This is a genomic window from Streptomyces sp. NPDC047002, from assembly GCF_040704505.1.
Classification (GTDB): Bacteria; Actinomycetota; Actinomycetes; order Streptomycetales; family Streptomycetaceae; genus Streptomyces.
The window spans coordinates 168,658-225,140 of sequence record NZ_JBEYWC010000008.1; the positions used below are offsets into that span (position 1 = coordinate 168,658).

50 protein-coding genes, 1 pseudogene and 2 riboswitches (2 of these 53 only partly in view) are annotated in these 56,483 nt (G+C 74.4%); of the genes and pseudogenes, 26 read left to right on the forward strand and 25 right to left on the reverse strand.

Going from position 1 to position 56,483, the window contains the following annotated elements:
- The 7 genes from AB0910_RS11065 to AB0910_RS11095 form a co-directional block, all read right to left on the reverse strand.
- Positions 1-438, reverse strand: partial view of a hypothetical protein gene (locus AB0910_RS11065; RefSeq protein WP_366744253.1) — the 5' portion only. Its footprint begins 54 nt before the window's first position; only the first 438 of its 492 coding nucleotides appear in the window; it begins with the start codon at positions 436-438; the stop codon falls past the left edge of the window.
- Positions 435-875 (reverse strand): phage tail protein, encoded by a 441-nt coding sequence (locus tag AB0910_RS11070; RefSeq protein WP_345642329.1) that lies wholly within the window; start codon positions 873-875, stop codon positions 435-437. The genes AB0910_RS11065 and AB0910_RS11070 overlap by 4 nt, the downstream gene beginning before the upstream one ends.
- Before the next feature lie 101 nt (positions 876-976).
- On the reverse strand, positions 977-2,533 hold the full coding sequence (locus tag AB0910_RS11075) for a phage tail sheath family protein (protein ID WP_366744254.1): 1,557 nt from the start codon (positions 2,531-2,533) through the stop codon (positions 977-979).
- A 140-nt stretch (positions 2,534-2,673) separates the two neighbouring features.
- The gene (locus AB0910_RS11080) at positions 2,674-4,752 is read right to left on the reverse strand and encodes an ATP-binding protein (RefSeq protein ID WP_366744255.1); all 2,079 of its coding nucleotides are present in this window, start codon (positions 4,750-4,752) and stop codon (positions 2,674-2,676) included.
- Positions 4,749-5,453, reverse strand: coding sequence for a DUF4255 domain-containing protein (locus AB0910_RS11085; RefSeq protein WP_366744256.1), 705 nt, complete (start codon positions 5,451-5,453; stop codon positions 4,749-4,751). Before AB0910_RS11085 ends, AB0910_RS11080 begins: the two co-directional genes overlap by 4 nt.
- Positions 5,450-8,554, reverse strand: coding sequence for a hypothetical protein (locus AB0910_RS11090; protein ID WP_366744303.1), 3,105 nt, complete (start codon positions 8,552-8,554; stop codon positions 5,450-5,452). The genes AB0910_RS11085 and AB0910_RS11090 overlap by 4 nt, the downstream gene beginning before the upstream one ends.
- 199 nt (positions 8,555-8,753) lie before the next feature.
- Positions 8,754-9,455 (reverse strand): LuxR C-terminal-related transcriptional regulator, encoded by a 702-nt coding sequence (locus AB0910_RS11095; protein ID WP_366744257.1) that lies wholly within the window; start codon positions 9,453-9,455, stop codon positions 8,754-8,756.
- Positions 9,456-9,673: 218 nt separating this feature from the next.
- Between AB0910_RS11095 and AB0910_RS11100 the strand changes: the two genes are divergently transcribed.
- Positions 9,674-10,978 carry a hydrolytic protein gene (locus tag AB0910_RS11100; RefSeq protein WP_366744304.1) on the forward strand — a complete coding sequence of 435 codons (1,305 nt, stop codon included), beginning with the start codon at positions 9,674-9,676 and terminating at the stop codon, positions 10,976-10,978.
- Between the two features lie 329 nt (positions 10,979-11,307).
- Here the strand turns inward: AB0910_RS11100 and AB0910_RS11105 are convergent, their stop codons facing one another.
- The gene (locus AB0910_RS11105; RefSeq protein ID WP_366744305.1) at positions 11,308-12,339 is read right to left on the reverse strand and encodes a zinc-binding dehydrogenase; all 1,032 of its coding nucleotides are present in this window, start codon (positions 12,337-12,339) and stop codon (positions 11,308-11,310) included.
- Between the two features lie 91 nt (positions 12,340-12,430).
- Here AB0910_RS11105 and AB0910_RS11110 point away from each other — a divergent pair, with 91 nt between their 5' ends.
- Complete coding sequence (locus tag AB0910_RS11110; protein ID WP_366744258.1) at positions 12,431-12,997, forward strand: TetR/AcrR family transcriptional regulator; 567 nt, start codon at positions 12,431-12,433, stop codon at positions 12,995-12,997.
- Between the two features lie 277 nt (positions 12,998-13,274).
- A complete protein-coding gene (locus tag AB0910_RS11115; protein ID WP_366744259.1) occupies positions 13,275-14,093 on the forward strand; it encodes an endo alpha-1,4 polygalactosaminidase in 819 nt (272 codons plus the stop codon).
- A 117-nt stretch (positions 14,094-14,210) separates the two neighbouring features.
- Here AB0910_RS11115 and AB0910_RS11120 read toward each other — a convergent pair whose 3' ends face one another.
- Positions 14,211-14,969 carry a DeoR/GlpR family DNA-binding transcription regulator gene (locus AB0910_RS11120; RefSeq protein WP_366744260.1) on the reverse strand — a complete coding sequence of 253 codons (759 nt, stop codon included), beginning with the start codon at positions 14,967-14,969 and terminating at the stop codon, positions 14,211-14,213.
- Between the two features lie 458 nt (positions 14,970-15,427).
- Between AB0910_RS11120 and AB0910_RS11125 the strand changes: the two genes are divergently transcribed.
- The 12 genes from AB0910_RS11125 to AB0910_RS11180 all read left to right on the forward strand — a co-directional run bounded on the left by AB0910_RS11125 (position 15,428) and on the right by AB0910_RS11180 (position 30,647).
- The gene (locus tag AB0910_RS11125) at positions 15,428-16,699 is read left to right on the forward strand and encodes an extracellular solute-binding protein (protein WP_366744306.1); all 1,272 of its coding nucleotides are present in this window, start codon (positions 15,428-15,430) and stop codon (positions 16,697-16,699) included.
- Between the two features lie 10 nt (positions 16,700-16,709).
- Positions 16,710-17,654, forward strand: a complete 945-nt coding sequence (locus AB0910_RS11130) for a sugar ABC transporter permease (RefSeq protein ID WP_366744261.1) — start codon at positions 16,710-16,712, stop codon at positions 17,652-17,654.
- Complete coding sequence (locus tag AB0910_RS11135; protein WP_366744262.1) at positions 17,651-18,541, forward strand: carbohydrate ABC transporter permease; 891 nt, start codon at positions 17,651-17,653, stop codon at positions 18,539-18,541. The genes AB0910_RS11130 and AB0910_RS11135 overlap by 4 nt, the downstream gene beginning before the upstream one ends.
- A gap of 53 nt (positions 18,542-18,594) precedes the next feature.
- The gene (locus AB0910_RS11140; protein ID WP_366744263.1) at positions 18,595-19,542 is read left to right on the forward strand and encodes a carbohydrate kinase family protein; all 948 of its coding nucleotides are present in this window, start codon (positions 18,595-18,597) and stop codon (positions 19,540-19,542) included.
- Positions 19,542-20,852 (forward strand): alpha-glucosidase/alpha-galactosidase, encoded by a 1,311-nt coding sequence (locus AB0910_RS11145; protein ID WP_366744264.1) that lies wholly within the window; start codon positions 19,542-19,544, stop codon positions 20,850-20,852. Before AB0910_RS11140 ends, AB0910_RS11145 begins: the two co-directional genes overlap by 1 nt.
- 32 nt (positions 20,853-20,884) lie before the next feature.
- Positions 20,885-22,123 (forward strand): Gfo/Idh/MocA family oxidoreductase, encoded by a 1,239-nt coding sequence (locus AB0910_RS11150; RefSeq protein ID WP_366744265.1) that lies wholly within the window; start codon positions 20,885-20,887, stop codon positions 22,121-22,123.
- A gap of 105 nt (positions 22,124-22,228) precedes the next feature.
- Positions 22,229-23,113, forward strand: a complete 885-nt coding sequence (locus AB0910_RS11155) for a sugar isomerase (RefSeq protein WP_366744266.1) — start codon at positions 22,229-22,231, stop codon at positions 23,111-23,113.
- Positions 23,114-23,183: 70 nt separating this feature from the next.
- Positions 23,184-24,020, forward strand: a complete 837-nt coding sequence (locus AB0910_RS11160) for a class II fructose-bisphosphate aldolase (RefSeq protein WP_366744267.1) — start codon at positions 23,184-23,186, stop codon at positions 24,018-24,020.
- A gap of 189 nt (positions 24,021-24,209) precedes the next feature.
- A complete protein-coding gene (locus tag AB0910_RS11165) occupies positions 24,210-24,524 on the forward strand; it encodes a hypothetical protein (protein ID WP_366744268.1) in 315 nt (104 codons plus the stop codon).
- Positions 24,525-24,614: 90 nt separating this feature from the next.
- Positions 24,615-25,310 (forward strand): FCD domain-containing protein, encoded by a 696-nt coding sequence (locus AB0910_RS11170; protein WP_366744269.1) that lies wholly within the window; start codon positions 24,615-24,617, stop codon positions 25,308-25,310.
- Complete coding sequence (locus tag AB0910_RS11175; RefSeq protein ID WP_366744270.1) at positions 25,297-26,562, forward strand: MFS transporter; 1,266 nt, start codon at positions 25,297-25,299, stop codon at positions 26,560-26,562. Before AB0910_RS11170 ends, AB0910_RS11175 begins: the two co-directional genes overlap by 14 nt.
- Before the next feature lie 263 nt (positions 26,563-26,825).
- Positions 26,826-30,647 (forward strand): GH92 family glycosyl hydrolase, encoded by a 3,822-nt coding sequence (locus tag AB0910_RS11180; protein WP_366744271.1) that lies wholly within the window; start codon positions 26,826-26,828, stop codon positions 30,645-30,647.
- A gap of 78 nt (positions 30,648-30,725) precedes the next feature.
- On the opposite strand, the gene metE is transcribed toward AB0910_RS11180, so the two are convergent.
- The 3 genes from metE to AB0910_RS11195 form a co-directional block, all read right to left on the reverse strand.
- Positions 30,726-33,050, reverse strand: a complete 2,325-nt coding sequence (metE, locus tag AB0910_RS11185; RefSeq protein WP_366744272.1) for a 5-methyltetrahydropteroyltriglutamate--homocysteine S-methyltransferase — start codon at positions 33,048-33,050, stop codon at positions 30,726-30,728.
- 155 nt (positions 33,051-33,205) lie between these two features.
- A riboswitch (cobalamin riboswitch) is annotated at positions 33,206-33,430 on the reverse strand.
- Complete coding sequence (locus AB0910_RS11190; RefSeq protein WP_366744307.1) at positions 33,429-33,605, reverse strand: hypothetical protein; 177 nt, start codon at positions 33,603-33,605, stop codon at positions 33,429-33,431. Its footprint overlaps the riboswitch before it by 2 nt.
- Positions 33,530-34,141: a helix-turn-helix domain-containing protein gene (locus AB0910_RS11195; protein ID WP_366744273.1), complete on the reverse strand. Its 612-nt coding sequence runs from the start codon at positions 34,139-34,141 to the stop codon at positions 33,530-33,532. The genes AB0910_RS11190 and AB0910_RS11195 overlap by 76 nt, the downstream gene beginning before the upstream one ends.
- A 285-nt stretch (positions 34,142-34,426) precedes the next feature.
- On the opposite strand from AB0910_RS11195, the gene AB0910_RS11200 reads away from it, so the two are divergent.
- Positions 34,427-34,711: an aldo/keto reductase gene (locus tag AB0910_RS11200; protein WP_366744274.1), complete on the forward strand. Its 285-nt coding sequence runs from the start codon at positions 34,427-34,429 to the stop codon at positions 34,709-34,711.
- 45 nt (positions 34,712-34,756) lie between these two features.
- Here the strand turns inward: AB0910_RS11200 and AB0910_RS11205 are convergent, their stop codons facing one another.
- Positions 34,757-36,094, reverse strand: a complete 1,338-nt coding sequence (locus tag AB0910_RS11205; protein ID WP_366744275.1) for an amidohydrolase family protein — start codon at positions 36,092-36,094, stop codon at positions 34,757-34,759.
- Between the two features lie 201 nt (positions 36,095-36,295).
- On the opposite strand from AB0910_RS11205, the gene AB0910_RS11210 reads away from it, so the two are divergent.
- Positions 36,296-37,174, forward strand: coding sequence for a helix-turn-helix transcriptional regulator (locus AB0910_RS11210; RefSeq protein WP_366744276.1), 879 nt, complete (start codon positions 36,296-36,298; stop codon positions 37,172-37,174).
- A 161-nt stretch (positions 37,175-37,335) separates the two neighbouring features.
- Here the strand turns inward: AB0910_RS11210 and aepY are convergent, their stop codons facing one another.
- The 3 genes from aepY to AB0910_RS11225 form a co-directional block, all read right to left on the reverse strand.
- Positions 37,336-38,448 carry a phosphonopyruvate decarboxylase gene (gene aepY, locus AB0910_RS11215; protein WP_366744277.1) on the reverse strand — a complete coding sequence of 371 codons (1,113 nt, stop codon included), beginning with the start codon at positions 38,446-38,448 and terminating at the stop codon, positions 37,336-37,338.
- Entirely contained in the window at positions 38,445-39,218 is a 774-nt protein-coding gene (locus AB0910_RS11220) for a CDP-alcohol phosphatidyltransferase family protein (protein ID WP_366744278.1), read from the reverse strand. The genes aepY and AB0910_RS11220 overlap by 4 nt, the downstream gene beginning before the upstream one ends.
- Before the next feature lie 74 nt (positions 39,219-39,292).
- Positions 39,293-40,114: an SDR family NAD(P)-dependent oxidoreductase gene (locus tag AB0910_RS11225; RefSeq protein ID WP_366744279.1), complete on the reverse strand. Its 822-nt coding sequence runs from the start codon at positions 40,112-40,114 to the stop codon at positions 39,293-39,295.
- Between the two features lie 470 nt (positions 40,115-40,584).
- Here AB0910_RS11225 and AB0910_RS11230 point away from each other — a divergent pair, with 470 nt between their 5' ends.
- The 5 genes from AB0910_RS11230 (at position 40,585) to AB0910_RS11250 (ending at position 45,660) form a co-directional block, all read left to right on the forward strand.
- Entirely contained in the window at positions 40,585-41,310 is a 726-nt protein-coding gene (locus tag AB0910_RS11230; protein ID WP_366744280.1) for a hypothetical protein, read from the forward strand.
- Complete coding sequence (locus tag AB0910_RS11235; protein ID WP_366744281.1) at positions 41,307-42,149, forward strand: NTP transferase domain-containing protein; 843 nt, start codon at positions 41,307-41,309, stop codon at positions 42,147-42,149. The genes AB0910_RS11230 and AB0910_RS11235 overlap by 4 nt, the downstream gene beginning before the upstream one ends.
- A complete protein-coding gene (gene aepX / locus AB0910_RS11240; protein WP_366744282.1) occupies positions 42,146-43,780 on the forward strand; it encodes a phosphoenolpyruvate mutase in 1,635 nt (544 codons plus the stop codon). Before AB0910_RS11235 ends, aepX begins: the two co-directional genes overlap by 4 nt.
- A 98-nt stretch (positions 43,781-43,878) precedes the next feature.
- Entirely contained in the window at positions 43,879-45,114 is a 1,236-nt protein-coding gene (locus AB0910_RS11245; protein ID WP_366744283.1) for a cytochrome P450, read from the forward strand.
- Positions 45,115-45,183: 69 nt separating this feature from the next.
- Positions 45,184-45,660, forward strand: coding sequence for a MarR family transcriptional regulator (locus AB0910_RS11250; RefSeq protein ID WP_366744284.1), 477 nt, complete (start codon positions 45,184-45,186; stop codon positions 45,658-45,660).
- A 22-nt stretch (positions 45,661-45,682) separates the two neighbouring features.
- Here AB0910_RS11250 and AB0910_RS11255 read toward each other — a convergent pair whose 3' ends face one another.
- On the reverse strand, positions 45,683-46,327 hold the full coding sequence (locus AB0910_RS11255) for an L-threonylcarbamoyladenylate synthase (protein WP_366744285.1): 645 nt from the start codon (positions 46,325-46,327) through the stop codon (positions 45,683-45,685).
- 220 nt (positions 46,328-46,547) lie between these two features.
- On the opposite strand from AB0910_RS11255, the gene AB0910_RS11260 reads away from it, so the two are divergent.
- Entirely contained in the window at positions 46,548-47,507 is a 960-nt protein-coding gene (locus AB0910_RS11260; RefSeq protein WP_366744286.1) for an aldo/keto reductase, read from the forward strand.
- Positions 47,508-47,546: 39 nt separating this feature from the next.
- Here the strand turns inward: AB0910_RS11260 and AB0910_RS11265 are convergent, their stop codons facing one another.
- On the reverse strand, positions 47,547-48,170 hold the full coding sequence (locus tag AB0910_RS11265; protein ID WP_366744287.1) for a TetR/AcrR family transcriptional regulator: 624 nt from the start codon (positions 48,168-48,170) through the stop codon (positions 47,547-47,549).
- Between the two features lie 84 nt (positions 48,171-48,254).
- Between AB0910_RS11265 and AB0910_RS11270 the strand changes: the two genes are divergently transcribed.
- Together AB0910_RS11270 and AB0910_RS11275 are read left to right on the forward strand one after the other, a co-directional pair.
- Positions 48,255-49,154 (forward strand): oxidoreductase, encoded by a 900-nt coding sequence (locus tag AB0910_RS11270; protein ID WP_366744288.1) that lies wholly within the window; start codon positions 48,255-48,257, stop codon positions 49,152-49,154.
- 9 nt (positions 49,155-49,163) lie between these two features.
- Positions 49,164-49,295: pseudogene (locus AB0910_RS11275) on the forward strand (aldo/keto reductase); the annotation flags it as partial.
- Positions 49,296-49,339: 44 nt separating this feature from the next.
- Here the strand turns inward: AB0910_RS11275 and AB0910_RS11280 are convergent.
- The 6 genes from AB0910_RS11280 to AB0910_RS11305 form a co-directional block, all read right to left on the reverse strand.
- Complete coding sequence (locus AB0910_RS11280) at positions 49,340-50,086, reverse strand: (2Fe-2S)-binding protein (protein ID WP_366744289.1); 747 nt, start codon at positions 50,084-50,086, stop codon at positions 49,340-49,342.
- On the reverse strand, positions 50,083-50,961 hold the full coding sequence (locus AB0910_RS11285; protein ID WP_366744290.1) for a CbtA family protein: 879 nt from the start codon (positions 50,959-50,961) through the stop codon (positions 50,083-50,085). The genes AB0910_RS11280 and AB0910_RS11285 overlap by 4 nt, the downstream gene beginning before the upstream one ends.
- Before the next feature lie 70 nt (positions 50,962-51,031).
- Positions 51,032-51,244: a CbtB-domain containing protein gene (locus AB0910_RS11290; protein WP_366744308.1), complete on the reverse strand. Its 213-nt coding sequence runs from the start codon at positions 51,242-51,244 to the stop codon at positions 51,032-51,034.
- Between the two features lie 56 nt (positions 51,245-51,300).
- A riboswitch (adenosylcobalamin (AdoCbl) riboswitch) is annotated at positions 51,301-51,386 on the reverse strand.
- Between the two features lie 124 nt (positions 51,387-51,510).
- On the reverse strand, positions 51,511-52,911 hold the full coding sequence (lpdA, locus tag AB0910_RS11295; RefSeq protein ID WP_366744291.1) for a dihydrolipoyl dehydrogenase: 1,401 nt from the start codon (positions 52,909-52,911) through the stop codon (positions 51,511-51,513).
- Between the two features lie 123 nt (positions 52,912-53,034).
- Positions 53,035-53,394, reverse strand: coding sequence for an STAS domain-containing protein (locus AB0910_RS11300; protein ID WP_366744292.1), 360 nt, complete (start codon positions 53,392-53,394; stop codon positions 53,035-53,037).
- A gap of 103 nt (positions 53,395-53,497) precedes the next feature.
- The gene (locus tag AB0910_RS11305) at positions 53,498-55,051 is read right to left on the reverse strand and encodes an AMP-binding protein (protein ID WP_366744293.1); all 1,554 of its coding nucleotides are present in this window, start codon (positions 55,049-55,051) and stop codon (positions 53,498-53,500) included.
- Between the two features lie 256 nt (positions 55,052-55,307).
- Between AB0910_RS11305 and AB0910_RS11310 the strand changes: the two genes are divergently transcribed.
- Positions 55,308-56,189: an SAM-dependent methyltransferase gene (locus AB0910_RS11310; RefSeq protein WP_366744294.1), complete on the forward strand. Its 882-nt coding sequence runs from the start codon at positions 55,308-55,310 to the stop codon at positions 56,187-56,189.
- Between the two features lie 46 nt (positions 56,190-56,235).
- On the opposite strand, the gene AB0910_RS11315 is transcribed toward AB0910_RS11310, so the two are convergent.
- A protein-coding gene (locus tag AB0910_RS11315; protein WP_366744295.1) for a hypothetical protein crosses the window boundary here: on the reverse strand, positions 56,236-56,483 show its 3' portion. It continues 535 nt past the right edge of the window; 248 of the gene's 783 nt are visible here — the last part of the coding sequence; its start codon lies beyond the right edge, outside the window; its stop codon occupies positions 56,236-56,238.

The following is a 56,483-nucleotide window of genomic DNA, read 5'->3' on the forward strand; positions in this document are numbered from 1 at the left end:
GTGCGGGCACGTCACGGCGGCCCGGGTGTGGCCCTCGCTGTTGACGCGGCGGTAGAAGTCCTGGAGGAACGCCACGTCGGTCGCGTACATCCGCTCCACCACGCCGACGTGCACGTCGGTGACGGTGCCGATCCTGGTGATCACCTGGCTGAGCAGCACGACGCTCAGATACGCCGGGTTCTCCTTGACGCGCAGGTCGATCTGCGGCCGCAGCTCGTCGCGCGCGGTGGCCAGCCGCATCGCGCCGTGCCGGTGCACGGTGCCCGCCTCGTCGACGTACCCGCGCGGCAGCTCGAACTCGAACTCGGTGCGCAGCCCGTGGTCCCGGCCGCCCGCGGCAGGGGGCGGCGCAGGGGCCGCCGCCTGCGCGTCCCCTGCGGGCGCCGTGGCCCGGAGGATCTCGTCGAGATTGCCCGCTGTCACCGTACGGCGCCTCATTCGACGACGATCTCCTCGAACACGATGGTCACGGACTCCGTGGCGGCCGAGGACTCGCCAGCCTTGAGCGAAGGGCCCTCCCACCGGGACGCCCAGCCCTGCATCAGCTGGATGCGGCGGACGGTCTCGCCCGTGGAGTCCTTGATCTCGATGGTGAGGTTCTGCCGCGCCGTGTCCACGGCCCCGTTGTTCAGCGTCTCCTTGATCCACTGGGTGAACTCGCTGCTCTGGTCGAGCCCCCGGGTGATGGTGATCTCCCCGGCCTGCCGGGCGCCCGGCTGCTTGCGGATGATCTGCTTGCCCTCCGAGCTGACCTGGCGTACCTCGACGACCTCCTCCTCGACGGTCAGACCGCTGATCTCCTGGATCGACTCGACCAGGTAGCCGCCGAGCTGCACACCGAAGATATGGGTGGAAAGCGCATCGCCCTCTGCCATGACTGTCTGTCACCTTCTGTCGCTGGTGCGGGGGTTGGGGAGTCCGCGGCCCGGTGTCGCCCGGCGCGCCCGGCGTGCTCGCCGTGGTCTGCGCGCTCGTCTCACTCGTCGACGAGGCTGGTGCTGTCGGAGAACTGCGCGAGCCTGAACACCACGAACTCCGCGGGCTTCACGGGGGACACGCCGATCTCGCACACCACGCGGCCCTGGTCGATGGACTCCTGCGGGTTGTTGTCGCGGTCGCACTTCACGTAGAAGGCCTCCGCCGCGGTCTGCCCGAACAGCGCGCCCCTGCGCCACTCCTCGGTGAGGAACGCGCTCGCGTTGCGCCTGATGCTCGACCACAGGCGGTCGTCGTTGGGCTCGAACACCACCCACTGGGTGCCCAGGAGGATGGACTCCTCCAGGTAGTTGAAGAGGCGGCGCACATTGAGGTAGCGCCAGGCCGGGTCGGAGGAGAGGGTGCGGGCGCCCCAGATCCGGATGCCGCGGCCGGGGAAGGCGCGCACGCAGTTCACGCCGATCGGGTTGAGCAGGTCCTGCTCGGCCTTGCTGAGCCGCAGCTCCAGGTCGACCGCGCCCCTGATCACCTCGTTGGCCGGTGCCTTGTGCACGCCGCGCTCCGCGTCGCTGCGGGCCCACACACCGGCGACGTGGCCGCTCGGCGGGACCGTGGTGTTGCGGCCCGACGCCGGGTCGAAGACCCGCACCCACGGGTAGTAGAGCGTCGCGTAGTGGGAGTCGTACCCCGCCTCGTCGTTGCGCCAGGTCCGCACGGCCTGCGGGGAGAGCCCTGGCGGGGCGTCGAGGACGGCGACCCGGTCGCCCATCTGCTCGCAGTGCGAGATGACGGCCAGCTGCACGGTGCGCACGCCCTCGGCGTCGATGTCGCCGCGCTGGTGGGCGCTCATCAGGTCCGGGACGGCGACCATGGTGATCTCGTCGATGGTCTCGAGCCCGGCGAAGCCGGTGCGGGAGTCCGCGTCGCCGACGTACTCGGCCGGGTCGAGCCGCGCGACCTCGCCGGAGCCCGCCGCGGGCGCGGGCGGCGCGTCAGGCACCGCGACCGTCTGCGCCGCGGGCTTCGTCTGGCTCGCGCCGCGCTGCTCGGTGACCTCGACCAGCTTCGAGGCGCGCGCCTGGTTGAGCAGATACCCCTTGACGTTCTTGCGGGTCGACGCGTCGTACGTCTCGACCACCTGGTCGCCCTGGCGCACCAGCAGCCGGAAGCGGTCGTCCGGCGGGTTCTCCCCCTCGGGCTCCGCGACCTCGACGGACACCCCGCTCACACCGGGCCGCGCCGCCACGAGGAAGCCGCCGAGCTCCACGGGCTGCGCGGCGGGCCGCCCGGCGCCCGCGGGGCCGCCCGCCGCGGGGGCAGAGGCGTCGTCGGCCGAGCCGCCGACGCGCACCACGTACGCGGCGCCGCCGCCGTTGGCGAAGTACCCGTACAGGGCGTGCGGGAGATACGTGCCGGGGGTGAAGCCGCCGAACTGGCGGGTGTACTGGTCCCAGCTGGTGACCAGCGTCGGTGTGTGGAACGGGCCGTCCTCGGCGAAGCCGACGAACGCGGCGACGGCGGTGCCGACCCCCTCGATCGGCCGGGCACCGGACTGCACCTCCTCCATGTACACGCCTGGGGTGAGGTACGTCGCCATGCTCGCTCCTTCACGGTCCTGCGGCCTCGGTCGTCCCCAGCGTCGTCGCCGCCCGCCACCGGTGGCAGAGGACGCCGGACCCTGCACGGGGGCAATCGCCCTGCCCGCGCGGGCGGTTCACGCGGTCCCCGCGTGCAGGTTCAGGCGCTCGCCGCCTGCGCGAGATACGGCCCGAACTCGCCTTCGAGGACCAGGCGGCCCAGCTTGCGGTACTCCCGCGCGACCGACGCCACCACCTGGGCCATCGTCAGCGGCGTGCCCGCCTCAGCCGCCAGATAGGCGGCGGTGACCGCGCACGACCTGATCGACCCGCCTGCCAGCTCGAACCGGTCCGCGCAGAACGCCAGGTCCAGATCGCCCGCGCGCGGCAGCCGGCCGCCGAGGCAGCGCTCCCACAGGGCCAGGCGGTGCGGCGCGTCGGGCACGGGGAAGTCGGCGACGACGTCGAGGCGCCGGGTGAACGCCTCGTCGAGGTTGGCCCGCAGATTGGTGGTGAGCACCGCGACGCCGTCGAAGGACTCCATCCGCTGCAGCAGGTACGCCGACTCGATGTTGGCGTGCCTGTCGTGCGCGTCCTTCACCTCGGAGCGCTTGCCGAAGATCGCGTCGGCCTCGTCGAACAGCAGCACCGCGTTGACGGCAGACGCCTCCGTGAAGATCCGCTCCAGGTTCTTCTCCGTCTCGCCGACGTACTTGTCGACCACCGTGGACAGGTCCACCACGTACAGGTCCATGCCCAGGTCGGCGGCGACCACCTCGGCCGACATGGTCTTGCCCGTGCCCGACTCCCCGGCGAACAGGGCGATCACCCCGCGCCCCCGCCCGCCGCCAGGACGCATGCCCCACCGGCCGAGCACCAGGTCGCGGTGGCGGGCCCGCACGGCGAGCTCCCGCAGCTCCCGCAGCGTGCGCGGCGGCAGTACCAGGTCGCCCCAGCCGACCGCGGGCTCGACCCGGCGGGCCAGCCGGGCCAGGCCCGCGCTGTTCTGCGCCCGCACGGCGGCCCGCAGATCGTCCCGGTCCACCGGGCGGCCCGCGAGCGCCGCCGCGCGCACCGCGGCCTGTGCGGCGCGCCGCACCTGCCCCGAGTCGAGGCGGTGCGCGGCCACCGAGGCCGCGAGCTCCTCCGCGTCCGCCGCCCGCCCGCCCGCCGCCTCCAGCGCGTGCCGCCAGCGCGCGGCCTGCCGCTCGGGCGGCGCGGCGCCCACCGCCAGGGTCGGGGGCGTCCTGGCGGCCCAGGAGGGGTCCCAGCCGTCCGTGCCGTACGTGAGCAGCGGTACGCAGGACAGCGCCCCGGTCAGGGTGCGCAGCGTGTGGGCCCGCTCGGACGGCCTGTCGGGCAGCGCGTCGAGCGGGCCGAGCACGACGCCCGCGCCGGTCAGGCGCGCCTCCCTCGCGGCGATCGCGGCCAGGTCGGGCAGTTCGCCCGCGCTGCGGCCGAGCGCCGCGGCGTCCAGGACGAGCGGGCGGCGCCCCGCGGCGCGCAGGGCGGCGCACGCCAGGCCCTCGGGGGCACCGCCGCGGGTCCGCAGGTGCACGTGCCCGGTGCCGCGGGCGAAGGACGCCGCCGCCTGCCCGGCCTGTGCCTCGTCGCAGGACGGGTCTGCCGTCTCCTCGCCGAGCACCGGCACGAGGCGCGGGTCGGGCGCGGTGGCGCCCAGCAGGTGCGCGGTGACCCGGTCGGGCACGGCGAGGACGCGGGAGAGCGGCGGCCGCTCCGGCTCCGTGACCTCGACCAGGCCGCCCGCCGTCAGCGGCGCGCCGGGCGCGAGCCGGAACCGGGCGGCGGACGGGCCGCCGTGCCCGCACAGTTCGAGCGCGAGGCCGACCGTGGGGCGCCTGCGTGTCAGGTCGTCGTTGAGGTAGCCGTACAGCCGCTCGAAGCGCGCGTCGAGGTCCGGCGCCAGCGCGACGAGCAGCAGGTCGACGTCGAGCGGTGCGAGGCCGAAGTCCCGCGCCAGATCGCCGAGTACGCAGCCGGCCGGCGGCCCGTCGCCCGGCAGCGGCGGCAGCACGGGCCCCGGCGGCCCTTCGAGGAGGCGGCCGACCGCATCGGGCGTGAGGTACTGGCCGCGATACGGGTCGTCGGGGTCAGGGTCGGCGGCCCGCCGGACGGCCACGGCGTGCCGCACCCGCTCCTCGACCAGCCGCAGCCGCCGCCACAGGTACGGCGCCGCGCCGGGGTCCGCGGGCGCGGCGGGCCGCGCGGTGTACGTCACGGCTGGCGGTCCCCCCGGCGGCGGCGCGCGGGCCGCGGACGGCGCTCGCGCGGCCCGCCGAAGCCCTCGCCGCCCGGGTCGGCGATCCCGGTGTAGCGCAGGCGGCGCGCCGACTCGGCGTCCTCGGAACCCGCCTGCGGGATCGGGCGGACCACGAGCCCCTCGGTGACCGGCGGCGCCGCCGCCCGGCGTATCCCGGCGAGCGGGGCCCGCACCCGCACCCCGAGCGACGGCCTCAGCTCGCCGCCGAGCGCCGACCACACGTCGGAGGCGTCCGGCGCGTCGAGGCCCGTGCCGCCCGCGTCGAGGCCCACGATCAGGCCGAGTTCGGCGAGCGAGCCGGTCAGCAGCTCGGGGCCGAGCGTGTCGGTGGACACCAGGCGGGCAAGGACCTGGGAGAGCAACCTGTGCTCGTCCTGCGGCCGGCTCGCCCACGCCGTGACCAGGTACGTCAGCTCGAACCAGCGCGCCGGGGCGCGGCGCGCGACGACGTGCCCTTCCTCGTCGTACACCTCGCCGCCGCTGCTGCCGCGCCGCGTGTTGTCCTCGCGGATGTCGTACAGGAACACGCACACCGTGGGCGCGGTGCGCCGGGCGGCCCAGTCGCGGGTCGGCGCGTCGAAGGCCACCTCGACGCCGGACGCCGCGAGTCCGGAGCCGTCGAGCAGGGCCCGCAGCGCCTCGTCGACCTCGTGGATCACCGGCGCGTCACCTCGTCGGGCGGCTGCACGGTCCCGCTGACGACCAGGAAGTCCGTGGTCACGGGGGAGAACCCGGGACCGCTCGCGGTGATGGTGCGCGGGCCCGTCTGGTCCTTGGTGAGGATCAGCAGCTGGCCGATGAACGTGCCGTCGGGCACCGGGACCGTGGGGACGGCCGCGGCGGTGATGCCGGGCTTCCAGCTCAGCCGTACCGGCGCGCCCGGCGGGAAGTCCTTGCCGCGCACCGAGGTCACGAAGCCGGGCTTGCCGATCGGGGGCACGGCCACGATCTTCGGCTGGAGGATGCGCAGCGGCAGGCTCGCCGCGTTGTCGCCGGGGTCGGCGTCGGTGCCCGTGGTCGTCAGCACGCCCGTCACCCGCGTCGTCACCGCCTTGGTGGGGGAGAGCACGACGGTCAGCACGGCACGCGCGCCGGGCGCGAGGTCCGGCAGTGCGCACGAGAAGCCGCTGTCGCACCCCGGCGGAGGCCCGTTGTCCGGCACGCCCGGAGGCAGGCCGAGCCGCAGCCGCAGCCCGGTGGCCAGCGCGTTGCGGCCGTTGCTGACGGTGTACGTGACGACGACGCGACCGCCCACGTATCCGGGGTCGGGCTGGGCCGTGACGCGCACGCCGGGCCCGGCGAGCGGCGGGGGCGGCTCGGCGGGCGGCGGCGGACTCGCGGTGGGCGGCGGCGGGTTCGGCGTGCCCGGCGGCGCGGGCGCCTCGCGCACCGGCACCACGGTCGTGGCCGCGTTGTCGCCGGGGTCGGGGTCGATCACGGCGCCGGTGACCGACCAGCCGACCGGCTGCTCGCCCGGGGTGACCCCGGTGACCGTCACGGTCACGGGGACGGTACCGCCCGGCTCCACCACGCCCAGGTCGCAGGTGAGCCCCGCGGCGTCGCAGGTGGCACCGGGCGCGGTGAGGCCCGTGACGGTGACCCCGAGGGGCGGGGCGACGGTCAGCCGGGTGCCGGGCGAGGCGGCGGGCCCGTGGTTGACGACGTCGACGCGCACGGCGCCGCTGCGGCCCACGACGACCGGATCAGAGGTGCCGGGCGCCTGGACCGCGAGGTCCACGGACTGCTGCACGCTCGGCTCCTTCTGCCGCCCCAGCAGTTCGCCGGTGAGCGGCGTCAGGGTGCCCGAGCCGATGTCGACCCGGGTGAGCTTCTCCGGGCTGTCGGCCGCGACCTCGGCGCGCGAGCTGAAGACCAGGCTCCTGCCGTCGGCGCTCCACGCGGCGTCGCGCGGCTGGAAGGGGCCGGTGGCCGTCGTGTCGGGCAGCTCGCGGCCGCACGCGCCCGGCAGGCCGCGGGCGGCGGCGGGCAGCAGGACCCGGCAGTCGTCGCCGGTGAGCGACGTGAGGAGGATGCCGTCGTCCTCGTCGACCCGGCCGCCGCCGTTCTTGCGGTTGAAGGCGACCGTCGTGCCGTCGGGGGAGAACGCCGGGCTGTCGTCGATGACCTGGCAGTCGCCCGGGCAGTCGGCCGCGCTCAGGTCGCGCTGCCGGTCGAGGTGGTCGACCGGCACGGTCCACACGTGCTTGTTGCCGCCGTTTCCTTCGATCACCTCGGTGCGGGTGAAGGCGAGCTGGGTGCCGTCGGACGACCAGGTGGGCTGCGCGTCTCCGCCCGTGGTCTCGCCCGCCGGCGGGGTGATCTCGCCCCGGATCGCCCCGGTCGCGGCGTCCGCGATCAGGACCCGGCTCGGCCCGGCGTCCGCGCCGACGCCGCCGGGCGACGTGCGGGTGAAGGCGATGAGCCTGCCGTCGGGCGAGAACGTCGGGTCGGTGTCCCAGTCGTGGTCGCCGCGCCCGGCGAGCGGCATGGGCTGCGCGTGGGAGCCGTCCGCGTCCGCGAGCCAGATCCGCTCGGTCCGGTCCTGCGGGGTGCCCTCGAAGCGGGTCACCACGATCCGGCGGCCGTCCGGCGTGTAGTTCTGGCGCTCCGTCCACGGGTCGTAGCCGGCACGCGGCTGGAACAGCGGGTCCTTGGACGGGTCGGTGTTGGTGTCGGCCTCCGGGTCCTCGGACAGGATCGTCAGGCCGAGGTCGCGCGGGTCCGAGCCGTCCTGGCGGATGTCCTGAAGGGTCGCCACATTCGGCCCCTGCGCCGTCGTGCGGTCCACGACGGCGGTGCCCCCTTCGACCGGCCCGAGCCAGGTGACGGAGGAGACGTCGCGGTCCTCGCTCAGCACGAGCGTGGCCGTCGCGTCGGAGTGCGCCGTCGCCCGGTAGACGTGGTTCCAGTCCCCCTCGCAGACACAGACGATGATGTCCTGGCTGAGGAACAGCACACCGTCCCCGTCGGGCAGCCACGCTGCCCCGTGGGTACGCCAGCCGGCCTGCTCGCCGGAGAGCAGCGGTCCGCCGCCGCCCCCGCTCCCCGAGGCCCAGCGCAGCCGCGGTCCGTCAGGACCGCTCGACGTGTAGGCGATGATGTCCCGGTTCTCGTCGTCGTCCACCGGGTTCCAGGCGGGCTCGGTCGCCGTGCCGTCCGCCGGGTCGGTGACGCGCAGCGCGGTGCCGCCCGCCAGCGGCCGCACGTAGACCTGCTCCCCGGCGAGCGCGTCGGCGTCGCTCGCGTAGGCGAGCCGCGCGCCGTCCGGCGACACGGTCGGGTGCTCCTCGTTCGCCGGCGTGTCCGTGAGCCGGGTGAGCCCCGTCCCGTCGGTGTGCACGAGCCACAGGTCGCGCTGTGTCCCGCCGCCCGTGCCGCCAGGCTCCGCCGAGTCGAAGACGACGGACAGGCCGTCCGGGGTCAGCCACGGGTGCGCGGCGTCCCTGCCGGTGGTCAGCTTGCGCACGGAGCCGTCGGCGGCGCGCAGATACACCTGCGGGTTCTTCTCGTCGCGACGGCTGGTGAACGCCAACTGGCCGCCGTGTGCCTGAGGTTGTACGTCGTAGTGGGTCGGGCCCGCACCGAAGAGCGGGACGCTCGAATCGGTGGCAGCCACCCGGCCGAGGCTGCGGTGCTGCGTGCCCGCGTACGCGATCCGGGTCTCTGCCGCGCCCGCCGCCGGTGCTGCGGCGGGCGGCGCGGCGCGGGGCCCGGCCGCCGCGGTCACCGCGAACAGCGGCACCATCAGCAGCAGCGCCATGGCGATGCGCCCCAGGCGGTCGTGCGCGTACCCGGAGCCATCCGTGCCTGTCACGGCCCACCTCACCGTCAGAACGCCGCCGTCACACATACGCCCGCCATCCTGGGCGCGGGACCCCGGCGGGCGGCAGGACCGCCGGGGCGCACCCGGGGGAAGCGGCGGGTGCGCGTTCGGGCAGCGGGCGGGCCGCTCCGGTCCTTCAGATCAGGCCGTTGCGCAGCGCGTGGCCCACGGCGTGGGCGCGGTTGCGCAGGTGCAGCCGCGTGATGACCTCGTGCAGCACGTTCTTGACGGTCCGTTCCGAGTACGCCGTCTTCCTGGCGATCTCCGCGGTGTCGAGGCCCTCGGACACCAGGCGCAGCATCTCCGCCTCCCGCGAGGTCAGCGTGGACAGGGACGCCGCGCGCGGGTCGAGGGTCGAGCGCTGGAGGCTGCCGACATGGCTGAGCAGCTTCGCGAGCAGGTCGCCAGGCAGCATGCCCTCCCCGTTCGCGATCGCGAGCACCAGGTGCAGCAGCCGGTCCTGGTCGGCCTCGGCGCGCCGCAGCACCGCGGCGACACCGGAGTCGATGGCGCGCTGGAGCGCGTCCCCCGACTCGAAGGTGCCGACCACGAGGCCGGTGCGGGTGCCGGGGTTGTGCCGCAGCCGGTTCAGCAGGGCGGTCGTCTCGTCGTCCACGGTGTCGACCGTCACGAGCGACACCTGGGCCGCGTCCGCGCCCGCGTCGTCGACCAGGTCGATCTCGGGGCGCTGGCGCAGCTGCTGCACCACGCCGACATAGAGGACGGGGTCGGGCGCGTACACGGCGACCGAGACCCGCGCGGGGCGGCCGGCGGGCGCGGGCCAGCGCACGGTGTACTGGGGGGTGGGTGCGGGAGCGCTTGCCTGGGGGCAGGTCATGGTCGGGTACCTGTTCCTTGAAGCGGGTGAGGGCGGGTGGCGGCGTGTCGGAAGGGCGGCTCGGCCCAGCGGAAGGGGAGGCGCAGGGAGCTGTCCGGGGCACCGGGGCTGCACGGCGCCTTGCCCTCGCGCCTCTCCAGGGCGGCCGCGGCGCGTCGTAGCGTCGCCGCGTGACGTCTCCCTCAGCCTCCTCAGGTCCCGGCGCGCCCGGCCTCGACATCCCCGAGGTGTCCGTGACGCCCGGTGGTGTCGCATCCACCCGTCTGACCGTCCGCAACGACAGCGACATCGTCGAGGCGTACAGCCTGGAGGTCGTCGGCGACTGCGCCGCCTGGGCGAGCGTGGAACCCGAGCGCGTCTCCCTGTACCCGGGCACCTCGGAGACGGTGGCGATCCGGCTGGCGCCGCCGCGCTCCCCCGAGGTCAGGGCGGGCGAGGTGCCCCTCGCGGTGCGCGTGCTACCCACGGAGCACCCCGAGGCGGTGCGGGTCCCGGAAACCACGGTGCGCGTCGAGGAGTTCCGGCAGCTGCGCGCCGAGATCGCGCCGCGCCGCCGCCGCGGCTGGCTGCGCGGCCGCTACCGCATCGCCCTGCGCAACGAGGGCAACTCCCCCATCCAGAAGGGCTTTTCGCCCGCCCAGCCGGGGGAGGAGCTGCGGTTCGCCTTCCGCCCCGCGGTGCGGAAGCTGGAGCCGGGCGAGTCCGCAGAGACCGGGCTGCGGGTGCGCACAGGGAAGCCGGTGTGGTTCGGCAAGCCGGTGGTGTGGCCCTTCACGGTCGCCGTCAGTGAGAGCGTACCGGCCGCCGAGGGCCGCGAGCAGGACGCGCCGACGGAGCTCCTGCCGCCGCTCGACGCGGAGTTCGTGCAGATCCCGGTCTTCCCCAAGTGGCTGCTCGCGGTGCTCGCCGCGATCCTCGCGCTGCTGCTCGCGTGGTTCGCCCTGGTGCGGCCCGCGGTGCGCAGTACGGCCAAGGCCGCGGCCGACCAGGTCGTCCACCCCAAGGAGACCCCGGCAGGACAGGGCACCCAGGCATCCGGCGGCACGGGCGACCAGCCGGGCGGCAACGGCTCCGGCACCCAGCCGGGCACCGGCGGCGCGAGCCCGGGTTCCGGCACGGGTACGGGCGGCGCAGGTGGGGGTGGGGGAGCGGACGGCGGCGGGGACGGTCAGCAGAGCTCCGCCACCATCGACCTCCAGACGGCCGGCGGGGCCGACAAGACGGGCACCTACAAGGTCCCGCAGGGCAAGGTGTTCGGCATCACGGACATCGTCGTCGCCAACTTCCAGGGCGACGAAGGGGTGATGACCATCAACTTCGGCGAGCGCAAGATCACGACGATCGCGCTCGAGACGTTCCGCAATCAGGACTACCACTGGGTCACCCCCATCAGAATCACCGAGAACGACACGGTGACGGCCCAGGTGACCTGTGCGAAGCCGGGCACGCCTGCCACCGGGCGGCGTGCGCGGGAATGCCACGAGGTGCTCAACGTGAGTGGGGTGCTCAGCGACACGAGGTGAACCAGGCGTCACCGACATCGTGGGACGCGAGGAGGCGCCGTGCAATGGCGGACGCTTGCCGGGCGGCCGGAATGACGACCCTCCGTGGGGGGAGCGTGATGTCCTCTTCCGGCCCCTTTGTTCTGTCGCCTCCGGCCAAATGCCCTGCGTCGAAGGGGTGTCGGGCGGCGTGCCGCGCCGGTAACTTTGGCTGATTCCAGGCGTCGCCCCGGGCGCAGGTGCGGTGTGAACGGGACGACCGCCGCCCCGGCGGCCCGGTGTGAACGGGTGCTTCCGCATCTGCCGCCCCCACCGTACCCCCGCGCGGTGCCGCCGGTCCCCGGTGCGGTTCAAGGGTGCAGGACGATCTTTCCCACGTGGTTCCTGCGGGCGAGCTCCTCCTGCGCTTCGGCGGCGCGCTCCAGGGGGAACGCCGCGGCCACGACCGGCCGGACGCCCCCGCTCCGCGCGAGGTCCATGAGGAGTGCGAAGTGCGCGGGCGTGTGCATCGAGGAGCCGATCAGCCGCGCGTTGTGCAGATAGAGGCGGCGCACGTCGAACGCCACACGGTGGCCGCCGAGCGCGCCCGCGACCACCCAGCGGCCGCCCTCGCGCAGCAGTGGCAGCCCCTCGCCCACCAACTCCCCTGCCACGACGTCGAGTCCGAGGTCGATACCGTCAGGGGCCGCGGCCCGCACCTGGTCGGCGACGCCCCGGGCGCGGTCGACCACCGTGTCCGCGCCCGCCGCGCGCACCGCGTCCGCCTTCGCGCCGCTGCTGACGGCGACCACCCGCGCGCCCCGTGCGCGGGCGAGTTGTACGAGCGCCAGGCCGACGCCGCCCGAGGCGCCGGAGACCAGGACGGTCTCCCCGGCGCGCAGCTCGCCGCGCTCGATCATGCCGAGCGCCGTGCCGTACGCGGTCGGCAGCGCCGCGAGCTGGTCGTCCGTGAGCGGGGACTCCGTCATGTCGTGCACGTGCGCCGCCGGTGCCGTCACGTACTCGGCGTAGCCCCCGTCGCGCTCGCTGCCCATCAGGCCCACCGGGTTGGCGTCCGGGCCCTCCGCGTCGTAGCCGGCCGGGTCGACCACGACCCGCCGTCCGGCCAGCCCCGCGTCCGCACCGGGGCCGAGGGCGGCGACGCGGCCGGCCACGTCGGCGCCCTGGATCCGGGGGAAGTCGACAGGGCCGCGCCAGCCGGACGGCGCCTGCGGGTGGCCGGGGCGGCCGTAGGCGCCCTCCCGGGTCCACAGGTCGGTGTTGTTCAGCGCGGCCGAGGCGACCCGTACGAGCACCTCGCCCGGCCCCGGTACGGGGACCGCCACCTCGGCGGCCTCCAGGGCGTCGAGCCCTCCGTGGCGGGTGATCCGCACCGCGCGCATGCTGTCCCGCACCGCCGTCACCTGGGCCTCCTCAAGGTATACTGATCGGTGAACACCCCCTAAGGTATACCGATCGGTGAAGGAAGGTCCAATGCAGGAGGCACGGCCCGTGACCCCGGCCGGGCGCCGCATCGTGGCGGCGGCGGAGGAGCTGTTCTACAGCCGCGGGATCACGGCGGTCGGCGTGGACCTGATCGCCGAGCGGTCGGGCGTCACCAAACGCACCCTGTACAACCAGTTCGGCTCCAAGGACCGGCTCGTGGCGGCCTACCTCGCGGAGCGCGACAAGCGCTGGCGCTCCCTCGTCCGTGCCGCGGTCGACGCCTGCGACGACCCGGTCGAGGCCGTCACCGCGCCCTTCGGCGCGCTGCGGACCTGGAGCGAGGGCAACCCCCGCGGCTGCGCCTTCATCAACGCGCTGGCCGAGCTGCCCGACCCCGCGCACCCCGCGCACCGCATCGCCGCCGACCAGAAGCTCTGGCTGCTCGGCCTGTTCGAGGAGCTCGCCGCCGGGGCCGGCTGCCGGGACCCCGGCACCCTCGCCGTACAGCTGCTCCTCCTGCACGAGGGCGCCCTCGCCACCCAGCCGCTGCCGTCCGAGACCCTGGCGGTCGGCGCCGAGCTGGCGACGGCCCTCGTGCGGCGGGCGGCCGGCTGACCTCAGGCCGCGGCGCCGCACGGCATCAGGCCGTGCCGGGCCGCCGCCCCGGCGCTCCGCCCCGGCCGCCCGCCCCAACGGCCTGCTCCGGCGGCGCGGTTGACACGCCGGGGGCCGCCCGATTTACTCCATGCGACGCCGGAGCCGAGCGCCCGGCGGCAGAGGTACGCCCAGCCGGTACCGCGGTGCGCGCACCGCAAGTCCGGACTCAGTCGCCAGGTTCCGCACGGAGTGCGGACTCCGAGGCGGGGACGTGCCCACCCCCCGTGGAGTACCCATGACCGACACCACACGCCCCCGCCCGCGGCGGGGGCTCGCCGCGCTGGCCGCCGTGACCGCGGCCGTCGCCATTTCCCTGCCGGCCTGTTCCACCGCGGGCGCGGCCGCGCCCGCGGCCGCCCTCCCGCCCGTGCACGCCGGCTTCGACTACCAGATCAACAAGCCCTACCAGCCGCCCGCCGGAGTGCGCGTGGTCAGCCGCGACCACACCGCGTCGCCCGCGCAGGGCCTGTACAACATCTGCTACGTCAACGCCTTCCAGGCCCAGCCGGGCGCCGAGGCCCAGTGGCCAGGCCTGCTCCTGAAGGACGCGAACGGCCAGGTCGTCTACGACGAGGACTGGGGCGAGGCCATGCTCGACACCAGGACGGACGAGAAACGCAAGGCGATCGCCGCCAAGGTGGACGCGTGGATCGACTCCTGCGCGGCCAAGGGCTTCGACGCGGTCGAGCCGGACAACCTCGACACCTTCGACCGCACCGACCTGCTCAGCGAGGCCGACGCGAAGGCGACGGTGAAGCTGCTCGCCGACCACGCCCACGAGAAGGGCCTGGCCGTCGCGCAGAAGAACACCGCGCAGCTCTCGACCGAACGCGCCGACACCGGACTCGACTTCGCCATCGCCGAGGAGTGCGGCGAGTGGGACGAGTGCGGGGACTACGTCGAGGGCTTCGGCGACCACGTCATCGTCATCGAGTACGAGCAGAAGTACTTCACGAAGACGTGCAGCGGCTACGGGGACCGGCTGAGCGTCGTGCTGCGCGACCGCGATGTGCTGTCCCCCGGCGACGCCGGATACGTGCGCAAGGTCTGCTGACCCGGCCCCGGCGCGGGCCCCGGGGTGCCGGCGCGTGGCCTGGGGTGCCCGCGCGGCCCGGCCCGGGCCGGCGGTCCTGCCCCGGGCCGGCGGCGGGCCCGCGCGGTGCGGCCGTGCTCAGGCGGTCGTGACGGACACCCCGGCCGCCGTGATCCTCGCCAACTCCTCCCGCGGGGCACCCGCGTCGGTGACGAGATGCCCGACCTCCGACAGCGGGCAGATCCGCGCCAGTGTCACCTTGCCGATCTTCGAGCTGTCGGCCACGACGACGGTGTGGCTGCTGTTCTCGGTGAAGGCGCGGTCGGTTGCGGCCTCCAACTGGTCGTGCGTCGTGCAGCCGTGGGCCGCGCCGATGCCGTCCACGCCGAGGAACGCGATGTCCGTGTGGTACTCGGCGAGCGTCTTCTCCGCCATGGGGCCCACGAGTTCGTAGCTCTCCCTGCGGGCGGTGCCGCCGATGACCACGAGGGTGACGTCGCGGTGCAGGATGAGCTCCGCGGCGATGTCGACCGCGTTGGTGACGATGGTGACGGGACCGCGCTCGGCGAGTATGCGGGCGATCGCCATCGCGGTGGAGCCGCCCGTCAGCCCGACCACCGCGTCGTGCGGCACCAGCGCGGCGGCGGCGCGCGCGATGGCCACCTTCTCGGGCCGCCTGCGCTCGCTGCGGTACTGGAGCGGCGCTTCGAGCCCGAAGGTGCCGACCGAGGCTCCGCCGTGGGTGCGCCGCAGGAGGCGCAGCGCGTGCAGCTGCTGGAGATCGCGCCTGATGGTGGCCCCCGAGACGTCCAGCATCCGCGAGAGCTCCTCCACGCCCGCGCTGCCCTTCGCGGTCACGTGCTCAAGGATGCGCGCGTGGCGCTCGGTTCTCAGCATGCTCGAAAGCATAGCCAGGCGAACCCCCGCCCACGTCTGCCGATATCGGTCGCGGCCGCTGGAGGGCCCTGTTCAACGTGCGCAATTCTGCTCAGTTTCGCGCTCTTGACATGACGAAAACTGCTCGATTAACTGCTGTCGACGCCACCGCTGCACACGGCGTCAGAGGTACGCCCAGCCGGTGGGCGGCGCACAGCCGCAAGCCCGGACACAGTCGCCAGGGTGCCCGCAGCGCCCGAGGCGGGGTCGTGCCCTCGCGCAGCCGGAGACCCACGTGCACATCCGCTTCCCCCGCCCCGACCGGCCCCACGCCCACCGCGGCCCGGACGCCCGCCCGCACCGCGGCCTGCGGTAGCCCCGCCGCCCCGCCCCCTCGTCCCGCCCCGTACGCACCCTCACCGGAGGTACCCGTGGCTCCTGGCCAGCACCCGCCAGCCGGCCGTACGCGCAGGACCGTGCTGCGAGCGGGCACGGGCGCGGCTGCCGCCGCGGCCCTGGCCGCCTGCGGGGCGTCGGGTTCCGACGGGGTGGGCCGGGACGGACGCGTCACGATCGAGATGTGGCACGGGCAGACCGACACGGGACTCACAGCGCTGAAGGGCCTGGTCGCCGCCTTCACCCGCACCCATCCGCACATCAGGGTGGACCTCGGGGGCGGCGTGCTCGCCGACGCGATGCTCCAGAAGGTCAGCGCGGCCCTCGCCTCGGGGACCTATCCGGACCTCGCCTACATCTTCGGCTCCGACCTCGCGGGAGTCGCCCGAAGCCCCCAGGTGCTCGACCTCACGGACACCCTGCGCCACGGGCCGACGCCCTGGCAGAGCTACTGGGAACCCGCCAGGGCCGCCGTCACGGTCAACGGCCGGCTCAGGGCGTCCCCCGCCCTGCTGGACTCGCTCGCCGTGGTCTGCAACAGGAGGCTGTTCAGGGCCGCGGGCGTCCCCCTGCCGGAGGCGGGCTGGACCTGGGGCGACTTCGGGCGGACCGCCCGGGCCCTCACCGACGCCCGCACAGGGGTCTTCGGCACGGGCTGGCCTGGTGCGGGGGACGAGGACACCGTCTGGCGGCTGTGGCCGATGGTGTGGGACCTCGGCGGCGAGGTCATCGCGCCCGACGGCCGCGGCATCGGCTTCGCGAAGGCGGGAGTGCGGGCCCTGGAGACGGTGGCCGCCCTCGTCGGGGACAAGAGCGTCTACGTCGATCCGAAGCCGGGCAGCGAGCAGATGTACCAGGTCTTCGCCTCCGGCCGGATGGGCATGGTCCCCACCGGGCCCTGGCAGCTGCCCGACCTCCGCCAGGCCGGCATCGACTACGAGGTGGTGCCGCTGCCCAGCTACTCGGGCCGGCCCCTCACCATCTCGGGCCCCGACACCTGGACGGCCTTCGACAACGGAGGGGCGCGGGCCCGCGCCACCCGGACCTTCGTGTCCTGGCTCGCCCAGCCCGACCAGGACGTCCGCTGGGACGTCGAGGCGGGCAGCCTCCCCCTCAGCAGGCGCAGCGAGGCGGAGAGCGCCTGGCGCGCCAAGGAAGCGGGCACGCGGGGCCTCGACGTGTTCACCAAGGCTCTGGAGACCGCGCGGGTCCGTCCCGTGCACCCCGCCTATCCCGAGGTCTCCACGGCACTTGGGCAGGCCGTCGTGTCCGTACTGCTCGGCCGCAGCACCCCGGCGGAGGCGATGCGCGCGTGCGCCGCCGACTCCAGGGCCGCACTCGTCATCCCGCGCTGAGGAGCCACCCATGCCGCACCTGCCCGCTTCGTTCACGCTGCCCGACCACGAGATCCAACTGCGCGCACGGCGCAGGGCGCGCCGCAGGGAGTCCGCCACCGCCTACGGGTTCGTCCTGCCGGCCGTCCTGGTCATCCTCGGCCTGAGCGCCGTGCCCGTCGTCTGGTCGCTCCTGCTGTCCTTCCAGGTCGACGACCTGGTGACGCCCAGCAGATGGGTGGGGCTCGACAACTACCGCGCGCTCACCCTCGACCCGCACTTCGGCCAGGCCGTGCGCAACACCCTGCTGTACACGGTCGCCTACGTCCCCCTCAGCATGCTGCTCGGGCTCGCGCTCGCCCTCGCGCTGAACCGGCGCATACGCCTGGTCGGCCTCTACCGGACCCTGATCTTCGTGCCGTTCGTCATCTCGGAGACCGCCCAGGGGGTGCTGTTCTCCTTCATCCTCGACCCCGAGTTCGGCGCGGCCAACTCCGTGCTGCACGCGATGGGCCTGCCCTCCCAGGGCTTCCTCACCGACCCGTCGCAGGCGCTGCCCGTCCTGGTGGGGGTCTCCCTGTGGAGCGGCACCGGATTCTGCGTGGTCATCTACCTGGCCGCGCTCCAGGACGTGCCCCACCCCCTCGTCGAGGCGGCCAGGCTCGACGGCGCGGGACGGTGGCAGGTGCTCCGCCACGTCGTGCTGCCGACGCTCAGGCCCGTCAGCGTCTTCCTCGTCATGTGGCAGACGCTCAGCGCCCTCCAGGTCTTCGACCTCGTCTACGTCACGACCAAGGGCGGCCCGCTCGGATCGACCACCGTCATCGTCTACTTCATCTGGGAGCAGGCGTTCAAGAACTTCACCGCCGGCTACGGCGCGGCGGCGGCGTACGTCCTCGCACTCGCCCTGCTGGTGATCTCGGGAGGCATGCGGCTCGCGAGGCGCCGCGGTGCCGCGGAGGGGACAGCACGATGACCGCGACCACCACCCGGGCCTCCGGCGCGCTGCGCCCGGCACCCGCCCCCGCGCCCGCCGCGCCCCGCAGGCGGCGGCTGCCCTTCAGCGGCTGGCACCTGCTGCTCGCACCGCTCGCCCTGCTGTTCGCCCTGCCGCTGGTGTGGCTGGTGCTCAGCTCTGTGATGAGCAACGCCGAGATCAACCGCTTCCCGCCCGCCCTCTGGCCGTCAGGCATTCACCTGGACGGATACCGGTACGTGCTCGGCAACGGCATGTTCCCCCGCTGGTTCGCCAACTCGCTGATCGTCTCCGCGACCGCCGTCGCCTCCAACCTCGTGCTCGGCTCGCTCGGCGGCTACGCCTTCGCGCGGATGCGGTTCGCCGGCTCCCGCGTGCTGCTCGTCCTGATGCTCGCCACCATGGCGATCCCCTTCCAGCTCACGATGATCCCGACGTTCCTCGTCATGAAGCGGCTCGGGCTCATCGACACGCTCGGCGCGCTGATCGTCCCCTCGCTGGTGACACCGTTCGCCGTGTTCCTGCTGCGGCAGTTCTTCCTCTCGCTGCCCAGGGAACTGGAGGAGGCCGCCTGGATCGACGGCTGCTCCCGCCTGCGGGTGCTGTTCCGGATCGTCCTCCCGCTGTCGCGGCCCGCGCTCAGCACCGTCGCGGTCCTCACCTTCCTCAGCACGTGGAACGACCTGACCTGGCCGCTGATCGCCATCAACCACGACACGCAGTACACACTCCAGCTGGGCCTGACCACCTTCCAGGGCCAGCACCACACCCAGTGGGCGGCCGTCATGGCGGGCAACGTGATCACCGTGCTCCCCGTCCTGCTCGCCTTCCTCGGCGCGCAGAAGTCGTTCATCCGGTCCATCACCTCGAGCGGCCTCAAAGGGTGACACCGCCCGCGCGCCCGGACCGCCGTACGCCGCCCACCTCCACAGGAAGACCCATGCCGCACACCTTCGACCTCTTGGTCGTCGGGGACGCCAACCCCGATGTCGTACTCGGACCGCTCGACGAACCGCTCGCCTTCGGCCAGCGCGAACAACTCGTGTCCGACGGGGTGCTCACCCTCGGCGGCTCCGCCGCCATCACCGCGTGCGGCGCCGCCAGGCTCGGGCTGTCCGTCGCCCTCGCGGGCCGGATCGGGGACGACGAGGCGGGGCGGTTCGTGCGCGCCGCCCTGGAGGACAGGGGGGTCGACACCGGCGCGCTGCGCGTCGACCCCGGCCTGAGCACCCCGCTGACCGCGGTGGTTGCACGCGGCGAGGACCGCGCCATCCTCACGGCCCCCGGCACCCTCGCCGCCGTAGCGCCAAGCGACGTGCCCGAGCGCCTCCTGGCCACCAGCAGGCACGTGCACGCGGCCTCGTACTTCCTGATGCCGGCACTCGCGGCCGGGCTCCCCGGCCTCCTGCGCACGGCCCGCGACCACGGCGCCACGACCTCGCTCGACACCAACGACGACCCCTCGGGCCGCTGGGACCCCAGCGGCATCGCCGCCGTCCTGCCCGCCACCGACATCCTGCTGCCCAACGCGCGGGAGGCCCTCGCGCTCGCGGGACACAGCGACCTGGAGCGCGCCGCGGCGCACCTCGCCGCCCGCGGCCCGCTCGTCGTGGTCAAGGACGGCGCGCGCGGGGCGCTCGCCCACGACGGCCGCACACCGTCGAGGGCCGGCAGCGTCCCCGTCGCGCCACGGGACACCGTGGGGGCGGGCGACAGCTTCGACGCCGGCTATCTCGCCGCCGTCCTCGCGGGCGAGGAACCGGGCCGCGCCCTGCGGATCGCCGCGGCCTGCGGCGCCCTTTCCACCCGCGCCCGCGGCGGCACCGCCGCGCAACCCACCTGGACCGAGGCCCTCGCGGCCCTCGCCCACGACGGAGAGAACCACTGATGACCGCCAAGAAGATCGTGTTCGTCGGCGCCGGAAGCGTCGTCTTCACCCAGGGGCTGCTCGCCGACCTCTTCAGCTTCCCCGAACTCCAGAACGCCCGCATCGCCCTCCACGACATCGACCCGGAACGCCTGGCCACCGCCGAGGGAGCCGCCCGGTTCATCGCCGCCGAGCGGGGCGCGGCACCGGTCGTCACCGCGCACGCCGACCGCCGCGAGGCCCTGGAGGGCGCCGACTTCGTCATCAACATCGTCCAGGTCGGCATGCGCGAGTCCACCAGGACCGACTTCGAGGTGCCCGCGCGCCACGGCCTGCGCCAGACCATCGGCGACACCCTCGGCATCGGCGGCATCTTCCGCGCCCTGCGCACCTTCCCGCTGCTCAAGGCGCTCGGCGAGGACATCGCGGCCGTCTGCCCCGACGCCTGGCTGCTCAACTACACCAACCCGATGGCGATGAACGTCCAGTACCTCACCCGCGCCACCGGCCTGACCCGCGTCGTCGGGCTCTGCCACTCCGTGTACTGGACCATCCACGACCTCTCCGCGCTCCTCGGCGTGCCCCAGGACGAGGTCCGCTACCACGCGGCGGGCGTCAACCACCAGGCGTGGGTCCTGAGCCTCGAACACCAGGGCGTCGACCTCTACCCTGGGCTCGACGCCCTCATCGCCGAGGACGAGCAGCTCAGGCGCAGGGTGCGCGTGGACATGTACCGGCGCCTCGGCTACTACCCGACCGAGACCAGCGAGCACTCCAGCGAGTACGTGCCCTGGTACCTCCACCACGACAGCGAGATCAGCCGGCTGCGCCTGCCGGTGGGCGCCTACCTCGACATCGTCGACGAGAACACGGCCGTGTACGAGAGGACCCGCGCCGCGCTCGCCGCGGGCCGGCCGCTCCCCGTCGAGTCCACCATGGAGTACGCGCCCCAGATCATCCACAGCATCACCACCGGCGTCCCGCGTACCGTCTACGGCAACGTGCCCAACCGCGGCCTGATCGGCAACCTGCCCGCCGAGGGCACCGTCGAAGTGCCCTGCCTCGTCGACGGCACGGGCGTGCGGCCCACCAGGATCGGGGAGCTGCCGCCGCAGCTGGCAGCGCTCAACCGCACGTACCTGAGCACGAACGACCTCGTGGTGCGCGCCGCCGTGGACGACGAGCCGCGGCACATCCGCCACGCGGCCATGACCGACCCGGCGACCGCGGCGAGCCTGACCGTGGAGCAGATCTGGGACCTGTGCGACGACATGGTGCGCGCCCACGGCGAGCTCCTCCAGCCCTCGCTGCGCGCCACCCTCGGCCACTGAACCGCCATGTGACCCCCGGAGGGCCCGCAACGATGAACGAACTGCGTGTCGGAGTCGTCGGCGTCGGCCAGCGCGCCCCGCTGGCGACCGCGGCGAACCGGCCGGGCACCGCCCGCGTCGTCTCGTGTGCGGACGTGTCACCGCGCGGCCGGGCCGACGCCGCCCGGCTGTTCGGCCGCGACGCCGCGATCCACACCCGCTACGAGGACATGGCGGACGACGGCCTCGGCGCCGTGTTCGTCCTCACACCGGACGACCGCCATCTCGAACCTGCGCTGTTCTTCCTCGCCCGGGGCGTCCCCGTCTTCGTGGAGAAGCCGCTCGCCGTCACCGTGGCGGACTGCGACCTGCTGCTGCGCGCGGCCCTGACCTCGGGGACGCGCCTGTACGTCGGCCACAACCTGCGCCACCTGCCGGTACTCCGCCGCATGCGGAAGATGATCGACGAGGGGCTCGTCGGAACGGTACGCGCGGTGTGGTGCCGGCACTTCGTCGGGCACGGCGGCGACTACTACTTCAAGGACTGGCACGCCGAACGCGCCCGCACCATCGGCCTGCTGCTCCAGAAGGGAGCCCACGACCTGGACGCGATCCACTGGCTGGCCGGCGGGTACACCAAGGATGTGGCGGCCTTCGGGGACCTCGCCGTGTACGGCGGCAACCCGCGCCGCCCGGGGACGGGAGCCCAGGAGCGGGAGGAGGGTGCCGCGCGCATGCCGGACTGGTTCGACCCGGACGTCTGGCCGCCCGCCGCGCTCACCGGGCTGAACCCCGTGATCGACGTCGAGGACATCAGCATGCTGATCGGCCGCCTGGACAACGGGGTGCTCGCGAGCTACCAGCAGTGCCACTTCACCCCCGACTACTGGCGCAACTACACGGTCATCGGGGACCGGGGACGCATGGAGAACTTCGGGGACGGCCTGGAGGACGACGAGCCCGTGATCAAGGTCTGGAACACGCGCCGCTCCGGCTACCGGCCGCAGGCCGACCTCGTCGAGACCCTGAGCGGCGACGACTCCTCGCACGGCGGCGCCGACGCCGCCCTCGTCGGGGAGTTCCTGCGCTTCGCGGCGGAGGGCGGGCCCACCGAGACCTCGCCCGTCGCCGCCCGCGAGGCGGTGGCCGCGGGCGTCGCCGCCACCCGCTCGCTGCGCACCGGCGGGAACCGCACGCCCGTGGAACCGCTCGCACCCGACCTCGCCGGATACTTCGCGGAACACCAGCGCGGGGGCCCCGCGGCCCCGCCGGGCGGTGTCGCCACCCGGTGATCCGCGCCCCACCCGCCGCGGGCCGGTGCCGCAGGGCACCGGAACCCGCAGTCCACCAGCCACTCAGGGCCCTGCGGGGCCACCCGACACGCCACGGGAGCACACATGTCCTTCACCAGCGACGAGATCGCCCGCCAGCCGGGCGCCTGGCGCAGGGCCGCGGAGACGGCCGCCGCCGCGCGCGGCCTGCCCGAGCCGGGGGAGCGGGTCGCCGTCGTCGGCTGCGGCACGTCCTGGTTCATGGCCGAGGCGTACGCCGTCCTGCGTGAGTCCCGCGGACTCGGCGAGACCGACTTCTTCGCGGCGTCGGCCTTCCCCGCGGGCCGCGCCTACGACCGGGTCGTCGCCATCACCCGCTCGGGCACCACGACCGAGGTGCTCGACGTGCTCGGCCGCGTGCGCGGGACCTGCCCCACGGTGGCCCTCACCGCCGACACCGCCACCCCGGTCGCGTCGGCCGCCGACCACCTCGTGGACCTCGCCTTCGCCGACGAACGCTCCGTCGTCCAGACGCTGTTCGCGACGACCGCGCTGACCGCGCTGCGCGCCTCGCTCGGCGAGGACGCCGAGCCACTGGCCCGCGCCGCCGAGACCGCCCTGGGGGAGCCGCTGCCCGAGGAGTGGCTCGCGGCCGAGCAGATCACCTTCCTCGGCGACGGTTGGGCCCACGGCGTCGCCCGCGAGGCCGGGCTCAAGATGCGGGAGTCCGCGCAGGCGTGGACGGAGGCGTACCCGAGCATGGAGTACCGCCACGGGCCGATCAGCATCGCGGCCCCGCACCGCCTCGTCTGGCACTTCGGCGAGGACACCGCGGGGCTCGCGGCGGACGTCGGCCCCACGGGCGCCGCCTTCGTCGACCACCCGCAGGACCCGCAGGCCGACCTCGTACGGGTGCAGCGCCTCGCGGAGGCGACGGCGCGCCGCCGGGGCCTCGACCCGGACCGCCCGCGCTCCCTGAGCAGGTCCGTCGTGCTGGAGCCGCGGCCGTAGCGCCCCGCGAGACCGCGCCACCTTCCGCACGCGCCTCCCGGGGGCGCACCACACAGCAGGAGTACCCGACGTGCTCACCACCACCTCAGCCCTCGTCTGTGCCGCCCGCGCCGCGGGCACCGGCGTCGCGGCCCTCAACGTCATCACCCTCGAACACGCGGAGGCCGTCGTCCGCGCAGCCGAGCTGACCGGCCTGCCCGCGATCGTCCAGATCAGCCAGAACGCGGCGCGCCACCACGGCGACGTCGCCCCGCTGGCCGCCGCGGTCGGCACCCTCGCGCGGGCGAGCGGCGCCAGGATCGCCCTCCACCTCGACCACGTCGAGGACGTCGCCCTGCTGCACCGCACCGCCGAGTGCGGCGCCGGGTCGGTGATGTTCGACGCCTCGCGGCTGAGCGACGAGGAGAACGTGGAGGCCACCAGGGCCGCCGCCGAATGGGCCCACGGGCAGGGCCTGTACATCGAGGCCGAACTCGGCGCCATCGGCGGCAAGAAGGGCTCGGCGCACACCCCGGGGGTACGCACCGACCCCCGCGAGGCACGCGAGTTCGTCGAGGCCACCGGGGTCGACGCGCTCGCGGTCGCGGTGGGCAGCAGCCACGCCATGAAGGACCGCACGGCCCGCCTGGACCTGGGCCTCGTCGCCCGCATCGCCGCCGAGGTCCCCGTACCGCTGGTCCTGCACGGCTCCTCAGGGGTGCCGGCGGCCCAGCTGCGGGAGGCCGTACGGCACGGCATGACCAAGGTCAACTTCGGCACGCTGCTCAGCGTCGCCTTCACGGACGCGGTGCGCGCCTCGCTCGCCGCGTCCCCCGAGGAGCACGACCCCCGCCCCTGGCTCGCCGACGGCCGGGCGGCGGTCGTCGACGCGGCGGCCGGCTGCCTCAGGGCCGTGGACGTGGCCTGACCCGGAGGGGAGCCGCGGTCAGGCGGCGCGCCGCGGGACGCCGCCCGGACGCACGTCCCGCGGGCACCTGGCTTCCACAGCGAGCGGCCTTGTCGTGCGCCCGTCCGTGTGCCGTACCCGCGCCACGCGGCGCGGGTACGCTCTCCGCCTCCCGTCGTGGCGGCCTGCGCCCTGCGGGGGAGTGGGGCCATGACGCGACGCGCAGCACCCCGGCACACCGAGGACGGCCACTTCGTCGTGGTGGGCGGCCGCAGGTGGCGGGCGACCGACCCCGCCGTACCCGAGGACGCCGCCGCCAGGCTGCGCTCCCACCTGATGGCCGCACGCCGCGCGGTGGGCGGCGCACTGAAGTCGGGCGACGCCGCGGCCGAACGCGTGGCGAGGAAGCGGGTCCGCACGGCGAAGGTCGCGCTCGGCGAGCGGGGGCGCCCGCCGTGGTGGGAGCAGGACGACGCCTCCCGCAGACGCCGCTGGCAGGAGGGGCTGCGCGCACTCGACGCGTGAGCGGCCCGCAGGCACCGGCGGGGGGCATGCGGGCGGACACCGGAGGAGAGGCGTTGTCAAACATCAGACATTTGAATGTATGCTCGATCCATGGACAATCTTCGGGCACCTCGCCGCGCGGCGAGCCTGTCGGCTCAGGTGGTGGAGAGCCTGCGGGAGCAGATCACCTCGGGGGCGTGGCCGGTGGGCGCGCGCATCCCGGCCGAGCACGTGCTGGTGGAGCGGCTGGGCGTCGGGCGCAGCACGCTGCGCGAGGCGCTCGGCGCCCTGGTCCACCTCGGCCTCCTGGAGGCGCGCGTCGGCGACGGGACGTATGTCAGGGCGTCGAGCGAGCTCCAGTCCGCGCTGGTGCGGCGCGCCGGCGCGTCACGCGGGGACGACGTGCTCGAACTGCGCGCCGTCCTTGAGGAGTACGCGGCGGGCGCCGCCGCCCTGCGCCGCAGCGACGAGGACCTGGACCGGCTGCGCGCCCTGGCCGACGAGGCGGGCGCCGTCGCGCGGACCGGCGACATGGCGGCGGTGGCGCGCACCGACGCCGGGTTCCACGAGGCCGTCGTGCGGGCGAGCGGCAACGCACTGCTGATCGAGATGTACGAGCACCTCGGCGCCGCGGTCTCCGCGGTCCTCGGCGACCTGCCGTGGGACACCGCGACCGTGGTCGAACACGCCCGTCTGCACACCCGGTTGGTCGAAGCGATCACCGCGCGCGACGAGGTCGGCGCCCGGCACTGCGTGAGCGTGATCGTCGCCCTCAACCCCGGGGGGAGCACCGGTGGAGAGGACTGACGTGGGCGCGCAGGACGCCCCGGCGCCCGGCCGCGACCGGCTCCCCGCCCCCGCGGCACCGGTCGGCCTGCTCGTCGCCATCCTGCTGGTCGCTGCGAACCTCAGGGCCACCCTGACCGGCGTCGGCACCCTGCTGCCCGACATCGAGCGCGGCAGCGGCCTCGGTTCGACCTGGGGCGGCCTGCTGAACACCCTGCCCCTGCTGACGTTCGCCGCGACCTCCCCGCTCGTCGCGCGCGCCTCGCACCGCTACGGGACGGCGAAGCTCCTCGCGTCCTCGCTCGCCGTACTCGCCTGCGGCACGGCTGTCCGCTCCTTGCCCTCCGACATCGCCCTGTTCGCCGGCACGGTGGTGCTCTCCGCCGCGATCGCCTGCGGCAACGTCCTGCTGCCCGCCGTGATCCGCCGGCACGTGCCGGGGCCGCGCATCCCGACCGTCAGCGCGCTCTACGTGACCGTGATGGGCCTCGTGGCCGCCGTGTCCTCCGGCATCTCCGTGCCCCTCGCGCACGCCCTGCCGGGGAGTTGGCACACCGGCCTTGCCTGGGGGATCGTCTTCGCCGTCGCCGCGCTGCCCGTCTGGCTGCTGCGCACCCGCGGCGACGCGCCCGCGGCGAGCACGGGCGTGACGCCCGCCCCGACGCCCTGGCGGTCCGCCCTCGCCTGGAAGGTCAGCCTCTTCATGGGCCTCCAGTCCTTCGGCTTCTACACGATCATCGCGTGGCTGCCGAGCATCCTCGCCCGCCAGGGCATGAGCGGCACCGCCGCCGGGTGGACGCTGTTCTATTACCAGATCGTCGCGCTCACCGCGGGCCTGCTCGTGCCCCTGGCCACCCGGGGCCGGCCCGACCAGCGCCTCACCGCCGCGGGCGCGTCGCTGATCGTCGCCGCCGGGTTCCTGCTCCTGCTGGTCCCCGCGCTGACGGTGGTGGCCTGCACCCTGCTCGGCCTCGGCGGCGGCGCGTGCCTCGTGCTCGCGCTCAGCTTCCAGAGCCAGCGCGCGGGCGGCCCGGGACAGGCCGCCGCGCTCGCCGGGATGGCGCAGTCGATCGGCTACCTGGTGGCCGCCGCGGGACCGCTCCTGCTCGGCGCCCTGCACGACGCCACCGGCGGCTGGACCGTCCCGCTCGTCCTCCTCGCCGCGGTCGGCCTCGCCATGGCCGCCGCCGGCCACGGGGCGGGCCGCGACCGCCGCGTCAGCAGCGGTGACGCGCCAGGGACGGAGGCCGGGCAGGGCGACCGGGCGCGCTGACGCCCCACGGGGCGCACCGGTTGGTCGGCACCGCCGGTCGGCAGGGGCGCGGCCGACCGGCGGTGCCGGGGCCATCCGTTGCGCACCGCCGGGAGCCGTCCCGCGGGGCGCCCCGCGCGCCAACGGCACCCGCCGGCAACCGCCCTGACCACCCGTGAGGCCGATCCCGGCGCAACACCCTTGACTGGCACCACTCCTGCTCGTCTAGGGTGACGTGGCAGGGTCCTGACAACGTTGTCCCCACCTCACACGGGAGTCCCCGTATGCAGCACTCACACCCCAGGGACCGCCGCCGCAGGCTCAGACCGGCTCTCGTCGCCGGACTGGCCGCGCTGGCCCTCGTGGCCTCCGCGCAGGGCGGCGCCTACGCGGCAGCGGCCACCCCCGCGCATGGCGCGAAGACGTCCTTCAGCTCCTCGTTCGAGGCCGGCGACCCGGCCCCGACCTGGACCGACACCGCCGAGCACGGCAAGGTCTCCGGGGTCGACGGCGCGTTCACGAGCGGGGTCCAGGGCAACCTGAACGACCATGTGACCGCCGTCGCCGCGAGCGGCGAGAACACCCAGGGCGGCGAGGTCGCCCGCAACCTCGCCGACGGCGACGCGTCCAGCAAGTGGCTCGCCTTCGCCACCACCGGCTGGATCACCTACGACCTCGACTCCCCGGTCGCCCTCACCGGCTACGCCCTGACCTCCGCCAACGACCACGCGGAACGCGACCCCACGTCGTGGGCCCTGGAAGGCTCCACGGACGGCAAGGACTGGAAGACGCTCGACACCCGGGACGGCCAGTCCTTCGCCAAGCGGCAGCAGACGCAGAGCTACGAACTCGCCGGCGCACCGGCCGCCTACGCCCACTACCGGCTGGAGATCACCGCCAACAACGGCGCCACCGACGCCACCCAGCTGGCCGACCTGCAACTCGTCGCCGCAGGTTCCGACGCGCCGCCGCCCCCGCAGATGCTCAGCCGCGTCGACAGCGGCCCCGCCACCTCGCCGACCGCCAAGACCGGCATGGGCTTCACCGGCAAGAGCGCGCTGCGCTACGCCGGTTCGCAGACCGCCGCGGGCCGCGGCTACTCGTACAACAAGGTCTTCAAGGTCGACGTCGCGGTGCGCCGCGACACCCAGCTCTCGTACGAGATCTTTCCCGCGATGGCCACTGGCGATCTGGACTACCAGGCCACCAACGTCTCCGTCGACCTGGCCTTCACCGACGGCACCTACCTCAGCGGCCTCGGCGCCGTCGACCAGAACGGCTTCGGGCTCAGCCCGCGCGGCCAGGGCGACTCCAAGTCCCTCTACGTCAACCAGTGGAACCACCGCGTCTCGCGGATCGGCGACGTGGCGGCGGGCAAGACCGTGGCGCGCGTCCTCGTCGCGTACGACGCCCCCAAGGGGCCCGCCAAGTTCCAGGGCTGGGTCGACGACATCGGCCTCGGCGTGGCACCGCAGGCCAAACCGAAGGCGCACCTCTCCGACTACGCGCTGACCACCAGGGGCACCAACTCCAGCGGCAGCTTCTCGCGCGGCAACAACTTCCCCGCGACCGCCGTGCCGAACGGCTTCAACTTCTGGACCCCGGTCACGGACGCCGGCTCCGACAGCTGGCTCTACAACTACGCCAGCCAGAACAACGCCGACAACCTCCCCGAGATGCAGGCGATCGGCCTCAGCCACGAGCCGAGCCCCTGGATGGGCGACCGGCAGACCTTCCAGGTCATGCCGTCGGCCGCCGCGGGCAAGCCCGACACCTCGCGCACCGGCAGGGCCCTCGCGTTCCGCCACGACAACGAGGAGGCGCGGCCCTACGAGTACGGCGTCACCTTCGAGAACGGGCTTACGGCACAGGTCGCGCCCACCGACCACGCCGCGATGATGCGCTTCACCTACCCGGGCAAGGACGCGTCCGTCGTCTTCGACAACGTCTCCCAGCAGGGCGGCCTGACCCTCGACAAGGACAACGGCACCTTCACCGGCTACTCCGACGTCAAGAGCGGCCTGTCCACCGGCGCCACCCGCCTGTTCGTGTACGGCACCTTCGACGCGCCCGTCACCGACGGCAGTTCGAGCGGGGCCACGGGCTATCTGACGTTCGCCCCGCGGCACGGCCGCACGGTCACGCTGCGCATGGCGACCTCGCTGATCGGCATCGACCAGGCCAAGGCCAATTTGGCCCAGGAGATCCCGGCCGGCACCTCGTACGCGAAGGTCCGCGACGCGGCCCGCGCGCAGTGGGACAAGCTGATGGGCCGGATCACGGTGAAGGGCGCGAGCGAGGACCAGCTCACCACGCTCTACTCCAACATGTACCGGCTCTACCTCTATCCCAACTCCGGCTTTGAGAACACCGGTTCGGTGAAGAAGCCGGTCTACCGCTACGCCAGCCCGTTCTCCGCGATGCCGGGACCCGACACCGCCACCCACACCGGCGCGAAGATCGTCGACGGCAAGGTGTACGTCAACAACGGCTTCTGGGACACCTACAGGACCACCTGGCCCGCCTACTCGCTGCTCACGCCCCAGAAGGCGGGCGAGATGGTCGACGGGTTCGTCCAGCAGTACAAGGACGGCGGCTGGATGTCGCGCTGGTCCTCGCCCGGCTACGCCGACCTGATGACCGGCACCTCGTCGGACGTCGCCTTCGCGGACGCCTACGTCAAGGGCGTGAAGTTCGACGCCGAGGCCGCCTACGACGCGGCGGTCAAGAACGCCACCGTCGTGCCGCCCTCCTCGGGCGTCGGCCGCAAGGGCATGGCGACCTCCCCGTTCCTCGGCTACACCACCACGAGCACCGGCGAGGGCTTCTCCTGGGCCATGGAGGGGTACGTCAACGACTACGGCATCGCCCAGATGGGCAAGGCCCTCTACCAGAAGACCCACAAGAAGCGGTACGCCGACGAGTCCGCCTACTTCCTCAACCGGGCGCAGGACTACGTCGAGCTCTACGACAAGCAGGTCGGCTTCTTCCAGGGACGCGACGACCAGGGCGACTGGCACCTGCCGCCCGGCCAGTACGACCCGCGCGACTGGGGCGGCGACTACACCGAGAGCAACGGCTGGGGCTACTCCTTCACCGTGCCCCAGGACACCCGCGGCCTCGCGGACGTCTACGGCGGCCGCGCCGGACTCGCGAAGAAGCTCGACACGTTCTTCTCGACGCCCGAGACGGCCGGGTTCCCCGGCGCCTACGGCGGTGTCATCCACGAGATGACCGAGGCCAGGGACACCCGGATGGGCGAGCTCGGCCAGAGCAACCAGCCCGCGCACGGCATCACGTACATGTACGACGCCGCAGGCCAGCCGTACAAGACGCAGGAGAAGGTCCGCGAGGTGCTGTCCCGGCTCTACACCGGCAGCGACATCGGGCAGGGCTACCACGGTGACGAGGACAACGGCGAGCAGTCCGCCTGGTACATCTTCTCGTCGCTCGGCTTCTACCCGCTCGTGATGGGCAGCGGCGACTACACCATCGGCTCCCCGCTGTTCCGGCAGGCCACCCTGCACCTCGACAACGGGCGGACCCTGACGGTCAACGCGCCGAAGAACAGCTCACGCAACGTCTACATCCAGGGCGTGAAGTTCAACGGCAAGCGGTGGGACTCGACTTCGCTCCCGCACGATCTGCTCGCCAAGGGCGGGACGCTGGACTTCGCGATGGGGCCGCGGCCCTCCGCCTGGGGCAGCGGCGCGAAGGACGGACCCACCTCCATCACCCAGGGCGACACGGCCCCGACGCCGCGCACCGACGCCCTCTCGGGTTCCGGTGCCCTCTTCGACAACACCTCCGGCACGTCGGCCTCGTTCACCGCGGTCGACCTGCCGCTCGCCACCCCCGGTGCACCGGTCGAAGGCGTGCAGTACACGCTGACCTCCGCGGACCGCACCAAGGCCCCGGACGGCTGGGTGCTCCAGGGCTCCACCGACAACAGCCACTGGACGACCGTGGACCGGCGCTCGGGGCAGTCCTTCACCTGGGACAGGCAGACCCGCCCGTTCACTGTCGCCCACCCGGGCGCCTACACCCACTACCGGCTGGTGGCGGACCACGAAAGCACCCTCGCGGAGGTCGAGTTGCTGCACTGACCCGCACCCACCCGCACCGGGGCCCCGGGGCCGCGCCGCACACCGGCGCGGCCCCGGGGCCTTCGTGCTGCCCAGCGGTCAGGCCGACGGGCCGCCGAGCTCGGCGCGTACCGTGCGGGCCGCGGCCACCAGGTGTTCGAGCGAGGCGCGGGTCTCCGGCCAGGCCCGGGTCTTCAGCCCGCAGTCCGGGTTGACCCAGAGCCGCTCCGCGGGGATCGCGCCGAGCCCGGCGCGCAGCAGCGCGGCGGCCTCCTCGGCGCTCGGCACCCGCGGCGAGTGGATGTCGTAGACACCGGGGCCCGCCTCGCGCGGATAGCCGTGTCCGGCCAGCTCGTGGGCGACCTGCATGTGCGAGCGCGCCGCCTCCAGGCTGATGACGTCCGCGTCGAGGTCGTCGATGGCCCCGACGATGTCGCCGAACTCGGCGTAGCACATGTGGGTGTGGATCTGGGTGGCGGGTGCGGCGCCCCCGGTGGTGAGCCGGAACGCCTCGGTGGCCCACGCCAGATAGGCGGGGCGGTCGGCGGCGCGCAGCGGCAGTGTCTCGCGCAGCGCGGGCTCGTCCACCTGGATCACCCGGGTACCGGCCGCCTCCAGGTCGTCGACCTCGTCGCGCAGCGCGAGGGCCACCTGACGCGCCGTCTCGCCGAGCGGCTGGTCGTCGCGGACGAAGGACCAGGCGAGCATGGTGACGGGCCCCGTCAGCATGCCCTTGACCGGGCGGTCCGTGAGGGACTGCGCGTACGCCGTCCAGCGCACCGTCATCGGCTCGGGGCGCGCGATGTCGCCCGCGAGGATCGGCGGACGCACGTACCGGGTGCCGTACGACTGCACCCAGCCGTGCCGGGTCGCGAGGCAGCCGGTCAGCTGCTCGGCGAAGTACTGCACCATGTCGTTGCGTTCGGGCTCGCCGTGCACCAGCACGTCGAGGCCCGTCTTCTCCTGGAAGGAGACCACGTCCTGGATCTCGGCCCTGATCCTGTCCTCGTACTCCCCGGTGCCGATCCGGCCCGAGCGCAGGTCGGCGCGCGCCGACCGCAGCTCGCCGGTCTGCGGGAAGGAGCCGATGGTGGTCGTCGGCAGCAGCGGCAGGCCCAGCCGGGCGCGCTGCGCGGCGGCACGCTCCGGGTACGGCAGGGAGCGGCGCGCCTCGGCCTCCGTGACGGCGGCGGCGCGGGCGCGCACGGCCGGGTCCCGGGTGAGGGGCGAGGCGGCGCGGGACGCCAGCGCGGCCCGGTTGACGGCGAGTTCTGCGGCGATCGTGTCCGTGCCCCGCGCCAGGCCCCGCGCGAGGGCGGCGACCTCCGCGGTCTTCTGGCGTGCGAAGGCGAGCCAGCGCAGGATCTGCGGGTCGATGTCGCGCTCGGCCGCCGTGTCCAGCGGGACGTGCAGCAGGGAGCAGGAAGCCGACACGTCGACCCGGTCGGCGAGGCCAAGCAGCGTGCCGAGCGTGCTCAGGGACTTCCCGAGGTCGTTCACCCAGATGTTGCGTCCGTCCACGACGCCCGCCACGAGCCGCTTGCCCGGCAGGCCGCCGACGGCGGCGAGCGCGTCCAGGTTGGCGGCCGCCGCCCCGGTGAAGTCGAGCGCGAGGCCCTCGACGGGCGAAGCCGCCAGCACGGGCAGGGCGTCGCCCAGCCGGTCGAAGTAGGAGGCGACGAGCAGCCGCGGCCGGTCGGCGAGGGCGCCGAGGTCGCGGTAGGCGCGCGCGGTGGCGTTCAGCTCCGCCGGGGTGCGGTCCTGGACCAGGGCGGGCTCGTCGACCTGCACCCACTCGGCACCCGCCGCCCGCAGGTCGGCGAGCACCTCCGTGTAGACGGGCAGCAGCCGGTCGAGCAGGGTCAGCGGGTCGAAACCGGCCGCCACCCCCGGCGCGGGCTTCGACAGCAGCAGATAGGTGACGGGGCCGACCAGCACGGGCCGGGCGGCAAGTCCGAGGGCGAGCGCCTCGCGGACCTCGGCGACCTGCTTGGCCGAATCGGCGGAGAAGACCGTGTCGGGTCCCAACTCCGGCACCAGGTAGTGGTAGTTGGTGTCGAACCACTTGGTCATTTCGAGCGGTGCGACGTCCTGCGTGCCGCGGGCCATGGCGAAGTAGCCCTCCAGCGGGTCCGCGGCCACGGCCGCCCGGTGCCGTGCGGGGACCGCGCCGACCATGACGGTCGTGTCGAGCATGTGGTCGTAGTACGAGAAGTCGCCCGTCGGCACCTCGTCGATGCCGGCGCCCGCCAGGTCCTGCCAGTTGGCGCGGCGCAGTCCTGCGGCGACGGAGCGGAGGGCGGCGGCGTCCACGCGGCCCTTCCAGTAGCCCTCGATCGCCTTCTTCAGCTCGCGGCCCTGCCCCTGCCGGGGGTAGCCGTGGACGGTGGCCCGTGCCGCCGCGGCTGCGGTCTCGCTGGTCACGGAGTTCTCCTTCGAGAGACGTTTCCCTGGTGTACCGGGGGTCCCGTGGTGAGGAGAGGGTGACAGAACCCGCGGCCCGGCACGCGAGGCGCGGCCGTCCGCCGGTGGTGCACGCCGACCCGCCCACGAGGTCACCGGTTGTTCCGTGCGCGTGTGACACGCGTACGGGCAGTGGCAGGTCTTCGGACTCGCGGGCGTGTCCTCGTCGGGGACGAGGCTTCCTACTGGCCGTCGCTTCCCGGACCCCTGTCGCGGAGTCCAGTGCGTATGACGGCGGTCGTTCCCGCTCACCGCTGCGGGGCAGTCCCGGATTCCCACCGGGTTCCCTCTTGCGACACCCCGCCTGGCGGACGGGGCGAACCAGCTGCGCCGCCCAGCCTACGGGCCCACCCGCCCCCCGTGCCAGGCCGTTCGGCATCCGGACGGGCCGGCGCGGCGCCGCCTACGCGGCGCGGGGCCGGCCGGGCGCAGGGCGGACGTCATGTCGATGGGCACCGAGGGGCCGGCCCTGTGCTGGTAGTACAGGTCGACGTGGTCGGTGCCGAGGCGCCGCAGCGAGCGTTCGAGCCGCTCGCGGGCGTAGGCGGGTTAGGCGGGGCTGCCGTCGATGCGGGCCTCGCCGCCGAAGGGCGCGGAGACGATGCCGAACTTGGTCGCGGCCACGAAGCCGCCGCGCCGCCCGGCGAGGACCCGGCCGAGGATCTCGCCCGCGACCCCGCCTCGTCGTACGCCGCACGGTCGCGCCGGATGTCGTCGAGATTCCGCTCCGTCCAGTCCACCAGTCCGGCGAGGACGCCGTGCAGGCTGCGGCCGCGCGCCGTGAGCGCGTACTCGACGCGGGGCGGCGTGGTCGGCTCGACGGTGCGGCTGATCAGGCCGTCCCGTTCCAGGCGGCGCACGGTCGCGCTCAGCATGCGCTGGGTGATGCCGTCCGTGGCGCGTTTGAGGGCGTTGAATCTGAGCGGTCCGGCGTCGAGGCGGCAGATCACCGTCACCGACCACTTGTCGCCGATGCGGTCCATGACGTCCCGCAGCAGCGCCGCATGGCTGTCGCCCACCGCGGCCGCGTCGGGTACGGCGCCGGTGCCCATGACCGCCTCGCCTTCCGGGGATCGCCTGCGGACGCGCCGCGTGAGCGGCGGTCCTTCCGGTTCCTGGCGTATACCAGGCTATCGGCCGGCGAGGGCGCGCCCGAGGCCGCCGCGTGCCCGGGGGCCCGCGCGCGACCGGGGACGAACGCGACGGCTTCCACGGGCGCGCGGCGTCCCGCACCGTCCAACGCCCGCCCTCTCGGCGGGGGAGAACCTCCCCCGGCCGGTCCGCGCGGGCCTGCCCGCGGAGGGGGCCGCAGCGGCGAGTGCCCGGTCAGCCGTCCTGTGGGACGCGACCTGGACCACGAGGCACTGCCGCTGCTGCGCGCGACGGGCCTCGGCCTGCTCGGCTGCAGCCCGCTCGCCCGGGTGCCGGCCAGGCCCGGCGTGACCAGTGTGAGCGTCGGGGCCAGACGCCCTGACCAGCTGGAGCAGAACCTGGCCGCCGTCGACCTCGCGCTCACCCCGCAGGACATCGCGGACCTCGACGAGGTGAGCGAACCGCCCAGGATGTACCCGCAGTGGGCGCTCGACGCCGCCTACCCGGTCCGCACACCGCTCTCCGGCTGACCCCCGGCCGGAGAGCGAAGGGCAGGGCCCGCCCCGCGACCGCGGCTACAGGGACCTCGCGCGGATCCGGCCCCGGGAACGGCGCATCTCCGCGCGGGCGTGATCGAGCAGCGCGGCGTCCAGACGGCCGTGCCGCTTCAGGACGCGTCCAGCGACCACCACGGTGTCCACGTCCCGCGGGCCCGCGCCCCGGAAGGCCGAGAGCACCGGGCTGCCGAAGCCGTCGAGGTGGGGCGCCGACAGGTCGACCGTGATCAGATCGGCGGCGCGCCCGGGGGCGACCTCCCCGACACGGTCGGCGAGGCCGAGCACCCGGGCGCCACCGCGGGTGGCGACATCGAGCACGTCGAGGTGGGACAGGTGCAGCTCCGAGGGCATTTCACCGCGCCCGACCGCTTCCGCGTTCGCCTGAGCGCGCTCGCCGGCCAGCACCAGGCGCATCTCGCCGAACAGGTCGGTCGGGCCGTACGCCACGGTGTCGGCGCCCAGCCCGACCGGCACGCCGTGGGCCAGTGCGGGGCCTGTGGCGAGGCGGCTGCCGAGCCCCATCGTCAGGTCGACCGTCGGGGTGGCCGAGACGGTGCCGCCGGACGCGGCGATCAGCTCCCACTCGCGCGCGCTGAACGCGTTCGCGTGGACGTAGTTCACCTCGGGGCCCAGCAGCCCCTGGGACTCCAACTGATCGACGGCGCCCGGCATGCCGGCCATGCCCGCGTGCACGGAGACGGGCAGGCCCAACTCACGGGCGAGCGCGAAGTCCGCCTCGTTCTCCGCGGGGCCGGCCATCGAGGGGCCGCGCAGCGCGAGGCCGAGGGCGATCCTGCCGTCCCCGCCGCGCGCGGCATGCGCAGTGTGCAGTCGGCGCGCCTGCGCCGCGAAGTGTGCCGGATCGCCGCTGGAGGACGCCTTGCCGCCGAAGAAGAACCGGGCGCGGATGCCACTGTCGTCCAGGGCCCGCACGTTCGCCTCCACGTCCTCGTCGGTGCCGAGGTTGTGCGCCCAGTCCGCGACCGTCGTCACACCGGCGTCGAGGGCCTGCACCGCGCCCCACAGGACGCCCGCGTACACGTCCTCGGTGGTGAAGGGGTCGCCGAGTCCCTCGTTCACCTGCCGGGCGTACGGGAAGAGGGTGACATCGCCGGCACTCGCCGACAGGCTCCCGAGCCACATGTGGCGGTGCGCGTCCACGAGACCGGGCAGCACCAGACGGCCGTCGGCGTCGATCGTCTCCTCGTCGCCGAGCGCGGCGGCACCGCTGCCGACCTCGGTGATCAGCCCGTCGCGCACGGCCACGTCGGCGCGGGGGCTCGTGCCGTCGGGGAGCAGCACTCGGCCACCCTTGATCAGCAGCGGGCGCGGCGGGGCGGTGGCAGGAGTGGCCATGCGGGGCACCGTTCTCTCGGCGGTATACATCGGGTACCACCAGGGTGCGGAGCGCGACGCCGGCCGACAAGAAGGCACGGGGAACTGCCCTGGTGTCACCGGGGATACCAGGCCGGTGGATTTCTCTCTCCCCCGGGGACATGGCTGCCTGGTAGAAACAGGGACACCCGGCCGCCGGCCTCCCGTGCCTACGCTGGACGCATGAGCAACTCGCTGGGTGACTTCCTCAGGGCCCGGCGCGCCGCGGTGCGGCCGGCGGACGTCGGGCTGCGGGTGACCGGGCAGCGCCGCGTGGCCGGGCTGCGCCGCGAGGAGGTGGCGATGCTCGCGGGCATCAGCACCGAGTACTACCTCCGGCTCGAACAGGGGCGCGACCGCACCCCGTCGGCGCACGTGCTGGACGCGCTGGCGCGGGTACTCGACCTGGACCCCGCGCAGACCTCGTACATGCACAGGCTGGCGCACCCGAGCCCGCGGCGCGCCCGCACCCCGCGCGCCGACCGCGTCGGCGAGGGCACCCTCCTGCTGCTGCGCTCGCTGCCCGCGCCCGCCTTCGTGCAGAACCGCCACACCGACGTCCTCGCGGCCAACGCGCTCGCCGAGGCGCTCTCGCCGAACATGGCGGCCGGGGCGAACCGGCTGCGGGCGGCCTTCCTCGACCCCGCGGACCGCGAACTCCACGACGACTGGGAGGAGGCGGCCGCCGCCGCGGTCGGCCAGCTGCGCGGCGCGGCGGGCGCCGACCCCGACGACCGGCGGCTCACCACCCTCGTCGGCGAACTCTCGCTCAAGAGCGAGGACTTCCGCCGTATGTGGGCCCGGCACGACGTCGTCCGCAGGTCCTCAGGCCCGGTGCGCATGCACCACCCCCGGGTCGGCGAGCTCGAACTGCTGAGGGACAAGCTCCTGGTCGCCGAGCCGGGCGACCAGATGCTGGTGGTCTACCAGGCACTGCCCGGCTCACCGTCGGCGGACGCCCTCACCCTGCTCGCGGGCCTGGCCGCGGCCACCGGCGAACCGCCGGAGGCCGACGCCGCCCCGTCGCACGAGGGCCCCCAGCCGGGGCGCCGCCGCACGTGACGTCCGCCGCGCAGCCCCCGCACGGCCTCCGTGCGACGAACAGCGCCGACCGGACGGCGAGTTGATTCCTCGGCCGCCCACCGTGCCCGGCGGCTGCCGGCCGCGCGCCCTGCCGCGCTGAGCGGGGCCGGAGGCATGCGCTGCGGAGCCCGGCCCTGCGGTCAGGCCAGGAACCGGCGGAAGCGGTCGCGGAGTTCCTCCGCGCCGATCGCGTTCGTCGCGCGCGGCGGGATCGCGCCCGTGCGCGGGGCGGTCGGCACGGACAGCAGGTGCGGTCCCGGAGAGGCGAGAGCCGCCGCGAGGGACAGGCGCAGGGCGTCCCCGGTGGGGCACTCGGCGGCCGAGGCGTAGCCGCAGGCCAGCGCCACCGCGGGGAAGGAGGCCGTGCCCGAGGTGGTCGGCTGGCCGCCGGTCGACTCGTGGACGCCGTTGTCGAGCACGAGGTGCACGAGGTTGGGCGGGGCGTGGTGGCCGATCTGGGAGAGCGCGCCGAGGTGCATGAGCGCGGCGCCGTCACCGTCGAGCACCACCACCGTGCGCGCGGGGCGGGCGCGTGCCGCCCCGAGCGCGAGCGACGACACATGGCCCATGGAGCCCTGCATGTAGAAGTGGGCCGGCCGGTCGGCCAGGGCGAACAGCTCGCGCCCGGTGTAGCCCGTGGTGGCGAACACGGCCGCGTCGGGGGCGGCCGCGACGACGGCTGCCAGCACGTCCGCGGGGGGCACGCGGCCTCCTGCAGGCGCGGTCGGCTCGACCGCGGCCGCCCGGTCGGGGCCGACCGCACCCCGCTCCACCAGGACGAACGGCGCCCGGCCCGCGTCGAGTTCGCCGCTCGCGGAGTCGAGCAGCCGACGGAACCCGTCCAGCGTCCCGCCCGCATCGAGGAGGAGGCGCGGCATGCCGAGGGCGGCCAGCAGGCCGTCCGTCGCGGTCCCCATCAGCCGGTGCTGCGGCTCGTCGGTGTCGGGGTCGGGCCAGCCGCGCAGGCTGACGAACGACAGCACCGGCAGGCCGTACGGCACCACGAGCGACGTCAGCGGGTTGACCAGGTTGCCGAGCCCCGAGTTCTGCACCATCACGTACGCGCGCTCGCCTGCGAGGGCGGCGCCCGCCGCCGTGGCCAGCGCAGTGCCCTCGTTCGCCGCGGCCACGTAGCTGTCGCCCCGGCGCCCGAGCACCGAGATCGGCCCGCTGAAATGGCTGCACGGGACGCCGCTCGCCGCGGTGAATCCGCGGGCGGCGAGCTCGTCGCAGAAGTCCTCGGCCTCGATCACGGCATGTCCTCGACGGTGTGCCGGCCCGGCGCGGAGCGCCCGGCGCGGTCGGTGGGCAGGGTGGCGGGGGAGCCGGGCGGCGCGCTGTCCGGCCCGGCGGGGTGTGTACGGCGCAGCCTGGCCCAGGCGACGAGCGTCACCACGAGCGACGGCGCGGAGCCCGCTGCGGCGAGGACGAGAAAGACCCCGAGGCCGTGCGCGAGCGCCACGAACGGGAGCACGTACAGCACGTCCTCCGCGTCGAACCCGCCGAGCGACGGCAGCGGGGCCCCGGCCTTCCCCGCCCGCTCCGTCATCAGCAGCCGCACCAGGAAGATGAAGCCGACGCAGACACCGGCGACCGCGCCGAGCACCGCGGCCGCCGCCGTGCCGAAGACGTCGCGCTGCCCGACGCCGAGCGCCGCGAGGAACACCACGTGCACCAGGCAGTCCACCGCGATGTCGTAGAGGTGCCCGGCCCGGCTGGTGCGGCCGGTCATGCGGGCGAGCTCGCCGTCGGCGTGGTCGATCACGTTGGAGAGCGCGAACAGCCACGCGCCGGCGGCCTGGGCCCACCACCCGGTGCCCGCGGCGTACCAGGCGGCCCCGAGCCCGAGGGCGAGCCGCAGTGTGGTGATGTGGTTCGGGCGCACCGCGGTGCGCGCCAGCGGCCGGACGAGCCACCGCGCGAGGCGGGCGTCCCAGAACCGCGGCGGCGGCGCGGCCGCGATGTCCTGGCCGCCCCCGGCGGCGGCCGCCGCGGCCTTCGGCGGTGTGAGGGGCTGGAGCATGGGGCCTTCCTGGTGGGGGAGTGCGGAGCAGAGTGTCGGGCGCCGCGAGCCGGACGGGAATTGTCAGGCAGGCCCTAGCCGAACCGGCGGGCCAGCAGCCGGTAGACGGCCGGCAGGCCCGCGTGGGTCAGCGCGGCGAGCCGGGGCCAGCGGGGCACGAAGACCTCGGCGCGCCCGCGGCTGACGCCGTCGACCAGCGCGTCCGCCACTTTCGCCGCCGGGACACGGCGCGGGAAGCGCCGGTCGTACGGCCGGCCGCGGCGGCGGAAGAAGTCGGTGTCGACGGCGCTGGGGAAGACCGTGGTCACACCGATCCCGGACTCCAGGCGCAGCGCGTCGGCGAAGGTCCGCAGGCCCGCCTTGGAGGCCGAGTACGCGGCCTCGTGCGCCACCCCGAGCGTCGCGACCGACGAGACGAAGACGACCCGGCCGCCGCTGCCGTGCAACGCGTCCAGGAGCAGGGAGGTCAGCCGGATCGGCGCCAGCAGATTGACCGAGATCAGCTCCTGTGCGACCGCGCCGTCCATCGCGGCGACCGGGCCGAACCAGCCGCGCCCCGCCGCGTGCGCGACCAGCGTCAGCGGTTCGCCGCGCTCCCTGGCGGCGCGCGCCACCGCCTCGACGCCCTCGGCGTGCGCCAGGTCCGCGGTCACGGTGGCCGCGCCGAGCGGCGCAGCGACCGCCGCGAGCCGTGCGGAGTCGCGCCCCGCCAGCAGGAGTCGGTAGCCCTCGCGGGCGAGCCGCTCCGCCACCGCTGCCCCGATGCCGGACGAGGCGCCCGTCACCAGGGCAAGGCCGCGGACACCCCCGCTGGGGAGGCCGCCGGTGGGCCCCCGGCCGGGACGCAGTCCCGGCACCTGAGCCGCACTGCGGTCGGCCTGGATGTCAACAGCCATGGTGGCGGGCTCATTTCGCGTCGCGGACGGGGGCAGGCGGGGTGCCGGGGGTGAGGGCGCCGCGGCACACACGTGCGCCGTGGAGGGGCATCGGGGTGCCGTCGCGGGGCCGCCGGGGGAGGCGTTGCCACCGGGTGGGTCCTGTGGCCGGAACGGAGCCCGGCGCCCGCCGGACCCAGCCGTAAGACCCGTGCGGCGGTGCGGGCTTGACGTTGATTCACGCAAGGAGCGCGGCAGATGTCAAGCAAGGGTGTCGTGCGGTGAATCACATGACGTTGTTGTGTCGGGCGTCACACCACATCGTTTGAACTCCCTTGTATCCGGAGCCCGTATGGAGAGTGCGGGGGAGAGCGGACGATGTGCCCGACCGTTCCCGCCCCTCCGGTGGCGGCGGCGTGCCGGGCCGGTTCCGCCCGGAGCGCGCGGTACTCATCGGGCGCTTGTCCCCGACGACTGAGAGCGGTTGACTGATGGCTTCACAGGCGGCGCTCGGCCTGGCCGAGCGGTTCGACACGGGCGGTCTCGGGCAGCGGTTCCACGCCGCGGGCGAGTTCCTCCACCTGCCGGATTTCCTCGGGTCCGAACGGCTGCGCGCCCTCCAGGGCGAACTGCCCGCGCTCCGCGGCGAGGTGCACCGCAACCGCATCCCCGGGCACAAGCAGGGCGGCAGTGTGAGCAGTTACCGCCTCGCCCGACAGGCCCCCGCCTTCGGGGAGCTCTACCACTCGCCCGAGATGCTCGACTTCGTGCGCACCCTGGCCGCGCCGGGGCTCGGCCCCTGCCCGCCCGACGACCCGCACGCCTACGCGCTCTACCACTACACGCGCGAGGGCGACTTCATCGGCTGGCACAAGGACACCAGCCACTACCGCGGCGACCGCTACACGGTCCTGATCGGCCTGGTCGACGAGTCGTCCTGCCGCCTAGAATACCGGCTCCCGGGCGAGCGGACCGTGCGTTCGACGGCGCTCGCACCCGGTGCCCTCGTCATCTTCAACGGCGACGCCATCGAGCACCGCGTCACCCCGGCAGCCGCAGGGGACGAGCGGATCGTGCTCACCCTCGAATACGTGACGGACGGCCGCATGGCCCCGTGGCGCCGCCTCCAGACCCGGATGAAGGACGCCTTCGGCTACTTCGGGCTGCGCGAGGTCCTGCGCGGCGCGGGGCCTCGCGGCGCGGGGAGCGCCGAGTGACGGCCGGTGTGCTGCCCGGCCGCACGGACCCTGCCGCGGTGCCGTCCGGCGCGGCGGCCGGCACCGCGCGCGGTGTGACCGCGCGCGCGGTCATCCTCGCGGCGGGGCGCGGCACCCGGCTCGCCCCCCTGCCGGAGGCCAGGCGGCTGCCCAAGTGCCTGCTGCGCTACGGCGGGACGACCCTGCTGGAGCGCCACCTGCGGCTGCTGCGCGCCGTGGGCGTCACCGACGTCGTCCTCGTCGTGGGCCACCTGGCGTCGGACATCACCGCCGAGCTCGCCGCCCTCGCCCCCGACCCCGCGCCCACGGTGGTCGTCAACCCCGACTACCGGCAGGGCAGCACGGTGAGCCTGCACGCGGCCGCCGACCACCTCGCCCCCGAAGGCGACCTGCTCGTCATGGACGCGGACGTCCTCTACGACCTGCGGATGCTCACCGCGCTCACGGCGGGCGGCAGCGCCAACCGCATGCTCGCCGACCACGACTTCGATCCGGGCCCCGAGCCCGTGAAGATCTGCCAGTCCGGCGGCCGCGTGGTGGACCTCACCAAGGACGTGCCGGAAGGGCTCGCCCCCGACCGCCTCGCCGAGTCCGTGGGCTTCTTCCGGCTGACCCCCGCGGCTTCCCGCGAACTCGCCGCCACCACCGCGCGACACGTCGCGGAAGGCCGCACCGGGCTGCCGCACGAGGACGTGCTGAGAGAGCTCATCCGCAGCGGGCGCGTCGACTTCGAGGCCGCCGACGTCTCCGGACTCCCCTGGTGCGAGACCGACTTCCCGCACGACGTGCGCCACGCGCGCACCCACGTACTTCCCCGGCTGGAGGGACTTCCCGGATGAACGCCGCAACCCGAGCGGCCGCACCCCACGAGGGCGCCGCGCCGCGGCCGGCCGCCGCCGGCGCACAGCGGCGCACCACGCGGCTGCGCTCCCTGCTCGAAGGCCCGGACCTCGACTTCCTCATGGAGGCGCACAGCGGCCTGTCCGCACGCATCGTGGAGGAGGCGGGCTTCCCCGCCGTCTGGGCCTCCGGGCTCACCCTGTCCGCGCAGTCCGGGGTGCGCGACAACAACGAGCTGAGCTGGACGCAGGTGCTCGACCAGGTCGAGTTCATGGCCGACGCGAGCGGCCTGCCCGTCCTGCTCGACGGCGACACCGGGTACGGCGACTTCAACAACGCCCGCAGGCTCGTGCGCAAGCTGGAGCAACGGGGCGCCGCGGGCGTCTGCCTGGAGGACAAGACGTTCCCCAAGACCAACAGCTTCATCAACAGCCTGGCGCAACCCCTCGCGGACGTGGACGAGTTCAGCGGGAAGCTGAAGGCGGTCAAGGACAGCCAGCTCGACCCGGACTTCTGCCTCGTCGCCCGGGTGGAGGCGCTGATCGCCGGGTGGGGCCTCGGCGAGGCGCTGCGCAGGGCGGAGGCCTACCGCCTCAGCGGGGCCGACGCGATCCTCATCCACTCCCGCGAGCGCCACGCGGGCGAGATCCTGGCCTTCGCCCGCGAGTGGGCGGGCCGCTCACCGCTCGTCATCGTCCCCACGACCTACGCGGCCGGCACACCGACCGACACCTTCCGCGCGGCCGGTGTGAGCGTCGCCATCTGGGCCAACCACATGCTGCGTGCGGCGACCCGGGCCATGCAGGAGACGGCCCGCGCCGTCCGGGCCGAGGAGACTCCCGCAGGCCTTGGCACCGCCGTCGTCCCGGTCGCCGAACTCTTCCGCCTCCAGGACGCCGAGGAGCTGTCCCGCGCGGAGCGGCGCTACCTCCCGGCCCGCCGGGCCGCGCCCGACGCCGTGGTGCTCGGCGCCGGGGACACGGAGCCGGCGGCCGAGGAGGCCGGCGAGTCGGCGCTCACCTCCGTGCTCGGCGCGCAGGGCGTGCGCCGGATCGTCCAAGCGACCCAGGCGCGCGGCGCCGCGGGCGAACTGCACGCCCTGCAGGCCGCGCTCGCCGACGTCGGCGACGACGTCGTCGTCAGCAGGGCAGGGCTTCGGCTGCGCGGCTACCTGCTGCGCGAACTCCTGGACACCGAGGGCGCCGTGGCCGTCGCCGTGGACCCCGGCTCCGGCGCCCGCGGCGACTGCAGGTGCTCGGCGCCCGACGCGCCCGGCCCCGAGCGCCAGGACGTGCGGCTGCGCCACGTGGCGGAGCCCGCGGGCCCGGCCGCACCGGCGGCGCACGGCCGGTGGCTCGGCATCCTGCGCGCCAGGGGCGAGGGCGCGCACGCCCTGCGCGCCGTGCTGCGCGACCTCACCGGCCGCCGGGCGGCACGCCCTTACGTCCTGCCCGACCTGCTCAACGCGCTGATCGCCCGGGGCTGCCAGATCCAGGTCCTCTACGTGCACGGGCACTGGGCCGACACCTCGTACCACCCCGCCGGCGCCCCGGCGGTCGGCGAGGGCGCGATGAGCGGCCCGTCGCACACGTACGGCACGACCCGCGGCCGGCTCTCGCCGCTCGGCTGAGCCACGCCTCCCGGCAGCGCCCCTCGGGCACCGTGCTGTACGAGACGCCGCGACAGGCCGCCACACGGACCACACCAGACACACCGAAACGGACCCACGTGAACGACACCTCAGCCCCCCGCTGCCCCATGCTCCCTCCGGCCGTCACCTCGGAGCACCGCTACGCGATGTCCCCCGGCCTGACGAGGCTCCAGGCCCAGGCGCCCGTGGTCCGGGTCACCTGCCCCACAGGGCCTGAGGCGTGGCTCGTGAGCCGGCACGCCGAGGTGCGCGAAGTGCTCGACTCGTCGGACGTCTTCAGTAGCAGCTCGGGCAGCGCGGCGCACCGCTCGGCGGCCTTCGGCTGGGACACCCCCATCGCGGAGGGGGACTTCTCGCGTCTCGACGGGGCGGACTTCCTGCGTATCCGCCGGGCGCTCGCGCCCGAGCTGAGCAGTCCGCGCAGGCTCGCCGCGCTGCGGCCCCGGCTCAAGGAGGAGCTCGACCGGCTGCTGGACGGGCTCCCCCACCAGGCCGCTGACCTGCATGAGGAGGTCTGCCGGCCCCTTGGCCAGGCGGTCTTCGCCCGTCTCTTCGACCTGCCGGAAGACGTCGTTCCGCTGGTGGAGGAGATGATCGACGCGTCGTTGAGCACCCTCAGCACCGACGACGATCTCGCCGAGACCGGCGCACCGGTTTTTCTGCGTCTCCTCGACCTCGTGGAGGAGCGGCGGGCCGCCCCGGGGGACGACGTGCTCAGCCGGCTCGTCGTGCACGCCGAGCGGGCCGAGCCCCCGCTCAGCGACTCGGAGATCACCGTGCTGACCATCGCCGTACTCTCCGGCGGTTACCGTACGCTGCCTGCCATAGCCAGCTACGGCCTGCTGGCCCTGTTCGAGGACCCCCGTCAGCTCGCGCTGCTCTCGGAGCGGCCGGAGCTGTGCGACCACGCAGTGCACGAGATCACCCGCTTCATCGCGGGCGGCGCCGACGGTGTCACCCGCAGGGCGACCCGGGACACCGAACTCGGCGGCCAGACCATCGGGGCCGGGGAGTACGTGGTCGTCTCCTTGTCGGGCGCCAACCGCGACCCGCGGTTCCTCGCCGACGCCGACACATTCGACGTGACACGCCCCACCGCGACCACTCATCTGGGCTTCGGACACGGCCTGCACCGCTGTGTGGGAGAGCCGATCGCCCGGATGGCCCTGGGCCTTCTCCTGGAGACCCTGGCGAGGCGCCTGCCGTCGCTTCGCCTCGCCGTGCCCGCGGAGGAGATCCCGTTCCAGGCGGACAGCCTCCTGTTGGGACCCACCTCGCTCCCCGTCACCTGGGACGCCGTCCTGCCCGCGTGAGCGGCGGGCGGCGCCGGCCGCCGCGGTGAGGCGGCCGGACTGCGCGCGGTGCGGCGCTAGGGTGATGCCATGAGTGACGAGGGCTGGCTCGACCCCGAGGAGCTGCGTACCTACCGGGCGTTCAACCGTTCCTGGCGGGTGGTGACAGCCCGGCTCGACGACGACCTCCAGTCCGAACTCGGCCTGCCGCGCACATACTTCGACGTCCTGTGGCGGCTGCGCCGGGCGCCGGGGCGCGCCCTGCGGATGTCGGAGCTCGCGGCAGGCACCGACTCCAAGCCGAGCCGGATCACCCATGCGACCTCCCGCCTCGAAGCCATGGGGCTGCTGCGGCGCGACGCCGTCGAGGGGGACAGGCGCGGCTATCTCGCGGTGCTCACCGACGAGGGGCTCGCCGTCGCCGAGGAGGCCGCCCCCCGCTTCGCCCGCGCCGTGCGGGAGTACCTGCTCGACGTGCTCTCACCCGCCCAGCGCGCGCACGTGACGGAGATCGGCGAGGCGCTGCTCGGCGCGAACGCCCCCGACCGCCTCCCCGACGAGGGCTGACCGCCTGCCGCCGCCCGCGGTGTCACAGGCCGCGCAGGGCCTCCTCGACCGCGGTGCGGGGGACGGCGCCCTCGCGCAGGATGTCGGGTCCCGAGCCGTCGGTGAACGCGACGATCGTGGAGGGCTGCGTCCCGCTCGGCCCGCCGTCGAGGTAGGTGCGGACGCGGTCGCCGAGCTGGTCCCTGGCCTCCGCGCACGTGGTCGCGGGAGGCCGTCCCGTGAGGTTGGCGCTCGACTGGGCGACCGGCCCCGCGGCGCGCAGCAGGGCCAGGGCGACGGGGTGGGCGGGCGTGCGGACCATGACCGTCCCTCCGGTGTTCCCCAGGTCGAGGCCGAGAGCGGGGGCGGCGGGCAGGACGAGCGAGAGCGCCCCCGGCCAGAACGCCTCGGCCAGCCGCCGCGCCTCCTGCGGGAGGGAGCCGACCAGCCGCTCCGCGGCCGCGACGTCGGCGACCAGGACGGAGGCGGGCTTGTCGGCGTCGCGCCCCTTGGCGGACAGCAGCGCCTTGACCGCGCCCGGGTCGAAGGGGTCGGCGCCGACGCCGTAGACGGTGTCGGTCGGAAAGACGATCAGCGCCCCCGACCGCAGCGCCTCGGTGGCGCGGGCGACGGCGGTCTTGAGGGCTTCTGGGGTCCGGCAGTCGTGGACCTGCGTGGTGTACGGCACCCGGGCGATGCTAGCCGCCCGCCGCTCGGGGGGCGCGGGCCGCCGCGGGTTCCGCCGCGACCGGGGCGGGTGTCCGTACCGCTACCAGGAAGAACAGGGAACTGGTCGCGCGACGGGGACGGGCGCAGGGTGGTCGTGACCGGCTTCAGAACATACGACCGCCACGGCGGAGAGCCAGAACGTACGACCGCCACGGCGGAATGGCGGAACGGAGGATCCGATGTCCGAGAGGACCACGGTATTGGGTGGCATGGCCACGTCGGCGCAGGGGCTCGGCTGCATGGGGATGAGCGCGGTGTACGGAGCGGCCGACTGGGACGCGTCGACCGCGGCGATCAGGCGCGCGCTCGACCTGGGCGTCACCCTCGTCGACACCGCCGCCGCGTACGGCGCGGGGCACAACGAGGTCCTCGTGGGCCGGGCGGTCGCGGGCCGCCGCGACGGGGTCCAGCTGGCGACGAAGGCGGGCATGGACTTCAGCACCGGGCGCGGCAAGGTCGTGATCAGGAACGACCCGGAGTACCTCAAGGCCGCGTGCGACGCCTCGCTGCTGCGGCTCGGCACCGACGTGATCGACCTCTACTACCTCCACCGCGTGGACCCCGAGGTGCCCCTCGCGGACTCCGTCGGCGCGCTGTCCGAACTGGTGGCCGAGGGGAAGGTGCGCCACATCGGGCTGTCGGAGGTCACCGGGGAGCAGCTGCGCGCCGCGCACGCCGTCCACCCCGTCGCGGCCGTCCAGAGCGAGTACTCGCTCTGGACGCGGGACCCGGAGCACACGGTCGCGGCGGCCGCGCGCGAGCTGGGCGTCGGCCTGGTCGCGTACGCGCCGCTCGGCCGGGGCTTCCTCACCGGCACCGTCGACGCCGACGCACTCGCCGCGGACGACGGCAGGCGCAGGCTCGCGCGCTTCACGCGGGACGCGGCCCTGGCGAACCGGCGCATCGCCGACACCGTCGAGGAGATCGCCGACGGCGTCGGCGCCACCGCGGCCCAGGTGGCCCTGGCATGGGTCGCCGCGCAGTCCGGGCGGCTCGGGGTGCCCGTCGTGCCCGTCCCCGGCACCAAGCGGGTCAGGTGGGTGGAGCAGAACGCGGGGGCGCTCGACGTGGAGCTGACCCCGGCCGACCTCGCGACCCTGGATGGCCTGGCAGAACAGGTCGTCGGCGCGCGCTACTGAGGCGGGGTCGGCCTCCCGGAGGGCCGGGGCCGGGTCCCGTCAGCGGGGGCGCAGGCCCCGCATCAGGGTCGCGACCGTGTCGGACACCAGCGCGTCCACGCTCCGCCCGCCGGTCGTCCCGGTCGACGCGAGGACGGCGAGGCCCTGGAGCACCGCGAGGACGCTCATGTCCACGCGCCCCGACGTGTCCGGGTCGATGGCGCCGCGCTCGCGCGCCTCGGCGAGCAGCCTGACGGGCGCGGCGAAGGCGGCGTCGTTGGCCGCGGTCAGCCGCTCGTCGCCCGACTCGTCCTTCGCCCGGTGCATGAGCCCGAGGAGGGCGGGGTGGTCGAGCGCGAACGCCACATACGCGCGGGCGAAGACCGTGAGGCGCTCGGTGACGTTCCCGTCGCCGTCGCCGTCGCCGTCGCCGTCGCCGTCGCCGTCGAGCGCGGCGTCGAGCCGGGCGCCGAGCCGCGCGTACCCGTCGAGCGCGAGCGCGTCGAGCAGCGCCTGCCTGTCGCGGAAGTGGTGGCGGGGAGCACCGTGGCTCACCCCCGCCGCCCGGGCGAGCTCCCGCAGGGAGAGCCCGTCGACGCCGCGCCTGGCGAGCACGTCCTCCGCCTGACGCAGCAGCGCGGCCCTGAGGTCTCCGTGGTGGTAGGGGCGGGACGGCGTGCTCACGCCCGCACTCTACCCCGCGTGCAGGAGCCGCCGCCGAGCAATCTAGTCGTTGACTAGAATCTATGCGTTGACTACATTCGCTGCATGGCTTCCTCCCCGGGCGGACTCCGCCCCTCAGCACCCCGCAGCCCGCGCGCCGGCCTCCCGCGCCAGGACGGCCGCACGGTGATCGTCACCGGCGCGAGCGGCGGCCTCGGCCTTCAGACCGCGCGTGCGCTCGCGGCCTCGGGCGCCCGGGTGGTGTTGGCGGTGCGGGACACCGCGGCGGGGCGGCGTGCGGCGGAGTCCGTACCCGGCGCGACCGAGGTGCGCAGGCTCGACCTCGCTTCGCTCGCTTCCGTGCGCCGCTTCGCCGAGGCGTGGGACCGGCCCGTGGGCGTGCTCGTGAACAACGCGGGGGTCGCCAACGTGCCGCTGCGCCGCACCGAGGACGGCTTCGAGGTCCAGTTCGGCACCAACCACCTCGGGCACTTCGCGCTGACCTGCCTGCTGCTGCCGTGGGTGACCGACCGCGTGGTGACCGTCGCCTCCAACGCCCACCGCGGCGCGCGCCTGAGCCTCGACGACCCCCACTGGGAGCGCCGCGCCTACCGGGCCTCGGCCGCCTACGGGCAGTCGAAGCTCGCCAACCTGCTGTTCACGCTGGAACTCCAGCGGCTGCTCGACGCCGCGGGCCGCCCGGTGCGCGCCCTGGCCGCCCACCCGGGAGCCGCGTCCACCGGGCTCAACCGCCACCTCGGCCCGGTGCTCGGCGCGGTGGCGGCCGCCGGCCGGCTCGTCATGCGGAGCCCCGAGGCGGGCGCGCTGCCGACGCTGTACGCCGCGACCCGGGACCTGCCCGGCGCCGAGTACGTCGGCCCCGGCCCCCGGCGCGGGCAGCCGCGGCCCGCCCGGCGCAGCGGGAGCGCGGCGGACCCCGTCCTCGCGCGCCGCCTGTGGGAGCTGTCCGAACGCCTCACGGCCGTCCGCTTCCCGTTCGGATGAGGACGACCCCTGGAGCAGAACGTCGCGGCCCTCGACCGGCTGGACTTCACCGAGGCCGAGCTCGCCGCCATCGACGAGCACGCCGTCTTCGAAGGCGGCGTGGACCTGTGGCAGCAGGCCCGCACGGGCAGCCTCGGCTGAACACGCCGCCGCGGGCCCGATCCACGCGCCGGTACGTGCCGGGCTCAGCGGCCCGCGAGGACGCAGTCGCCGCAGACCGCTGCGGCCCGCCCGGTGCCCGGCAGCGCGCGGTAGATGAGGCAGCAGCTGCGCCTGCGGAACGGCGCGGCTCCGCCACAGTCGTCGAACGTGCCGCGCAGCGCGGGGTGTCCGAGGAACGCGCGGGCCGTGCGGGCTGCCGGGTCCGCCGTGTGCGGCAGCGCGGCGGTGAGGGCGGCGCGTGCGCCGTTCACCGCGGAGGCGGCGTTCCCCCGCAGGGTCGTGCGCGGTACGGAGAGCCCGGCGACGGCCTCCGTGAGGGGGGCGACGAGCCCGTCGAGCACGGGCCCCGCGCTCTCCGGCACCGAGCCGTCCGGGCCCGCCAGACAGGTGCGGGGCAGCGAAAGCGGGAACGCCCCGCCGGGTTCCGGGACCCAGTACAGCTCGGACAGCGCGGGCACCCGCGGCGCACCGCCCAGGGCGGCGAGCGCGAAGAAGGGGGAGAGGACCCGCGCCACCAGGCCCAGATGGGCCGCGGAGGCGGCCACCCGCAGCTCGACGCCGCCTGCGGGCCGCCCCGCCGCCCCCGCGAGGTACGCGCGCACCCCGTCGACCCGCCGCCGCAGGACGGCGGGATCGCCGACGGCCTCCGAGAGCGGCCGCCACGGCGAGCCGGGCGGCGGGCCGCAGGAGCCGTGGGCCGCGACGGCGAAGAACGGCCCCGCGGCCGCGAGCGCGTCGAGCGCGGCGGCCCCGGGGTCCGTGTCCTTCATGCCCCCGCGGCCGGCTCCACGCGGCCCGCGGCGGGCGCGGGGCCGCGCTCGGCCGCCGCCGACCCGGCGAGCAGCCGCTCCGCCATGGGCGCGAACACGAGGCCGAGGACGCCCCACAGGATGAGCTGCGCGGCGACCGAGTAGAAGCGGAAGGAGAACAGGGTGTCGGCCGGGAAGCCCGGATAGACGATCCGGCCCTCCGCGTCGGTCAGCGGCAGCGGCGTCTCCGTCGCGTGGTGGCCGAACTCCTGCACGTTGGCGCTCAGTTCACCGAGCGACGGCAGCAGCGCCATCACCACGCCGATCACCACCGCATAGGCGAGGGCGGCGAGCAGCGTCGCGTTCCAGTTGCCGAACCGCCCCGCGAGGCGCCTGCCGAGCCAGACGGCGAGGACGAGGAGCACGATCGAGGCGCCCACCATGACCAGGTACAGGTTGCCGCGCTCCCTGATGGTGTCGGGGTGCCCGATGGACGGCGGGTTGGCCGGGTACTTCACGAAGGGCACCAGGTAGAAGCCGAGGAACCCGCCGAGCGCCACCAGCATCGCGAGGTTGCGGGCGCGCAACCTCCCCACGCGGCCGAGGCAGATGGCGTAGGCGATGGCGAACAGGGCGCCCATGGCCATACCGAAGAAGACCATGCCGACGCCGATGCCGACGTCGGCCTGGACCGTCCGGCTGAAGAGGTCGGGGTCCGCGGCCTCGGGGGCGAGACCCGCGGCCTTGTCGAGCGCGGCCTGGGCGGCGTCGCGCCCGCTCTCGTAGTCGATCGCCCTGCCGATCAGCGGCTCGGCGAAGATCCGCGCGAAGAGGAACGCGAGCAGGCCCGCGACCGCGCCGGCGAGGACACCGCGCAGTATGAGTCGTTTTTCCATTGTTCAGCAGTCCGCTTTCCTGAGGTCCCGTCGGTCGGCCCGGGGCCTGTCGGACAGGCCCGAGGTCCGGTCAGTGGCAGGGGAAGCCGAGGAAGTGGCGGGCGTCGTGCACGAACTCGTGCACGTGCATGTCATTGCCGAACACGGAGTAGGCGCCCTGGTCGACGCCGATGAAGTAGTAGGCGGCCAGCGCGACGATCGCGGTGCCCACCAGCCACAGCACGGCCTTGGTGACCGGCAGGACGAGCGGGGTGGAGGCGGGGGCGGCGCTGGGCGCGGACATGCTGCTCACGAGAGTCTCCTTCGGGGATCTTGCGTCCCGCGTGGGTGGAGCGTCGTGATGGTGAAGTGTCTGACTGCGGACCCGTCGGATCCGTCACAGTGGCGCGACCGTGCTGGACTCTCACCAGCTTCCTTACACCATCCTTACCCGCGGAGCGTACGGATCCTGACCGAGGTACGTCAATCGGTCGGCGGGAGACGGCCGCCACACCGGCGCCGTCCCGGCCCGGCGGCGGGCGGCCGGGCCGGGGCCGCGCGGCGGGCACCTCACATATTGATCATGTGGCCCGCGAGGCCGTGCAGGGCCTCCTTCACCGCCTCGCCGAGCGTCGGGTGCGCATGGACGTTGCGGGCCGCCTCGTGCACCGTCAGGTCCCACTGCTGAGCCAGGGTCAGCTCCGGCAGCAGCTCGGTCACCTCGGGCCCGATCAGATGCGCGCCGAGCAGCTCGCCGTACCGGCCGTCGCTGAGGATCTTGACGAACCCGGCCGGGTCGCCCAGGCCGTGCGCCTTGCCGTTCGCCGTGAACGGGAACTTCTGCACCCGCACGTCGAAGCCCCGCTCCCTGGCCTGCGCCTCCGTCCACCCGAAGCTCGCGATCTGCGGCTGGCAGTAGGTCGCGCGGGGGATCATCACATAGTCCAGCTCCATGGTCTCCGCGCCCGCCAGGGTCTCGGCGGCCACCACGCCCATGGCCTCCGCGGCGTGGGCGAGCATGAGCTTGGCCGTGACGTCGCCGATGGCGTAGATGTGCGGGACGTTCGTGCGGCAGCGGGCGTCCACGTCGATCGCGCCGCGCTCCGTCAGGCGCACGCCCGTGTTCTCCAGGCCGTAGCCGGTGACCCGGGGCCGGAAGCCGATGGCCTGGAGCACCTTGCCTGCCTCCAGGGTCTGTCGCTGGCCGCCCGTGGTCACATGGACCCGCACCGTGTCGCCCGAGTCGTCGATCGACTCGACCCGGGTCGAGGTCAGCACGTTGATGCCCAGCTTGCGGTAGCGCCTGGCAAGTTCGGCGGATACCTCCTCGTCCTCAAGGGGCACGAGCCTGTCGAGGAACTCCACCAGGGTGACCTGCACGCCGTAGGTGTGCAGGACGTAGGCGAACTCGACGCCGATGGCGCCCGCGCCCGCGATGACGATGCTCTCCGGCAGCTCCTCGCTGAGGATCTGCTCCTCGTACGTGACCACGCGCTCGCTCAGCGAGGTGCCGGGCAGCAGCCGGGTCGACGCGCCCGCCGCGACGATGCAGTGGTCGAACGTGAGGGTCTCGGACGTGCCGTCCGCGGTGCGCACCGCGAGGGTGTGGTCGTCGAGGAAGGTCCCGGTCCCGTCGTACTCGGCGATCCGGTTCTTCTTCATCAGGTAGTGCACGCCCTTGACCCGCCCGTCGGCGACCCGGCGGCTGCGGGCGTACGCCTCGTGGTAGTCGAAGCTCACCGTGCCGTCCACGCGGATGCCGAAGGTCTTCGCCTCCTGCGTGAAGAGGTGGGCCAGTTCGGCGTTGCGCAGCAGGGCCTTCGAGGGGATGCACCCCACGTTCAGGCAGACCCCGCCCCAGTAGCGCTCCTCCACCACCGCCACGGACCGGCCCAGTTGGGCGCTGCGGACCGCGGCGGTGTACCCGCCGGGGCCCGCGCCCAGGACGACGACGTTGAAATGTGTGGTCATGTCCCGAGCTTACGCACGGCGCGCGGAACCGCGGCGGACGCGGGCCGGGCGTGCTCCTGCCCGGGTGTGCTCCCTGCCCGGCCGTGCTCCCCGGCACGGCGGCGCGGACTCCCGGCCGCTCCGTCAGCCGGCCGCGGCCCGCGCCGCGTCCGGCCACACGGGCAGGACCTGGTCGGCCCCGGTGATCCGCAGCAGCCGGAGCAGCGCCTCCGAGGGGGCCGCGATCCGCAGGGCTGAGGCCTGCGCGGTGTCAAGGAGCAGGTTCAGCGCGCTGGAGTCGGCGAAGGTCACTCCGCTCGCGTCCAGGACCGTCACCGGATGGGCCGCTGCGGCCGCCTCCAGGGCGGCGCGCAGCGGCGGGAGCGAGTCGAGGTCCAGGTCACCGCGTACGCGGATCACCCACGCCCCGTCAAGGGCGTACTCTTCACCCAGCACGGGCGCGGCGGCGACGCGGCGGTCGTCATGATCAGGCGTGGCAGACACACCGGGAGCGTAGCGGGCCGCCGCGCCGCCGTCAGCGGGACGGGGGGCCTCGCCCCGGCCCGCCCACACGTTCGGTCCTGAGCCCCGCGCGGCGGCGCTCCCGCTACGCCGGGGCCAGCGCCGCGCGCAGCGCCTTCTTGTCGGTCTTGCCGACGGTCGTACGGGGGAGCGAGTCGGCGAACGAGTAGGAGTCGGGCGCGTAGAGCTCGCCGAGCGCCTCGACGATCTCGGCGGTCAGCGCCGGGAGGTCGGGGGTGTTTGACGGGTCGCGCGGGACGAGCACCACGTGCACGGACTCCGTGCCGTCGGCGCCCGGCAGGCCCACGGTGGCGGCCTCCCTGACCGCGGGGTGCCCGCTGAGGAAGTCGTCGAGCAGCCGGGAGTAGACGTTGTCCGCGGTGCGGCCCGTCACGATGATGTCGCGCGCCCGGTCGACCAGGTAGAAGTACCCGTCCTCGTCCTGGCGCGCCAGGTCGCCGCTGCGGAACCAGCCGTCGGCGTCGAGGACTTCGGCCGTGCGCTCCGGGTCGTTCCAGTAGCCCTCCATGACCCGGTCGCCGCGTACGTACAGCTCGCCGGTCTCGCCCACGGCCACCGGCTTGCCCTCGGGGTCGCGCAGCTCCACCTCTACCCCCGCACCCGGCCGCCCGCAGCTGGTCAGCGACTCGGGCCGGTCCAGGTCGTGCTCCGCGGGGGTGAGCTCGGTGACGCCGCCGTTCTCGGAGGCCCCGTAGATCTGGTGCAGGACGGGGCCGAAGACGCCGATCGCCTGCCGCAGGCGGGCGGGGGAGGCGGCGGCGCCGGTGTAGTAGAGGGTCCTGAGGGCGGGGAAGCCGTGCGGGCGGCACCGCGGGTGGTCGAGCAGTTCGTACAGCATGGGCGTGACGATCATGAGCCGGGTGACGCGCTCGCGCTCCATGGCCGACAGGGCGGCACCGGCGTCGAACGTCCGCAGCAGCACGACGGTGTGGCCGCTCAACACGCCCACCAGGAAGGCTGCGTGGCCGCTGGTGTGCGTCACGAGTGTGCCGATGAGCAGCACCGGCTCGGCCACGGCTGCGTCGGTGAAGTCGGCGGAGATGTCCATGAACCCGCGGTAGTAGCTGCTGCGGTGGGTGACCAGCTTGGGCAGGCCCGTGGTGCCGCCGGTGTACAGCAGGGTGGCGAGGTGGCGGCCGTCGGCGGCGTCCTGCGGCGCGAGCGCCTCGTGCCCCTCGGCGGCCGCGAGGAAGTCGGGTGCGGCGGTCGAGGGGCCCACGCCGAAGACGTGCGGGATCGCGACCTCTTCGGTGATCCGCCGGGTCCGCTCGTCGAAGACCGGGTCGAACAGCAGCATCCCGACGTCGGCCCGGCGGATCAGCGCCTCCAGTTCGCCGTTGCCGGGCTCCGGCGGTACGAAGACGAGGCGGCAGCCGGAGAAGTGAATGGCAAGTTGCAAAAGCAACGCTTCCGGGGAATTCTGGACGAACAGTGCCACCCCGTCGCCCTGCCCGAGTCCCGCGTCCCGCAGGACGGCGGCGAACCGCAGCACGGTGTGCGCCGCCTCGGTGCCGCTGAGGCGGCGATCCCCGGCTATCAGTGCGTCGCGACTGCCTCTTGCCTCGAATCGCTGCAGAACTGCGGTGGTGTAGTTCTCGGCTGTGCTGACCTCGTCCATGATCCTTCTTCGTACTCGGGCAGAACGGGCCGGGAGCGGCCCCGGCCCAGCCACTCGTGAACAACGTTGCGGGTGCTATGACGGTTCACCAGCGTAGAGGACGGAACGGTCTCCTCCGGCGGGGGCGCGGAACGGGGCCGCGGCCCCCGCGCCCACCGCGCGCCGCACGGCCCAGGCCCCCGCACCCCCGTGTCCGCGGACGCCGCGGATCTGTCGATAGAGTGGGGGAGTTGACGTGAGAGAGGCGGCGCTGCCGATGTCGGATGCGGATGACTGGATGAGCCGCGCGGACCACCGTCCGCCACTGGACCTGCGCACGGACATCCCCCATCCGGCGCGCATGTACGACGTCTTCCTCGGCGGCAAGACCAACTACCGGCCGGACCGCGACATGGCCGAGCGGGTCGCGGAGAAGATGCCGACGGTGAAGCTCGCGGCCCGCATCAACCGGGACTTCGTGCTGCGGGCCGTGCGCTGCCTCGCCGCCGAGGCGGGCATCCGTCAGTTCCTCGACATCGGCACCGGCATCCCCACCTCGCCCAACCTCCACGAGGTCGCCCAGGGCGCCGCGCCGGACTCCCGCGTCGTCTACGTGGACAACGACCCGATCGTCCTGGCCCACTCGCGCGCCCTGCACGCCGGCGGGCCCGCGGGGCGCACGACGTACGTGCAGGCGGACTTCACCGACCCGGACAGCATCCTGACGGCGCCCCAGCTGCGGGAGACCCTCGACCTCGAACAGCCCGTCGCCCTGTCCATGGGGCTGCTGCTGCACTGGATCGCGCCCGAGGCGCGGCCGCACGCCCTGGTGCGGCGCCTCCTCGACGCCCTCCCCGCCGGGAGCCACCTCCTGATCAGCGTCTTCGCCAAGGAGCTCGCGGGCGGCTCTGCCAGTCTCGAACAGGACTTCGGCGCGCAGGGCATCGACCTGCACCCGGCCACCAGGGACGAGGCCCTGCGCTTCTTCGACGGCACCGAGCTGATCGAGCCCGGCCTCATCGCGCCGCACCGGTGGCGCCCCGACGCGCGGGCGCTCGACGTCGGCACGCCCGACGCGGCCCCCGACGACACCGCGGCTCCGATCTGGGCCGGTGTCGGTGTGAAGCGCGCGGTGCCCGCGCCCCGCGGCGCGTACTGAGCCGCACGCGCCGCATGGCCGTGCTCGGCGGGGCAGCCGGCCGTGCTCAGAGGGAGAGCAGCGCGCCGACCCTGTCGCGTACGCCGTCCCTGCCGTCCGCACGGCCCGCCACCAGGCGGTCCCGGTCGGCCGGGTCCCGGGTGAAGACGTGCAGCCGCCCGCCGTGGCGGGCCAGCACCAGGTCGGTGCTCGAACCCGCCACCTCGGCGGAGCCCCGCGCGGTGTAGTGGGTGACGGTGACGAGCGCGGACCGTTCCGCGCCGGTCAGGACGGCGTCGGCGTCCGTGGCGGGAG

What these genes read in the sequence shown, in the direction of transcription:
- AB0910_RS11070 (WP_345642329.1), bottom strand. Translation starts at nt 875, where the DNA reads ATGGCAGAGGGCGATGCGCTTTCCACCCATATCTTCGGTGTGCAGCTC.
- AB0910_RS11075 (WP_366744254.1), bottom strand. Translation starts at nt 2,533, where the DNA reads ATGGCGACGTACCTCACCCCAGGCGTGTACATGGAGGAGGTGCAGTCC.
- AB0910_RS11090 (WP_366744303.1), bottom strand. Translation starts at nt 8,554, where the DNA reads ATGGCGCTGCTGCTGATGGTGCCGCTGTTCGCGGTGACCGCGGCGGCC.
- AB0910_RS11095 (WP_366744257.1), bottom strand. Translation starts at nt 9,455, where the DNA reads ATGACCTGCCCCCAGGCAAGCGCTCCCGCACCCACCCCCCAGTACACC.
- AB0910_RS11105 (WP_366744305.1), bottom strand. Translation starts at nt 12,339, where the DNA reads ATGCGCGCGGTGCGGATCACCCGCCACGGAGGGCTCGACGCCCTGGAG.
- AB0910_RS11110 (WP_366744258.1), top strand. Translation starts at nt 12,431, where the DNA reads ATGCAGGAGGCACGGCCCGTGACCCCGGCCGGGCGCCGCATCGTGGCG.
- AB0910_RS11115 (WP_366744259.1), top strand. Translation starts at nt 13,275, where the DNA reads ATGACCGACACCACACGCCCCCGCCCGCGGCGGGGGCTCGCCGCGCTG.
- AB0910_RS11120 (WP_366744260.1), bottom strand. Translation starts at nt 14,969, where the DNA reads ATGCTGAGAACCGAGCGCCACGCGCGCATCCTTGAGCACGTGACCGCG.
- AB0910_RS11130 (WP_366744261.1), top strand. Translation starts at nt 16,710, where the DNA reads ATGCCGCACCTGCCCGCTTCGTTCACGCTGCCCGACCACGAGATCCAA.
- AB0910_RS11135 (WP_366744262.1), top strand. Translation starts at nt 17,651, where the DNA reads ATGACCGCGACCACCACCCGGGCCTCCGGCGCGCTGCGCCCGGCACCC.
- AB0910_RS11140 (WP_366744263.1), top strand. Translation starts at nt 18,595, where the DNA reads ATGCCGCACACCTTCGACCTCTTGGTCGTCGGGGACGCCAACCCCGAT.
- AB0910_RS11145 (WP_366744264.1), top strand. Translation starts at nt 19,542, where the DNA reads ATGACCGCCAAGAAGATCGTGTTCGTCGGCGCCGGAAGCGTCGTCTTC.
- AB0910_RS11150 (WP_366744265.1), top strand. Translation starts at nt 20,885, where the DNA reads ATGAACGAACTGCGTGTCGGAGTCGTCGGCGTCGGCCAGCGCGCCCCG.
- AB0910_RS11155 (WP_366744266.1), top strand. Translation starts at nt 22,229, where the DNA reads ATGTCCTTCACCAGCGACGAGATCGCCCGCCAGCCGGGCGCCTGGCGC.
- AB0910_RS11165 (WP_366744268.1), top strand. Translation starts at nt 24,210, where the DNA reads ATGACGCGACGCGCAGCACCCCGGCACACCGAGGACGGCCACTTCGTC.
- AB0910_RS11170 (WP_366744269.1), top strand. Translation starts at nt 24,615, where the DNA reads ATGGACAATCTTCGGGCACCTCGCCGCGCGGCGAGCCTGTCGGCTCAG.
- AB0910_RS11180 (WP_366744271.1), top strand. Translation starts at nt 26,826, where the DNA reads ATGCAGCACTCACACCCCAGGGACCGCCGCCGCAGGCTCAGACCGGCT.
- AB0910_RS11195 (WP_366744273.1), bottom strand. Translation starts at nt 34,141, where the DNA reads ATGGGCACCGGCGCCGTACCCGACGCGGCCGCGGTGGGCGACAGCCAT.
- AB0910_RS11205 (WP_366744275.1), bottom strand. Translation starts at nt 36,094, where the DNA reads ATGGCCACTCCTGCCACCGCCCCGCCGCGCCCGCTGCTGATCAAGGGT.
- AB0910_RS11210 (WP_366744276.1), top strand. Translation starts at nt 36,296, where the DNA reads ATGAGCAACTCGCTGGGTGACTTCCTCAGGGCCCGGCGCGCCGCGGTG.
- AB0910_RS11220 (WP_366744278.1), bottom strand. Translation starts at nt 39,218, where the DNA reads ATGCTCCAGCCCCTCACACCGCCGAAGGCCGCGGCGGCCGCCGCCGGG.
- AB0910_RS11225 (WP_366744279.1), bottom strand. Translation starts at nt 40,114, where the DNA reads ATGGCTGTTGACATCCAGGCCGACCGCAGTGCGGCTCAGGTGCCGGGA.
- AB0910_RS11230 (WP_366744280.1), top strand. Translation starts at nt 40,585, where the DNA reads ATGGCTTCACAGGCGGCGCTCGGCCTGGCCGAGCGGTTCGACACGGGC.
- aepX (WP_366744282.1), top strand. Translation starts at nt 42,146, where the DNA reads ATGAACGCCGCAACCCGAGCGGCCGCACCCCACGAGGGCGCCGCGCCG.
- AB0910_RS11250 (WP_366744284.1), top strand. Translation starts at nt 45,184, where the DNA reads ATGAGTGACGAGGGCTGGCTCGACCCCGAGGAGCTGCGTACCTACCGG.
- AB0910_RS11260 (WP_366744286.1), top strand. Translation starts at nt 46,548, where the DNA reads ATGTCCGAGAGGACCACGGTATTGGGTGGCATGGCCACGTCGGCGCAG.
- AB0910_RS11270 (WP_366744288.1), top strand. Translation starts at nt 48,255, where the DNA reads ATGGCTTCCTCCCCGGGCGGACTCCGCCCCTCAGCACCCCGCAGCCCG.
- AB0910_RS11280 (WP_366744289.1), bottom strand. Translation starts at nt 50,086, where the DNA reads ATGAAGGACACGGACCCCGGGGCCGCCGCGCTCGACGCGCTCGCGGCC.
- AB0910_RS11285 (WP_366744290.1), bottom strand. Translation starts at nt 50,961, where the DNA reads ATGGAAAAACGACTCATACTGCGCGGTGTCCTCGCCGGCGCGGTCGCG.
- AB0910_RS11290 (WP_366744308.1), bottom strand. Translation starts at nt 51,244, where the DNA reads ATGTCCGCGCCCAGCGCCGCCCCCGCCTCCACCCCGCTCGTCCTGCCG.
- lpdA (WP_366744291.1), bottom strand. Translation starts at nt 52,911, where the DNA reads ATGACCACACATTTCAACGTCGTCGTCCTGGGCGCGGGCCCCGGCGGG.
- AB0910_RS11305 (WP_366744293.1), bottom strand. Translation starts at nt 55,051, where the DNA reads ATGGACGAGGTCAGCACAGCCGAGAACTACACCACCGCAGTTCTGCAG.
- AB0910_RS11310 (WP_366744294.1), top strand. Translation starts at nt 55,308, where the DNA reads ATGTCGGATGCGGATGACTGGATGAGCCGCGCGGACCACCGTCCGCCA.